The sequence below is a fragment of the Salmonella sp. 32020114201800008SM genome (assembly GCF_017572025.1).
GTDB lineage: Bacteria > Pseudomonadota > Gammaproteobacteria > Enterobacterales > Enterobacteriaceae > Salmonella > Salmonella enterica.
In genome coordinates this window covers 115,343-172,201 of the sequence record NZ_JAGEQM010000005.1, presented here as the reverse complement: position 1 = coordinate 172,201, position 56,859 = coordinate 115,343, and the positions used below count along the sequence as shown (strand labels likewise).

Here is a 56,859-nt window from a genome sequence, read left to right as displayed (position 1 = left end):
ATGTCCGCCGCTATCCAGATTACGATGCTCTCTTTTGCCTGCCTGATTGTGTTGTTATGTCGGCCGCAGGTCGATCAGATTATCAGCGGTACGGTATTTCGGGCGGGCGCGCTGGCGATTGTCTGCGCCTTCGGCCTGGCCTGGATGAGTGAGACGTTCGTGAATGGTCATATCGCGTTGATTAAGGCAGAAGTGCAAACTCTATTGCAACAGCATACCTGGCTTATCGCCATTATGATGTTTTTCGTGTCCGCTATGGTCAGCAGCCAGGCGGCAACGACGTTAATTCTGTTGCCGCTGGGGCTGGCGTTAGGGTTGCCCGCTTATGCATTAATCGGTTCCTGGCCTGCCGTTAACGGCTATTTCTTTATTCCGGTGGCGGGACAGTGTCTGGCGGCGCTGGCGTTTGACGACACCGGTACGACGCGTATCGGCAAATATGTGCTTAACCATAGTTTTATGCGTCCGGGATTAGTTAACGTGATTGTCTCGGTCATTGTCGGGCTGTTAATAGGAAAAATGGTTCTGGCCTGATTGTTATTCATGTTTTTATAGCACACGCCACTTATTATTTTTAATTCAGAGGAAGAAAATGAAAATTAGAGTTTTCATGGCCACCGTGTTGCTGCTCATCAGCCACTGTGTATTTAGCACAACGTCACTACCGCATATTGTTATTCTCGCGACAGGCGGTACTATCGCCGGGACGGCAGCCAATAATACGCAAACCGCCGGATATAAATCCGGTGAGCTTGGCGTGCAAACATTAATAAATGCCGTGCCGGAAATGAATAATATCGCTCGCGTTGACGGCGAGCAGGTGGCGAATATTGGTAGCGAAAATATGACCAGCGATATTATCCTGAAACTTTCACAGAAGGTGAATGCGTTATTGGCGCGGGACGATGTTGACGGTGTGGTCATTACTCATGGCACTGACACGCTCGATGAAACCGCCTACTTTCTTAATTTGACCGTGAAAAGCGACAAACCGGTGGTGTTTACCGCTGCAATGCGGCCCGCGTCGGCAATCAGCGCCGATGGCGCAATGAACCTGCTGGAAGCGGTCACGGTGGCTGCTGACCCGAATGCGAAGGGACGCGGCGTAATGGTGGTTTTAAACGATCGTATTGGTTCGGCGCGCTTTGTAACGAAAACCAATGCCACGACTCTGGATACCTTTAAAGCGCCGGAAGAGGGCTATCTGGGGGTCATCGTTAATGGTCAGCCACAGTTCGAAACGCGGGTGGAAAAAATTCATACCCTGCGATCTGTTTTTGACGTACGTAATATCAAAAAATTACCCAATGTGGTGATTATTTACGGCTATCAGGACGACCCGGAATATATGTATGATGCGGCGATCGCCCATCACGCGGACGGTATTATTTATGCCGGAACCGGCGCAGGTTCAGTCTCGGTACGCAGCGACGCGGGGATTAAAAAAGCGGAGAAGGCCGGGATTATCGTGGTGCGCGCTTCCCGCACCGGAAACGGCGTAGTACCGTTGGATAAAGGGCAGCCAGGGCTGGTGTCTGACTCGCTCAACCCGGCGAAGGCGCGAGTCTTGCTGATGACGGCATTAACTCAGACGCGTAATCCGGAACTGATCCAGAGTTATTTCAGTACGTATTAATCATGCAGGCTTGTGCGCCCACCCTTGAAGATGGGCGCACAAGATATTAACGCATGGTCACAAACTCTTCCGATGCGGTCGGGTGAATGGCGACGGTATTATCGAAGTCTTTCTTGGTAGCGCCCATCTTCAGCGCTACCGCGAAGCCCTGCAACATTTCATCCATGCCGAAGCCGATACCGTGGATACCCACAATTTTTTCTTCCGGCCCGACGCAGACCAGCTTCATACGGCACGGCTGGCGGTGCGTCGTCACCGCGGTATACATAGCGGTAAACGATGATTTATAGACTTTCACCTGCTCGTCGCCGTACTGCTCGCGCGCCTGCGGCTCGCTTAACCCGACGGTGCCGATAGGCGGATGGCTAAAGACCACGGTCGGGATGTTGCTGTAGTCCAGATGCTCGTCCGGCTTGTTGTTAAACAGGCGCTCGGAGAGACGGCGACCGGCGGCGACGGCGACTGGCGTTAGTTCTACCGCGCCAGTATTGTCGCCAACGGCGTAAATGCCTTCAACGTTGGTATTCTGGAATTTATCGACAATGATGTAACCTTTTTCATTGGTTTTCACGCCCGCTGCCGCCAGATTAATATTGTCGGTCGACGGTTCGCGACCAATGGCCCAGATCAGGCAATCAACGGTTTCACTGCGGCCATCTTCCAGTTCCAGAGTCAGACTGCCGTCGGCGTTTTTTACCACCGCTTTCGGCACGGCGTGAGTATGCAGTTGCGGGCCTTCGGCGTTCATCACCTCAACCAGCGTTTCGCTAATCATCGGGTCAAAACTGCGCAGCGGCGCATGTTTACGGACAAACAGATGCGTTTTCGCCCCTAGCGCGTTGATAACGCCAGCCAGTTCAACAGCGATATAACCTGCGCCTACCACCGCGACGCGCTCCGGCAAGGCAGACAGCGCAAAGAAACCGTCGGAATCAATGCCGTATTCCACGCCTGGAATGCTCGGATGGCTCGGACGGCCGCCGGTAGCGATCAAAATATGGTCGGCGGTGATGGTTTCGCCGTTCACTTCAATGGTTTTGGCATCGACAAAGCGGGCAAAGCCTTTAATCACATCCACGTTATTTTTGCCCAGCACGTTGTCGTATGAAGTATGGATGCGGTCAATATACGCGGTACGGCTGGCAATCAGCTTGCTCCAGTCGAACTGATTAATCGTGGTGTCAAAACCGTAGTCCGGGCCATACAGATGAATCGCTTCACGAATCTGCGCGGCATGCCACATCACTTTCTTCGGCACGCAGCCCACGTTAACACAGGTACCGCCCAGCTCTTTGGCTTCGATGAGCGCGCATTTCTGGCCGTACATAGCGGCGCGGTTAATCGAGGCGATACCGCCGCTGCCGCCGCCGATAGCGATGTAATCATAGTGTTTGGTCATGACCGCTCCTTTATGTTCGTTGTCGGACGGATAGATTCTGCGCTACCCGCCAAAATATTCGCGATTGTATACCTGAAGGTGAAAGGTTCCACCGATGGCTGTGATTACTCCGGCACGATCCAGCTTACCGAAGTGTGTCCGTGACCGTTTGGCGCCAACCTGCTGTGCAGCCACGGTAGCACGTTGTTCATCTGCTGCTCCAGTTTCCACGGCGGGTTAACCACGATCATACCGGACGCCGTCATCCCGCGCTGATCGCTGTCCGGGCGGATCGCCAGCTCAATTTGCAGGATTTTACGGATGCCGGTGGCCTCCAGATCATGAATCATGCGCTTAATTTGCTGGCGGAGCACCACCGGATACCATAGCGCGTATGTCCCGGTGGCGAAACGTTTATAACCCTCGCTGATGCCGCTGACTACCGCCTGGTAGTCGGTTTTCATTTCATAAGGCGGGTCAATGAGAATAAGACCGCGGCGGGAAACCGGCGGCAATTTGGCTTTCAGTTGCTGATAGCCGTCAGCGCGTTCCACGCGGGCGCGGTTGTCTTTTTGAAACTCCGCGCGCAACAGTGGGAAGTCGCTGGGATGCAATTCCGTGAGTTGCAGACTGTCCTGCTCACGCAGCAACTGGCGGGCGATTAACGGGGAGCCCGGGTAGTAGCGTAACTGCCCGCTGCGGTTGAAATGTTTTACGACGCTAATATACGGTTCCAGTTCGGCGGGCAGATCGTCCTGCTGCCAGATACGGGCGATGCCTTCCAGATACTCTCCGGTACGTTCAGCATGTTCGCTGCCCAACTGATAACGCCCCGCGCCCGCGTGCGTGTCCAGATAGAGAAACGGTTTTTCTTTCTCTTTTAGCGACTCGATGATCAGGCTCTGAACGGTATGTTTAAGGACGTCGGCGTGGTTGCCAGCGTGAAAGCTGTGACGATAACTGAGCATGGATGCAGATATTCCGGGAAGTAAACAAGTTAGCCGATAGTTTACCGCAGATCCGTAGAGATTACCCCAGTACCGCCATGTTGTTTCGCGCGTTGTGAAAGTATTGCAAGACGTGTTCGTATCATCAAACCGTCAACTGCGCAGGCCAGCATCGCCTGTGGGCAAGGTAGTAGTTTTGACCTGGCGTTATTTTTAATGAAAGGAACCATAATGAAACTACACATTACTGTACTGGCGTCATCTCTGGCGCTGGCGATGCCGGCACTGGCGAAAGATATTCCCCTGTCCCAGGCGGAGTCGATAGCGAAAAGCGTGACGCCCGACTCGGCGAGCGTCGCCTTTAATGACCTTGAGGCTCAATGGCTGACACAGTTGCGTAAGGCATTACAAGGCGATACCGCCGCGTTGACTCGCGACGCCCTGGCTCAGATGCGACAGAATTCCATCCAGGCGGATAATGCCTGGTTACAGGCTAGCGGTTATGATTTTCATACTACTGAGAATCAACAGATGGGAATTACCCTACTTTCCGCCTTCAATACATTGCCGGAAGCAGTATTGAAAGACAATCTGGCGACGGTGACGGCGATTAATCACGATGCCGATGTTAATACCCGTCACCAGGCGCTGGCGGATGCGGAAAGCGTGGAGTATCTCTATTTCCTGAGCGACGCAATGGGGCCGCGGCTGGGGCGGGCATTTCTCGCCGCTTATGATAAAGGTGAGTTGGGCAAAGCGGCAGCGTTGATTAAAGCCTCGGAAGTCAGCACCGGCGCGGCGAAAAAATATTTTCATTACCCGCGTCCTTACCAGGTGCCGGGTAATACTATCCATTTGACGCCGGATGATGTGGTGGTAAAAGATGGTCATCCTTATACCGCAGGTGGCGGTGCTTTTCCCAGCGGACACACGAATACTGGTTATACGGATGCGCTGTTGATGGCGGAAATGATCCCGGAACGCTTTGATGCGCTGGTGATTCGTGGCGCGCGTTATGGCTATTCTCGCCTGGTCCTTGGCGTACACTATCCGCTGGATGTGATGGGCGCGCGGATGGTCGCGCAGCGTAATGTCGCGCATTATCTTAACGATCCGTATTACCGTACGTTATTCAACGAAGCTCGCGCTCAACTGCGTGAGGCGCTGGTGAAAGAGTGCGGTACGACGATTGTCGAATGCGCGGCATCGACCGGAAAAGACGATCCGTACCGCGATCCGGCCATGCATACCTTCTACCGCTTCACCATGACTTATAACCTGCCGCAACAGAAAGGCGAGCATCAGCCGTTGAAAATACCAAAAGGCGCCGATGTTCTGCTACAGACAGCGCTGCCGAACCTGTCGCCAGCGCAGCGTCAGGCGTTAATGGAAGAGACGGCGTTACCGGCAGGATATCCGTTGTCGGGCGAGACCGAGGATCAACAGTTCTGGCAGCGTCTGGATCTGTCCGCTGCTTACGAGATGGCGAGAAAAACGCGCTGACGTTGTCACCCGGCTTATAAAACGTAAGCCGGGATGATGTTAAAGGGGCGGCTTATTGCAGCGATACCCACGTCTGTACGCTGTCCATCATTGAAATTCCCCTTACTATCCCCCATTCTAGATCTCATCGCGAGAGCGCCAAAAGCGCGCTCCACTCACCTTCTTCTACAGGACTGCGCATATGACCAATCCATTACTAACGTCTTTTTCACTGCCGCCTTTTTCTGCAATTAAACCGGAGCATGTGGTGCCTGCGGTCACCAAAGCGTTGGCCGATTGCCGGGCGGCGGTAGAAGGCGTTGTGGCGCATGGCGCGCCGTATAGCTGGGAAAACCTCTGCCAGCCGTTGGCGGAAGCCGACGATGTTCTGGGGCGTATTTTCTCGCCAATTAGCCACTTAAACTCGGTGAAAAATAGTCCGGAGCTGCGTGAAGCCTACGAACAGACGCTGCCGCTGCTGTCGGAATACAGCACCTGGGTTGGCCAGCATGAAGGACTGTACAACGCGTACCGCGACCTGCGCGACGGCGATCATTACGCCACGCTGAATACCGCGCAGAAGAAAGCGGTTGATAACGCGCTACGTGATTTTGAACTGTCCGGCATCGGTCTGCCGAAAGAGAAACAGCAGCGTTACGGCGAAATCGCCACTCGCCTGTCTGAGCTGGGCAACCAGTACAGCAATAATGTGCTCGATGCCACCATGGGCTGGACGAAGCTCATCACCGACGAAGCCGAGCTGGCGGGAATGCCGGAAAGCGCTCTGGCGGCAGCAAAGGCCCAGGCGGAAGCCAAAGAGCAGGAAGGTTACCTGCTGACCCTGGATATCCCGAGCTATCTGCCGGTCATGACCTACTGCGACAACCAGGCGTTGCGTGAAGAGATGTATCGCGCCTATTCCACTCGCGCCTCCGACCAGGGGCCGAACGCCGGTAAGTGGGATAACAGCCCGGTGATGGAAGAAATTCTTGCGCTGCGCCATGAACTGGCGCAACTGCTGGGCTTCGAAAATTATGCCCATGAATCTCTGGCCACCAAAATGGCGGAAAATCCGCAGCAGGTGCTCGACTTCCTGACCGATTTGGCGAAACGCGCCCGTCCGCAGGGGGAAAAAGAGCTGGCCCAGCTGCGTGCCTTCGCCAAAGCCGAATTTGGCGTTGAGGAGCTGCAACCGTGGGATATCGCGTACTACAGTGAAAAGCAAAAACAGCACCTGTACAGCATCAGCGATGAGCAGCTACGTCCGTACTTCCCGGAAAACAAAGCCGTGAATGGCCTGTTTGAAGTGGTGAAACGTATTTACGGCATCACCGCCAAAGAGCGTACTGACGTTGATGTCTGGCACCCGGAAGTGCGTTTCTTTGAACTGTATGACGAAAATAACGAGCTGCGCGGCAGCTTCTACCTTGACCTGTACGCGCGCGAACACAAACGCGGCGGGGCGTGGATGGACGACTGTGTCGGCCAGATGCGTAAAGCGGACGGCACATTGCAAAAGCCGGTCGCTTATCTGACCTGTAATTTCAACCGTCCGGTGAACGGTAAACCCGCTCTGTTTACCCATGACGAAGTGATCACCCTGTTCCACGAGTTTGGTCATGGCCTGCATCATATGCTGACCCGCATTGAGACCGCCGGGGTCTCCGGTATCAGCGGCGTGCCGTGGGACGCGGTCGAACTGCCAAGCCAGTTTATGGAAAACTGGTGCTGGGAGCCGGAAGCGCTGGCGTTTATCTCCGGCCACTATGAAACCGGCGAGCCGTTGCCGAAGGAACTGCTGGATAAAATGCTGGCGGCGAAAAACTATCAGGCGGCGCTGTTTATTCTGCGTCAACTGGAGTTCGGTCTGTTTGATTTCCGTCTGCATGCGGAATTTAATCCGCAGCAAGGAGCGAAAATTCTTGAGACGCTCTTTGAAATTAAAAAACAGGTCGCCGTGGTGCCGTCACCGACATGGGGTCGCTTTCCACATGCGTTCAGCCATATCTTTGCTGGCGGCTATGCGGCAGGCTACTACAGCTATCTGTGGGCCGACGTACTGGCGGCGGACGCTTATTCCCGCTTTGAGGAGGAAGGCATTTTCAACCGTGAGACCGGTCAGTCGTTCCTTGATAACATCCTGACTCGCGGTGGTTCTGAAGAGCCGATGGAACTCTTTAAACGCTTCCGTGGCCGTGAACCACAGCTGGACGCGATGCTGGAGCATTACGGGATTAAAGGCTGATTTTACGTGCAAATCTGCTTAATGGATGAAACGGGCGCCACAGACGGCGCCTTATCTGTTCTGGCTGCCCGCTGGGGACTGGAGCATGACGAAGACAACCCGATGGCGCTGGTATTGACGCCGCAACATCTGGAGCTGCGCAAGCGCGACGAACCGAAGCTCGGCGGCATTTTCGTCGATTTTGTCGGCGGCGCGATGGCGCACCGGCGTAAGTTCGGCGGCGGGCGCGGCGAAGCGGTGGCGAAAGCCGTCGGTATCAAAGGCGATTATCTGCCGGATGTGGTTGATGCCACGGCCGGACTGGGGCGCGATGCGTTTGTGCTGGCATCCGTCGGTTGCCGCGTGCGGATGCTGGAGCGTAATCCGGTGGTCGCCGCGTTGCTCGACGACGGCCTGACGCGCGGCTACGCCGATGCGGACATTGGCGGCTGGCTTCAGGAGCGTTTGCAGCTGATTCATGCTTCCAGCCTGACGGCGTTGACCGATATCACGCCGCGCCCGCAGGTGGTCTACCTCGATCCGATGTTTCCTCACCGGCAGAAAAGCGCGCTGGTGAAGAAAGAGATGCGGGTGTTTCAGTCGTTGGTGGGGCCGGATCTCGACGCCGACGGACTGCTGGAACCGGCGCGTCAGCTAGCGACCAAACGCGTGGTGGTTAAACGTCCCGATTATGCGCCGCCGCTGGCGGATGTCGCGACGCCCAACGCCATCGTCACCAAAGGGCATCGGTTTGATATTTATGCCGGAACCCCTCTGACGGAGTAACGGATTGCCCGATGGCGCTACGCTTATCGGGCCTACGATTCTCAATTATTTGTAGGCCGGATAAGGCGTAAGCCGCATCCGGCACTGAGTATTACTGTTCGGTACCTGGCGTATTAATCATTCGGTTTAACCACGGCACCATAATGGCCATCACCACGGTGACCGCCAGCGTTACCAGACCAATTTTGCTAAAGACGCCGGTATAAATTGGCAGCGTTTGCAACGGATCGGTGATGTTTTCCGGTACGGCAGTGAAGGTCGCCACATAACCGCCGAGCAGGAAGGCGGCGGCCTGGGTCAGGAACCACATTCCCAGAATAAAACCCATCAGATGCTGCGGCACCAGAGCGGCGACCATTGCCAGCCCCAGCGCGCTAATCAGCAGCTCGCCCAGACTCTGGAACAGATACACCAGCACGATAAACCACGGCGACGTCAATCCTTGCGCATCGGCAAACCACATCCCGGCGGCGGCGGCGGTCAGAAAACCCAGCGCGCAGAGGAACATACCGAGCGTAAACTTCATCGGCATAGTCAGATCTTTGCCTTTGCTACCCAGTCGGGTGTAAACCGCTGCCAGTACCGGACTGGCGACGACCACCCAGAATGGGTTCAGCGCCTGAAAACTCACCGGGTTAATGGCGAATCCAAGAATTTCATGATGCACGTTATTAATCGCAAAGAAGTTCAGCGAGGTAGGCATCTGCGCATACAGAATGTAAAACAGCACGGCTTCAATCATCAGAATAAACGCCACGAACATTTTATTGCGGCCGGTTTTATCCAGACGAAACGCTTCGCGAAAGAAGAAAATAGTGACGACGATAGAAAGGACGATGAGCACCAGATTGGCAATCTTAACGTTGTGCATCAGCCAGGCGCAGAGGAAAATCATGACGACGGTGCCGAGTAGTACCAGCAGCAAATTGCGAAAACGTAGCGGTTTATGATCCGGTTCAGAACCGATATTTTTCACCATGCCACGGCAGGCGAAGTACACCAGAAGCGCAACAATTAAACCAGCGCCGCACAGATTATAGGTCACCGCATAGCCAAATTTATCGGCAATCACCGGCGCCAGCGATAGCGATAACAAAGAACCGATGTTAATCGACATATAAAACAGGGTGAAAGCGCCATCCAGCCGGGGATCTTTAGGCTGATAGCATTTAGAGAGCAGGCTGGCGGGATTGGCTTTAAATAACCCGTTGCCCACGGCAATCGTACCCAGTGCGATAAAAATCAGATCGGGATTTAATAACGACATGCCGGTCATAAAATAGCCAATCGCCAGCACAATCGCGCCCAGGACCAGGGTGCGTTTAGTCCCTAACAGATGGTCGCCAACATAGCCGCCGATGGAGATCAGGCCATAAACCAGCGCCGCAAAAGCGCCAAAGGTAATAAAGGCCTGTTCCTGAGAAAAACCCAATTGTTTAACGAAAAAGACCGCCAGGATACCCTGGACGCCGTAATAGCCAAATCGTTCCCATAATTCTACAAAAAAGATCATGAAAAATGGACGAGGTTGCTGCAGCAAGCCCGTAGGTGCAGTTGTATTCATATTCCTTCGCCTTTTAATGCCATCCCGAAACGTATGAGCGCGTATATCAAAACGCGCCGAAAAGACTTACCCTGATATAGACTGCGGTTATTAGCCTGATCAATAGGTTATTATACAAATGATACGCAAACTAATTAGTGGATCACACTAATTATGTTTGGTGTGATGGAATGATGTACTGAGTACTGCGAAGAAGGGGGGATAAACAAAACGCCCACATAAGCGGGCGTTGTTGTTGATAGCCGGAATTTGCCTGATGGTTCAGGCCAACCTGATTGACTATAGACCAGATGCGGTCTTAGCCGCCAGCCGGCACGGCAAGTATTACTCTTCTTCGTCGCGCAGCGGCACAATCAGCATGTCAACGTGAACGGTGTTGATCAGCTGGCGCGCAGAAGACATCAGTTTGCTCCAGAAGTCCTGGTGATGACCGCAAACGACCAGATCCATATCGTATTTCTTGATGGCGTCAACCAGCACCTGGCCCAAATCGCCGCTACCGCTCAGGGTTTCAGTGATAGGGTAGCCAGCGTTGGTAGACAGCTCGGTCAGCGCGTGGTGGGTTTCTTCGGAGATACGTTTCTGCATATCGCCCAGATTGACGTCAATCAGACCGGTGTACAGGTCTGAATAATTCACGTCAACGTGGATGAGGGAGATTTTCGCGTTGTAGGGGCGCGCCATAGAGACCGCTTTTTCAACCAGAACTTTACTTTCCGGGGAGAGATCAACTGCGATAAGAATGTGTTTATAAGCCATAGTGTTACTCCTTCCATAAGTTGTCGATGACCATTGAGCTACTGGCGTTTCTTATGCCGCCGCGTCACCCGCGTCCTGCGAACTCTATGCGCGGGGCTAGCTCAGCCGTTTACCATAACTATCCTTACATTATAGCGACCAGGATAATCCGTCAATCTGCCTTGCTTGCCAGTTAGTTAAACAAAATTTCTAGGGAATTGCATTGATAGTGATTAACCTTCTGGTAAAAAAATTAACTGATCTCCTACAATGTGTATAAGAGCCGTTCGAATGCGGAGCGCTAATATGGACGGCTTTCGTAGTACTCTTTCACTGATTGTCTGGCAGGGTATCGGGGAGCGGTAGTCCCGGAGAGGAACTCCGTGGGCGGGTCGCCGGGGAGGAGATATGATAAGCACCGTCTCACTATTCTGGGCTTTATGTGTCGTTTGCATTGTTAATATGGCGCGCTATTTCTCATCGCTACGCGCACTGTTAGTGGTACTTCGTGGTTGCGATCCTTTGCTCTATCAATATGTCGATGGCGGCGGCTTCTTTACCACGCATGGTCAGCCCAACAAACAGGTGCGCCTGGTATGGTATATCTACGCTCAGCGCTATCGCGATCATCATGATGAAGAATTTATTCGCCGTTGTGAACGCGTGCGCCGCCAGTTTCTGCTGACCAGCGCGTTATGCGGTTTGGTGGTGGTGAGCTTGATTGCGCTCATGATTTGGCACTGAATAAAAAAAGCGGGCCAGTTTCCTGACCCGCTCGTATTAGATAAGCCTCCGGATGACGCCGCTTATAGCGGCCTATCAGGCCTGTGTCGTTTCATCCTGACAGGCCGGATTAGCGACAGCGCTATCCGGCCCATTTGGCTTAAATAATCTTCAGGGAAAGCCAGTACAGCACGCCGGAAAGAATAATCGCCGCCGGTAACGTAAATACCCAGGCCATCAGAATGCTGGTCACGGTTTTACGCTGCAACCCGCCGCCATCAACGACCATGGTTCCCGCCACTGAAGAGGAGAGTACGTGAGTGGTAGAAACTGGCATACCGGTGTAGCTGGCAAGACCGATAGAGACTGCCGCCGTCATCTGCGCCGACATTCCCTGCGCATACGTCATGCCTTTTTTACCAATTTTCTCGCCGATAGTGGTCGCCACGCGACGCCAGCCGATCATCGTACCAATACCCAGCGCCAACGCCACTGCCATAATGATCCACACTGGCGCATACTCAATGGTGCTTAACATATCGGTCTTCAGCTTTTTCAGCAGGCGCTGGTCATCGCTGCTTACGCCAGGCAATTTCACGACTTTGTCGGTCGTGTCGGAAATGCACAGCATAATGCGACGCAACTGACTACGCTGTTCAACGCTTAACTTGTCGTAGCTTTCCACGTTTGCCAGCATCCCTTTCGCACGGTTAAGCGCGTTAATGGTGTTAGCCGGATGGCAGTGGAATTCAGTCGGTTCAGTCGCGCCCGGTTCCGGAGAGGGAATCAGTTGGTCAACGCCGGTGACGGCTTTCAGCAGGTCAGGACGCTGCTCAAAGTACGTTTCGACATTGTTGATAGCATCGCGCGTACGGGTGATTTCGTAGCTGGAGGCATTCATATTGACCACGAAACCCGCAGGCGCGACGCCAATCAGCACCAGCATGACCAGGCCAATGCCTTTCTGACCATCGTTCGCGCCATGCGAAAACGCCACGCCGATAGCGGAGAGGATCAGCGCGATACGCGTCCAGAACGGCGGCTTTTTCTTGCCGTCTTTCTTTTCACGTTCGGCTGGCGTCAGGTGGATACGGGCGCGTTTCTTAGTACCGCTCCAGTAGCGGCGCAGCAAGAAAATCAGACCGCCGGCGAATACCAGACCGACAATAGGGGAGATAATGAGTGAACCGAAAATATTGATAACTTTCGGGATGTTAAGCGCATCCACCACTGACGTGCCGGTCATCATCGCATTGGTTAAACCGATGCCGATAATGGCGCCAATCAGCGTGTGGGAACTGGACGCCGGCAACCCGAAATACCAGGTGCCGAGGTTCCAGATAATCGCCGCCAGCAACATGGAAAAGACCATAGCGAGGCCGTGCGCGGAACCCATGTTGAGCAGGAGATCTGTCGGTAGCATATGCACAATGGCATACGCCACGCTGAGACCCCCCAGCAAAACGCCAAAAAAGTTAAACACCGCCGCCATGACAACCGCCAGCTGCGAACGCATCGCACGGGTGTAAATCACGGTTGCGACTGCATTGGCTGTGTCATGGAAGCCGTTAATCGCTTCGTAGAACAGCACAAAAGCCAGAGCAAGCAATAATAAAAGCCCGGTATGTAAATCCAGGCCAGCAAACAAATGTAGCATAGGACGTTACGCCATTTTGAGGACATGAACGCGGCGCATTATCAGTGACTTTGGCGGCGCGGGCAAAGTGAAATATAGACTTTTTTTGATGTACTTCGTGCTTTGTTTGATATCACTAAAGAATTATCTTATATATTTCAGATAAATACCATTTTCAGGCGCTTTTCGCGCTGGTGCGACCACTGAGGAAACTTTACAATTCCCGCCCGAATTTGAGAGAGGAAGGCGACGTGGAAAGGTTTGATGCCGTTATTATAGGCGCTGGCGCAGCGGGCATGTTTTGCGCCGCGCAGGCAGGACAGGCGGGTAGCCGCGTGCTGCTCATCGATAATGGCAAGAAGCCAGGACGTAAAATCCTCATGTCCGGCGGTGGGCGCTGCAACTTTACTAATCTTTATGTTGAGCCTGCTGCGTATTTGAGCCAGAACCCCCATTTTTGTAAATCAGCGTTAGCCCGCTATACCCAGTGGGACTTTATCGATCTGGTCGGCAGGTATGGGATAGCCTGGCATGAGAAAACGCTGGGACAGCTTTTTTGCGATGATTCCGCCCAACGCATTGTCGATATGCTGGTTGCCGAGTGCGACAAAGGCGGCGTAACGATGCGCCTGCGTAGCGAGGTACTGAGCGTCGAGCGTGATGAGTCGGGTTTCGTACTGGCGCTGAACGGTGAGACGGTGACTACGCAAAAGCTGGTGATTGCCAGCGGCGGTCTGTCGATGCCGGGGCTTGGCGCATCGCCGTTTGGCTATAAAATCGCCGAACAGTTTGGTCTCAAGGTGTTGCCGACGCGCGCCGGGTTGGTGCCCTTTACGCTGCATAAGCCGCTGTTAGAACAGCTCCAGACGCTGTCTGGCGTCTCTGTGCCCTGCGTAATTACCGCCCGCAATGGCACGGTATTTCGGGAAAACCTACTTTTTACCCATCGTGGGCTGTCCGGCCCCGCCGTTTTACAGATTTCCAGCTACTGGCAACCGGGGGAGTTAGTGAGCATTAACTTATTGCCGGACCTCTCGCTGGAAGATGTTCTCAATGAACAGCGTAACGCGCACCCGAACCAGAGTCTGAAGAACACGCTGGCGATGCATTTGCCGAAACGGTTGGTGGAGTGTTTACAACAGGTGGGGCACATCCCGGATGTATCGCTCAGACAGTTGAACGTTCGTGATCAGCAGGCGTTGGTTGACACGCTTACTGCCTGGCAAGTGCAGCCTAACGGCACCGAAGGCTATCGGACAGCGGAAGTGACGCTGGGCGGCGTGGATACAAACGAACTATCATCGCGGACTATGGAAGCGCGCCGCGTGCCGGGTCTCTATTTTATCGGCGAAGTGATGGACGTCACCGGCTGGTTGGGCGGCTATAACTTCCAGTGGGCGTGGTCGAGCGCCTGGGCCTGCGCGCAGGATTTAGCGGCAAAACGCTAAGTACCATTACAAACAATAAGCGAATAGACATCCCGGACAGAGGTGTTAGTATCGATTTATAGCAGTTATGAGTATGCGTGTTTCATTTACGGCCAGGAACGCTGATGATGACAACATTACTCCCTCTTTTCCGGGTACCTACATCATTCACTCCCTTTGACGGCGAGCGCTTCATCGGCGTCTGTTCGTCGTCTGGCCCCTTTTCTTTTTTCATTCTTATCCCGAATGGAAACCCCCGCTGAGCGCACGCCCGGCGGACTTTGTGACACGCATGGTTAGACAACAGGGATTACGGCGGGTCGATTATGGACAAAATGAAGCATCATCTGGTGTGGTGGGGAGCGGGGATTCTTGTGGCGGTGGCCGCGATAGCCTGGTGGATGCTGCGCCCTGCGGGAATACCGGAGGGGTTTGCCGCCAGCAACGGCAGAATTGAAGCCACCGAAGTGGATATTGCCACTAAGATTGCCGGGCGTATTGATACCATCCTCGTTTCGGAAGGGCAGTTCGTTCGTCAGGGCGAGGTGCTGGCGAAAATGGATACCCGCGTATTGCAGGAGCAGCGGCTGGAGGCGATTGCGCAGATTAAAGAGGCCGAGAGCGCAGTTGCCGCCGCCCGCGCCTTGCTGGAGCAACGCCAGAGTGAAATGCGCGCCGCGCAGTCGGTCGTCAAACAGCGGGAAGCTGAGCTGGACTCCGTCTCTAAACGTCACGTGCGTTCTCGCTCGCTGTCGCAGCGTGGCGCGGTATCTGTACAACAGTTAGATGACGATCGCGCGGCGGCGGAAAGCGCGCGCGCCGCCCTGGAGACCGCCAAAGCGCAGGTATCTGCGGCAAAAGCGGCGATTGAAGCGGCGCGTACCAGTATTATCCAGGCGCAAACGCGCGTGGAAGCGGCGCAGGCGACCGAGCGGCGTATTGTCGCCGACATCGACGACAGCGAATTAAAAGCGCCGCGCGATGGACGCGTGCAGTACCGCGTTGCGGAGCCGGGCGAAGTGTTATCGGCTGGCGGCCGGGTGTTGAACATGGTCGATCTCAGCGATGTTTATATGACATTTTTCCTGCCGACCGAACAGGCGGGGTTGTTGAAGATCGGCGGCGAAGCGCGACTGGTGCTGGACGCCGCGCCGGATCTGCGTATTCCGGCGACGATCAGTTTTGTCGCCAGCGTGGCGCAGTTCACGCCCAAAACCGTGGAAACCCACGATGAACGACTGAAGCTGATGTTCCGCGTCAAAGCGCGTATTCCGCCAGAGCTACTGCGACAGCATCTGGAATATGTCAAAACCGGTTTGCCGGGAATGGCCTGGGTTCGTCTGGATGAGCGCGTGCCCTGGCCTGACGCTCTAAGCGTGAGGCTGTCGCAATGACGTCGCTGAAGCTGGTGCCTGTTCCTCCCGTGGCGCAGCTTGAGGGGGTGAGCCAGCATTACGGAAAAACAGCCGCGCTGAACAATATCACGCTGGACATTCCCGCCCGTAGTATGGTCGGGCTGATTGGTCCGGACGGGGTGGGTAAGTCGAGCCTGCTGTCGCTGATTTCTGGCGCGCGGGTGATTGAGCAAGGGAACGTTATCGTCCTGGGCGGCGATATGCGCGATGCGAAACATCGCCGCGACGTCTGTCCGCGCATCGCCTGGATGCCGCAGGGGCTGGGGAAAAACCTTTATCACACGCTATCGGTTTATGAGAACGTCGATTTTTTCGCTCGTCTCTTTGGTCATGACAAAGCTGAACGCGAAGCGCGTATTACCGAGCTGCTGAACAGCACCGGCCTGGCGCCGTTTCGTGACCGTCCTGCCGGGAAGCTGTCCGGTGGGATGAAACAAAAGCTGGGGTTGTGCTGTGCGCTGATTCATGACCCGGAATTGCTGATTCTTGATGAGCCTACCACCGGCGTGGACCCGCTCTCCCGCGCTCAGTTCTGGGACTTAATCGACAGTATCCGCCAACGGCAGACCAATATGAGCGTGTTGGTCGCAACGGCCTATATGGAAGAGGCGGAGCGTTTTGACTGGCTGGTGGCGATGAATGCGGGCGAGATACTGGCAACCGGCAGCGCGCAGCAACTGCGGGCAAAAACCCATAGCGCGACGCTGGAACAGGCGTTTATCGCCCTGTTGCCAGAAGCGCAGCGCCAGGCGCATAAGCCAGTGGTGATCCCGCCGTATCACGCTGAGCAGGAAGAGATTGCCATTGAGGCGAAAGATCTGACCATGCGCTTCGGTAAGTTCGTCGCGGTTGACCATGTTAATTTCCGCATTCCGCGCGGCGAGATTTTTGGCTTCCTCGGTTCAAACGGTTGCGGCAAATCGACCACCATGAAAATGCTGACCGGTCTGCTTCCCGCCAGCGAAGGCCAGGCCTGGCTATTTGGCCAGCCGGTAGACCCGAACGACATCGATACCCGTCGCCGGGTTGGGTATATGTCGCAGGCTTTTTCGCTCTATAACGAACTCACCGTGCGGCAGAATCTGGAACTTCATGCCCGCCTGTTTCATATTCCGCCAGCGGAGATCCCGGCGCGCGTCGCGCAGATGATCGAACGCTTTATGCTAACGGAGGTGGAAGATACGCTCCCCGCTTCGTTACCGCTCGGTATCCGCCAGCGTTTATCGCTGGCGGTAGCGGTGATCCATCGCCCGGAAATGCTGATTCTTGATGAGCCAACGTCCGGCGTTGATCCGGTCGCCAGGGATATGTTCTGGCAGCTTATGGTCGATCTTTCGCGTCAGGATAAGGTGACGATTTTTATCTCGACCCATTTTATGAACGAAGCGGAACGTTGCGACCGAATGTCATTGATGCACGCCGGTAAAGTGCTCGCCAGCGGTACGCCGCAGGAATTGGTGCAACAGTGGGGCGCGGCCAATCTGGAGGCGGCGTTTATTTCCTGGCTACAGGAAGCTGCGGGAGCGGCGCCTGAAACCCCAATACCGCCATCCCAGACGCCCGCCGCGTCAGGTAAACCGTCGCGGCAGGGATTGAGCTTCCGGCGTTTGTTCAGCTACAGTCGCCGCGAAGCGCTGGAGCTACGCCGCGATCCGGTACGCTCGACGCTGGCGCTGCTGGGAACGGTAATTCTGATGCTGATTATGGGCTATGGCATCAGTATGGACGTGGAGAACCTGCGTTTTGCCGTACTCGACCGCGATCAAACCGTCAGCAGCCAGGCATGGTCGCTCAATCTGGCGGGATCGCGCTATTTTATCGAACAGCCGCCGCTCGCCAGCTATGACGAGCTTGACCGGCGGATGCGTTCGGGAGAGCTGGCGGTTGCCATTGAGATCCCGCCTAATTTTGGCCGCGATATTGCTCGCGGTACGCCAGCGCAGATTGGCGTCTGGGTGGATGGCGCCATGCCCAGCCGCGCCGAGACGGTGAAGGGGTACGTTCAGGCGATGCACCAAAGCTGGCTGCAGGAGGCGGCGAGTCGTCAGCCGAACCCGGTTAAACAGACCGGGCTGCTCAACATTGAAACGCGCTATCGTTATAACCCGGATGTGAAAAGTCTGCCCGCTATCGTTCCGGCGGTCATTCCGCTGCTGCTCATGATGATCCCGTCAATGCTTAGCGCCCTGAGCGTGGTGCGGGAGAAAGAGCTGGGGTCGATGATTAATCTGTACGTAACGCCGACGACGCGCAGCGAATTTTTGCTGGGTAAACAACTGCCGTATATCGCGCTGGGTATGCTGAACTTCTTGCTACTGTGCGCGCTGTCGGTCTTTGTGTTCGGCGTGCCGCTGAAAGGCAGCTTTCTCACGCTTACCCTCGCGGCGCTGCTTTACGTCATCATCGCCACCGGTCTGGGGCTGCTGATCTCCACGTTTATGAAGAGCCAAATCGCCGCTATTTTTGGGACGTCGATTATTACCCTCATTCCGGCAACACAATTTTCCGGCATGATCGATCCGGTGGCTTCGCTGGAAGGACCGGGAAGATGGATCGGCGAGATCTACCCGACCAGTCATTTTCTGACGATCGCGCGCGGGACGTTTTCCAAAGCGTTGGATCTGTCCGATCTCTGGCCGTTATTTATGCCGTTACTGATTGCCGTCCCGGTGGTGATGGGTCTGAGCATTCTGCTGCTGAAAAAACAGGAGGGGTAATGCGCGGATTACGTAATATTTATAACCTCGGCGTTAAAGAACTGCGCAGTCTGCTGGGCGACAAAGCGATGCTGGCGCTGATCGTCTTCGCCTTTACGATTTCGGTTTACTCCTCCGCTACCGTCCTGCCCGGTTCGTTGCATCTTGCCCCTATCGCCATCGCCGATATGGATCAGTCACAGTTGTCGAACCGTATTGTGAACAGTTTTTACCGCCCGTGGTTTCTGCCGCCGGAGATGATTACGGCAACGGAAATGGATGCCGGACTGGATGCCGGACGCTATACCTTTGCGGTCAATATTCCGCCGAATTTCCAGCGTGATGTGCTGGCCGGACGTCAGCCTGATATTCAGGTTAACGTCGATGCGACGCGCATGAGCCAGGCGTTTACCGGCAACAGTTATATCCAGAATATTATTAGCGGCGAGGTCAACAGCTTTGTGGCGCGCGCGCGGGGAGATAACGTTCAGCCGGTGTCGCTGGAGATTCGGATGCGCTTTAACCCGAATCTGGACCCGGCGTGGTTTGGCGGCGTGATGGCGATTATCAACAACATTACCATGCTGGCGATAGTGCTGACCGGATCGGCGCTGATCCGCGAGCGAGAACACGGCACGGTAGAGCATCTGTTGGTGATGCCGGTCACGCCCTTTGAGATCATGATGGCAAAAGTATGGTCGATGGGGCTGGTTGTGCTGGTGGTTTCCGGTTTGTCTTTGATGCTGATGGTGAAAGGCGTACTTGGCGTACCGATTGAAGGATCGATCCCATTGTTTATGTTGGGCGTAGCGCTGAGCCTGTTCGCCACCACTTCAATTGGGATTTTTATGGGCACCATCGCCCGTTCAATGCCGCAACTGGGGTTATTAATGATTCTGGTACTGTTACCGCTACAAATGCTTTCCGGCGGTTCCACGCCGCGTGAAAGTATGCCGCAGGCGGTGCAGGATATTATGCTGACCATGCCGACGACGCATTTTGTCAGTCTTGCCCAGGCTATTCTTTATCGCGGCGCAGGTTTGAGTATCGTCTGGCCGCAGTTCCTGACCCTGCTGGCGATAGGCGGCGTGTTCTTCCTGATAGCGCTGTTACGCTTCAGAAAAACGATTGGCACAATGGCGTAAACATTATTGCCGGATGGCGGCTGCGCCTCATCCGGCCTACAAACGACAGACGTGCGAGCGTAGGCCGGGCAAGCGAAGCGCCCCCAGCGTTAGTCTTCTTTCGGCAAACACTGCAAGTGGCCGTGGCGCACGCCGCGCTGGGCGATAACATCATCGGCAAAATGCTGTACGTCGCCCATATCGCCCTTCAGAACGGCGATCTCCAGACAGTCATCGTGGTTGATATGGACGTGCAGCGTGGCGACGGATAAATCATGATGATGATGCTGGGTGGAGACGATGCGGCTGGCTAAATCCCGTTTCTCATGTTCATAAACATATGAAAGTACCGCGAAACCCTGTGTACCGTGTTCCTGGGTGGCCTCCTGCGCCAGAGCGCCGCGCAAAATATCACGGATCGCTTCGGAGCGATTGTTATAGCCGCGTCGCTGGCTCAGGCTGTCCAGCGTTTCCAGTAAATCGTCATCGAGGGTGATGGTGACACGTTGCATCTGACTTAAACCTTTTGGTATGGCGCGTCGGCGCATGGGAAGCTCCGCATTTTGTAACACACGTCCGCCGCCAGAGGGAAAAATTAATGTGTCATAACGCTTTTGTTATCGTCTGCGGCGTCAGCGTAAACGGTGTGGGGGTACAGACTGCCAGACTGAGCGTATCGAGCTGACACTGGCTGACCGACAAGGCAGAGGGCAACGTGCTGTCCACGCTGACGATTTGCCAGGCGCTGCCGCCGCGTTGTTTTACGATGGCTTCTTTACGCGTCCAGATACGCCAGAAGGCCGCCAGTTGTCGCTCCGGACGTTCCGCTTCCATTTCAGCATGTTCGCCGAGGCTGAATACCGCATTTGCCAGCGAACGCCAGTTATCGCGCGGGCGGATCACTTCAATATCGCAGCCGACTTCACCTTCGTCGCTAAGCAACAGAGCAATAGTGTCGCCGCTATGGCTGAGGTTAAACCACAGCGGCGTTCCGGCGGAAAAAGCCGGTTTACCCTGTTCGCCATACACCATCTCCGGTAGTGGCGAGAGCGCACGGGAAAGCAGCACGCGCCCGGCCAGCCAGCTTGCCCGGCGAACGCCCTGCGGCGCCTGAGCGATTAACGCGTCGGGCAATTGACCTGCGCTTAATGTTGACACTTTTCCCAGAACGATCTGGTACATATCAGGACCAACGTTGCCTATGAAGAAGAGGAGATTGTAGCATCTGTCGCCTCATCCCGGTAAACGGCTTTTCGGTCGGCCTGGCCCCAGTAAGATCGCCAGTTTGCTGCCGCCTTTAGTGGTTTCCATCCAGATTTTGCAGACGCTGGTCAAAGGAACGGACAAGAGCATCCCGACCGGGCCTAATAGCCATCCCCAGACCAGTAACGAAAGAAATACCACCAGCGTGGACATCCCCAGACGATGGCCCATCATGCGTGGCTCCATAATGTTGCCAATCACCATATGGACCACCAAAAAGAGCGCGCCGACCAGTACGCACTCGTAAAAACCGTTAAATAACAGCGCCTGAATCATGGGGGGAACGGCGGAAATCACCGAGCCGATATTAGGAACGTAATTGAGCAAAAAAGCCAGTACGCCCCACATTAGCGCAAACTGAATACCCATTAACGCCAGCCCCAGCCAGATAATCGCGCCCGTCCATAAACTGAGCAGCGTTTTCAGCGCCAGATAATGCGAGACGCCTTTCAGGGCGCGGTGCAGGCCGGCAATATGAATTTGTGGATTGTTTAGCGCGAAACGTAATTTATAAGGCACGTGACGCACCTCAAACAGCATAAAAACCACGGTCATCACCAGCAGCACAATGCTTGCCATCGCGCCCGATACGCCGGTCATTAATGTTGTGGTGAAGAGCATGATTTTATCGGAATCCATCCCGCGGAGCATACGTTCCGGCGACATATGTAAATTCAGGAAGGGCATTAACTCCTGAAGGTGTAAGACTTTACGCGTCAGCTCCTTGCTGTATTTAGGCAGCATAGCGATAAATTCATTAAGCGATGCGGCAAGCACACCCACCAGCGCGGTAAGCACGATCAGCATGACGACCACCACGATAGTAATCGCCAGCGGTCGCTTCACGCCCCGACGAATAAACCAGGTCACTAATGGATTAAGAACGATGGCAAAAAAGAGCGCCAGCAAGAGTTGTACAATAATATCCGCCGCGGCATGAATCCCGGCGAGAATAATAACCAGGGAGGCCAGTTTCAGCAGAATATGCATACCCGTTTTGTCGGGTTGAGCGGTTGCCATGAAGTTTTCCTTGTTGTGTTTTTTTCTAAGTGTAGCGGCTGCCCTGATACCGATAATCTGAATCTCACTACTGATTTTCACCGCGCGCCATGATAGAAAAGAAAACATGTTGTAAAAATGCGGTGATACTCATGCCCGAACCCGTCGCTGAACCGGCGCTAAACGGATTGCGCCTCAATCTGCGTATTGTCTCCATTGTGATGTTTAACTTTGCCAGCTACCTGACCATCGGCCTGCCGCTCGCCGTCTTGCCCGGCTATGTGCATGATGCGATGGGATTCAGCGCGTTCTGGGCGGGGCTTATTATCAGCCTGCAATACTTCGCCACTCTGTTAAGCCGTCCCCATGCCGGGCGGTATGCGGATGTATTAGGGCCGAAAAAAATCGTTGTCTTTGGCTTATGCGGCTGTTTTTTAAGCGGACTCGGCTACCTGCTGGCGGATATCGCCAGCGCCTGGCCGATGATCAGTTTGTTGCTACTGGGGCTGGGTCGCGTGATTTTAGGGATTGGGCAAAGTTTTGCTGGCACCGGTTCAACACTGTGGGGCATCGGCGTCGTCGGGTCGTTGCATATTGGTCGGGTTATCTCCTGGAACGGTATCGTCACCTACGGCGCAATGGCGATGGGCGCGCCGCTGGGCGTGCTGTGTTATGCCTGGGGCGGGTTACAGGGACTGGCGCTAACGGTGATGGGCGTGGCGCTGTTGGCGGTACTGTTAGCCCTTCCACGTCCGTCGGTGAAGGCGAACAAAGGCAAGCCGCTGCCGTTTCGCGCGGTGCTGGGGCGTGTCTGGCTGTATGGTATGGCGTTGGCGCTGGCCTCGGCAGGGTTTGGCGTCATCGCGACGTTTATTACCTTATTTTATGATGCTAAAGGCTGGGATGGCGCCGCCTTTGCGCTCACGTTATTTAGCGTCGCGTTTGTCGGCACGCGTTTGCTGTTCCCTAACGGCATCAATCGCTTAGGCGGGTTGAATGTCGCCATGATCTGCTTTGGCGTGGAGATTATTGGTCTGTTACTGGTGGGGACGGCAGCCATGCCGTGGATGGCAAAAATCGGCGTTTTACTCACGGGGATGGGGTTTTCGCTGGTCTTTCCAGCGCTGGGCGTGGTGGCCGTCAAAGCCGTGCCGCCGCAGAACCAGGGCGCGGCGCTGGCGACCTATACCGTCTTTATGGATATGTCTTTGGGGGTTACCGGGCCGCTGGCGGGGCTGGTGATGACCTGGGCGGGCGTGCCGGTAATCTATCTGGCGGCGGCCGGGCTGGTAGCGATGGCGCTATTGCTGACCTGGCGCTTAAAAAAACGGCCTCCGTTTGCACTGCCGGAGGCCGCATCATCGTCGTAAAGGTTACTTAATAACCAACGTATTGATGATGTTTTCAGCCGTGGTTTGCGCTTTTTGCTGATTGTCCGCAGGCAGCGTGACCTGAATCGTCAGCAATTGGTTATCCACTTTGCCCAGCACGATGGAAGAATACGCCGTCTGGCCCTTCGCGGAGATAATGCTGTCCAGTTGTTGCAACGTATGGCCTTTGAGCTCAATAGACTTATTGGTGACGACCTGAAGCTGCGGGTCGCGGCTACGCTGTTGCTCAAGCAGGCGGTTTGCCAGCACCGGCAACGCTTCATCGGTATTATCGCCGACGATAACAATCACCGCTTTCTGGCCCGTCGGGTCAGAATAAACGTGCATATTATTCGCCTGGGTGCCCAGCTTACCGCTTTGATCGGTCATATCCGCCGGCAGCGAGAAACTGAGTTTGCCATCCATCAGGCTGATGGGCTGGCCGGAGGCCTGGCTTTCCGCGGCGGCGCTTTCTGCCGACGCTTTTGTATCGTTGTTATCACAGGCCGCAAGCCCCATAACCAGCAGGCCAATACCGGCATATTTAACCAAATTGCGCATTGACTTCTTCCTTTCGATAAACGGCCATAACGGCTCATTCGCTCATCTTATCACAACTCGGAAAACGAACCTTTAACTTGCCGGTAATGGGGAAATTTCAGATTTATCTGCCAGCTTTTTCAGCAACATATTCAGTAGAACGCCGTACATCGGCAGGAAGAAAATAATGCTGATGAGCACCTTAAAGCAATAATCCACCAGCGCAATTTCCATCCAGTGTTCGGCCATAAACGCATCGGGGCTTCGCCAGAACGCAATGAAGAAAAAGGCAAGGGTATCGCTGATATTGCCAAACAGCGTTGAAGCGGTCGGCGCCAGCCACCAGCGACGATTTTGGCGCAGGCGGTTAAACACATGGACATCAAGGATCTGTCCCAGCGCGTAGGCCATAAAGCTGGCGGCGGCGATACGGGCGACAAACAGATTAAAGTTCGCCAGCGCGGCGAAACCTTGCCAGGCGCCCATATAGAACAGCGATGACACCACATACGACACCAGCAGCGCGGGGATCATGACGGCGAAGATAATGCGGCGCGCCAGCGGTGCGCCAAAAATACGCACGGTAAGATCGGTGGCGAGAAAAATAAAAGGAAAACTAAACGCGCCCCAGGTCGTGTGGAAACCAAAAATAGTGATGGGGAGCTGCACCAGATAGTTACTGGAAATGATCACCAGTAAATGGAATAGCGATAGCCAGAACAACGCTTTTACGCGCTGTGATTGTGTAAACGGAGTCATATTGTGACCTTTTTGTTGGATGGGGTGAGGGAACCCAATAAAGAACCGCCGCATAATACTGTTTTGCGCTGGCATTGCAATGGCTAATTTTCACGCAATCGTTAACCTGCCTGGCTTACTGACGAAGATGGGCGTAAAATATCGCCGTTTTTCTACCATTGAGACGAAGATGAGCGATCTGTTTTCCTCCCCTGACCATACGCTTGACGCCCTGGGGCTGCGTTGCCCTGAACCGGTAATGATGGTGCGCAAAACGGTGCGCAACATGCAAACTGGCGAAACATTGCTGATTATCGCCGACGATCCGGCGACGACGCGTGATATTCCGGGGTTCTGTACCTTTATGGAACACGATTTGCTGGCGCAAGAGACGGAGGGTCTGCCGTACCGCTATTTATTGCGTAAAGCGCATTAACCGCACGGCAGATAACATTCTGATTAGAAGCTTTCCCAGTTCGCCTGTTCTGCGGCGGGCTGCGGCGTTAAACCTTTGCTTAACGGCGTCGGCGACGCCTCCCGACGAGGCTGTTTCTGGATGCGGAACGCGGCGACCGCCTGACGAAGTTCGTTAGCCTGATCTTCCAGCGCCGCCGCCGCTGCTGCGGATTCCTCTACCAGCGAGGCGTTTTGCTGCGTCACGCTGTCCATTTCCGATACCGCCTGCGCCACCTGCTCAATGCCTTTGCTTTGCTCATCGGAGGCAGAGGCGATTTCGCCCATAATATCGGTCACGCGAGTCACGGCGTTGACGATCTCTTTCATGGTTTCTCCCGCTTCGCGTACCTGCGTAGAGCCGGTATCAATGCGCGACACGGAGTTTTCAATCAGTACTTTGATCTCTTTGGCGGCCTGCGCGCTACGGCTGGCCAACGTGCGTACCTCTCCGGCCACGACCGCGAATCCTCGCCCCTGTTCGCCGGCGCGGGCGGCTTCTACCGCGGCGTTCAGCGCCAGGATATTAGTCTGGAAGGCGATACCGTCAATCACGCTGGTGATGTCCACAATTTTTTCCGAGCTTTCGGCGATATCGTTCATGGTGCTCACTACGTTATCCACCACGCGTCCTCCTTTACGCGCGGTTTCTGATGCGGTTTTCGCCAGACCCGTCGCCTGTCGTGCGTTATCGGTGTTTTGCCGTACCGTGGCGGTTAACTGTTCCATGCTGGCGGCGGTCTCCTCCAGCGCCGAGGCCTGCTGTTCGGTACGGGAAGAGAGGTCGCTGCTGCCGGCGGAAATTTCGCCTGCGCCAGTATAGATAGAGTCTGCGTTATCGCGCACCGCGCTGACGGTACGGATTAACGACTGCTGCATCGTTTTGAGACCGGCGGCCAGTTGGCCCATTTCACTGCGTCCTTCAGCCTCTATCTCATGGGTAAGATCGCCGTCGGCGATCGTTTGAATGTGCGCCATAATCCGTTGCAGCGGGCGGAGTAGAACGCGTTGCAGCCCCAGCCAGATAAACGCCAGCACGATGAGTACGATAAGTAGAATTATCCCCAGCGTCCATTGCATCTGGGTAAAGCTGCTCTGATTCTGATCGCTGGCTAATTTTATTAATTGCGCATTTTGAGAGAGCCACTGGTCATATACCTGCTCCATGTCATCCTGCGCTTTTTGCGCGTCAAGGTTGCCATAGGCGGCGTAATTATCGGCTTTAAGATAGTGGATAGACTGCTGCAAAACGTCATACATCTGCTTAAAGCTGGCTTCGGCCTGGGCATCCAACGCCGGATCTTTTCCCGCGATCGCTTCGGAGTTCACGTAGTTGTTGAAATGTTTTTCCGCTTCGTTGAGCGACGCGCCAGCGTTGGTTAACAGCGTGTTCATGGCGTCCAGCGAGGCGGGATCGCGCTGATTTTTTAACATGCGTATCGCCACGCGGTTAATGGTGACGCGGGTTTCGATCAATGTCTGAAAACTGCCGCCCAGTTCCTGTTGTTGGTAACTCAGCGCGCTCGCATTCTGGAAATTCAGCCGATCGCTGCTGACGGCGGAATAAAACAGTATTCCTGTCACCAGCAATAAGGCGCTAAATATGCCCAGCGTCGCGATAACGCCGGTGATGACTTTGATATTTTTCATAGTGCCTAACATTCCTTATTTTGTAGACGGTATGATCAATATCGGTTGGATAAAAATTAACCTTACATCAAATCACGCTATTTCTGATTAATGGTTTGATAAGTAATAGAAAATAAATAATTTTCGCGTGAATAATATGAACAAAGAAAGGAATATCGCGGGATAACCCGGCGACATGCCGCCGGGTGGGAGAAGATTAGTTTTTACGCAGCAAACGTAGCGCGTTGGCGGTCACCAATACCGTGGCTCCCGTATCCGCCAGGATTGCCAGCCATAGCCCGGTAAAACCAAGTAGCGTCGTCACCAGGAAAATGGCTTTCAGCCCCAGCGCAATGGTGATGTTCTGCCGGATATTCGCGTGGGTAGCGCGCGCCAGCGTAATCATTTGCGCTAACCCGCGCAGACGGTTATGAGTAAGGGCGGCGTCAGCCGTTTCCAGCGCGACGTCAGTACCGCTGCCCATCGCAATTCCGATACTGGCGGCTTTCATCGCGGGCGCATCATTAATGCCGTCGCCCACCATTGCCAGCGGCGCTTGTTGGTTAAGGGCGGTGACTGCCCGTACCTTATCTTCCGGCAGTAGTCCGGCTTTAAACGCCAGATCCAGCTCGCCGGCAATCGCTGCCGCCGCCCGTGGGTTATCGCCGGTCAGAATCACGCCGTTAACGCCTAACTGATGCAGTTCGCGGATGGCGTCGCGCGCATCGTCACGCAACGTATCCTGGAGGGCGAGGACGCCAACAACGGTCTCGTTACGCAGCACCAGAACCACCGTCTGCCCGGCGTTTTCCAGTTCGCTAATTTGCCCGGCAAACGCTGCCGTAGGCTGTTTTCCCGCCGCGCAAATCAGAATACGTTCGCCGTTAACCTGCGCTTCAATTCCGGTGCCGGCCAGCGTTCGCTGCGATTCCGCCGTCGGGATCGCCAGATCGCGTGTCTGCGCTTCGCGGACAATAGCCTGCGCCAGCGGGTGCGTAGCGCCTTGTTCTACGGCTGCCGCCAGCGCCAACAGTTCAGCCTCGCTGATACCGCTTGCCGGATGAATCGCCGTCACCCGTGGTTTACCAATGGTCAACGTACCGGTTTTATCAAAGGCGACCTGCGTGATACGGCCCAGTTGCTCCAGCGCTGCGCCGCCTTTAATCAATGCGCCGCGCCGTGCCGCCGCCGCCAGCCCGGAGGTAATGGCCGCGGGCGTGGAGATCACCAGCGCGCACGGGCAACCGATGAGCAGCAGCGTCAGCCCTTTATAAATCCACTCCTGCCAGCCGCCATCGAACATCAGCGGCGGAATAAGCGTCACCAGCAGCGCGATGACCATAATGACTGGCGTATAGATGCGGCTGAAACGGTCAATAAACCGCTCAATGGGCGCACGGCGCTCTTCCGCCTCTTCAATCAGCGTCAGGATACGGTCAATCGCGCTGGCGCCAGGTTCAGATAGCACCTCCAGGGTGACGAGACGGTCAACGCTGGTCGCGCCTGCCGGGACTTTGTCGCCCGTTGCGCGCTCCACCGGGATAGACTCGCCGGTGAGCGCGCTTTCATCAAAGCTGGCGAAACCGGAAACCAGTTTACCGTCGGCGGGTAAACGCCCCCCGGCGGCGACTTCGATAATATCGCCCGGTCGCAGGGTATTAATCGCGACCTCTTCCCGTACGCCGTCGCGCAGACGGGTCGCCGTTTCCGGTTTAAGCGCCATTAACGCGCTGACGCCTTTACGGGCGCGGCTGGCGGCCCATCCTTCCAGGCGCTCGCCGATGAGGAACAGCAGCAATACCATTGCCGCCTCCGCCGTCGCGCCAATAAACAGCGCGCCAATGGCGGCGACGCTCATCAGCGTTTCAATAGCGAACCAACTGCCGCTTTTCATCAGCCGCAGCGCCTGGCGGGCAATAGGATACAGACCGACCAGGGTGGTGGCGATAAAGGCCAGTTGGCCGAACGGGTGGTTAAATTGCTCCAGCCCCCAGCTTATCGCCATCATAATGATCAGCGTAATAAGCGGCAGGTTCTCTTTAAGACGAGATTCAGGCGCGGCGTCGCGCGAATCTTCGCTACGCAAGGTATAACCCGCCTTCTGTACGGCGCGTTCAATTTGCGCGCGGAGGTCGGCGTCGGCATCGACCACTAACTTTTCGGTGGCGAACAGCACTTGCGCCTGGTTGACGCCGCGAATTTGGCGGACCGCATTCTCCACTTTTCGGGCGCAGGCGGCGCAGTCCATGCCGGAGATTTTCCAGGTATAGCGCGTGCCTGCCATGGCAGTAGAAACAGGCGCGCTGGACGCGCAATGTTCTTCGCAGCAGCAGCTATCGGCCTTCTGTATCGCCGGGGCTAATCTGAAGGAGGTAAAGGGCGGGACTTTTTTGCCATCGGTATCAGGGGTCGACATAACGTCCTCCGGTTGATGATAATTTTCTCATTAACCGGAGGATACACTCTGGAGTCGACTCCAGAGTCAAGCGCTATTATTTACAGGTACAGCGAGCGAACAATCAGGAAGTGTCCGGCAAAGTAGCAGGCGGCGGCAATCGCGTTATCCGCCCGGAAACGGCGGCGGTAATGGCTACCCAGCCAGACGATATTGCCGATGAACAGCAGCGTCGCGCCGGTAAAGGCCGAAAGGGCTGGCGCCGTTGGGCGGAAGAACCACAGTTCGCCCGCCAGCCAGACCATGACCAGCGTCATGGCGATAAAAGTACATACCGGCCAGCGTAGCTCCTCCAGTCGCGTCCAGATAACGGCGATAAGCAACGCGCCGACTATCAGTAACGCCAGCGGCAGCGGCCAGAAGAACGACAACGTCATTTGGCTGGCAAAGTAAATGGTGTAGAGCAGATGCGATAAGAAAAATGCCCCGACGGCGTACAGCAGGCGTTGACGCGGTAAGAGCGTTAACGCATCGCCGACCAGCGAGGCGCACAGCCCGGCCAACACAAGATAACTGATGGCGTCAAACATCGGCGCTTGCCAGGCCAGTAACAGTAATAGTAATAACGTGACGGGCTTAAAAACCCAGCGTTGCCAGGCTGGCCCGCGATAGGAGGCGTCCACATACAGCCATGCGGACAGGCAGACAGCGATAAACGACCAAAGCATCTTAATTCCTTGAATTCGTTATTTTTTCGCAAACGGTATGCTTGCGGCTCTATTATTCAGTGTAGAGGCCGTGACGGTCAGATGACAACACTATAACGGGCAGGGTATGCTTATTTCCGCATTTTCTGACAGGTTAACAGTATGAGTAAGCCACCGCTTTTCTTCATTATAATCATCGCATTAATCGTAGTTGCCGCGTCGTTCCGCTTCGTTCAGCAACGGCGGGAAAAAGCCGCTAATGAGGCGGCGCCGTTACAGCAAAAGCTGGTCGTGGTCAGCAGTAAACGGGAGAAGCCGGTTAACGACCGACGCTCTCGCCAGCAGGAAGTGAGCCCGGCGGGAACCAGTATGCGCTATGAGGCCAGTTTTAAGCCGCTCAATGGCGGTCTCGAAAAAACGTTCCGTTTACAAGCGCAGCAGTACCACGCTTTGACGGTGGGCGATCAAGGTACGCTAAGCTATAAGGGAACGCGGTTCGTCGGGTTTGTTAGCCGTACCCCGGATAACGAATAAACCGTCATCCGGCAGCAAACGTTATTTTTTGTTCTTAAACTTCTTCTGCCAGACCAGCAGCTCAAACACGCCGAACAGGAAAATGCGGGTTTTTTCTCCCGTCGTCATCTGCGGACCCTCTTTCGGTATCGTTGATTTCAGCAGCGCCAGTTGCATACCGTGCATCAGCGCCATGAACACCAACGCCACGTTGACGAAGATATTGAGTGGGCGCGGGAAGGGATGCACCAGATTAAGAATCAAAAATGCCCACACGAAGAGCATTAATAAGCGGCCCAGATTAATCAACATCATTTTCTCCTTGCGCGTCGCGCTGATACAGACGATAAGCGACCTGTCCGGCCACCTTTTCTCGATACAATGCCCAGTTCGCCGGAACGGGCGGCAGACCGTTTTCCACCTCGCTTTCTACGTAGATTAGCGCGTCGTCGGCCAGCCATCCCTGGGTTTCCAGCAATTGTAACGTCTCTTCCAGCAGCCCTTTACGAAACGGCGGGTCGACAAAGACGACGTGATGCGGCGTCCCCGGCTGGCTGAGGAAGGCCAGAGTATTGGTATTGACGACGCGAGCATTGTTGGCTTTCAGCGTCGCCAGATTTTTTTGCAACTGCTGCGATACGGCGCGATCCATTTCCAGTAACGTTGCCTGGGCCGCATAACGCGATAGCGCTTCCAGACCCAGCGCGCCGCTGCCGGCAAAGCAATCCAGACAATGGGCGTCTACCATTACCGGAGCCAGCCAGTTAAATAACGTTTCGCGCACGCGATCGGTGGTGGGACGCAGACCCGGGCTGTCCGGAACCGGTAATTTACGGCCACGCCATTGCCCGCCAATAATGCGGATTTGGCCGCTGCCAGAGTGAGTCGGTTTTTTCATTTCTCTTGCTCGAACCGCCTGTTGCAAGTTATTCCAGGCGGTGATGTGAATTAAGTTAAGTGATAGACTATTTCATCATTTTTTTAGCTTCCATGTATATAGCGCCGCGAGGGGTGTAGTCGCAGATGGCAAAACAGAAAAAACGTGGCTTCTTTTCCTGGTTGGGCTTCGGTGATAAAGAGCAGAAGCAGGAACAGACCGAAGAACAGCAGATTGTTGAGGAACAACGACCGGTTGAGCCCCCTGTTGAAACGGCGGCAGACGTAGACGCGCAAACGCCCGCGCACAGCAAAGCAGAAACCGAAGCCTTTGCGGAAGAGGTGGTGGACGTTACTGAGAAAGTTCAGGAGAGCGAAAAACCGCAGCCGGTAGAGCCGGAGCCCGCGGCGGCCATTGAGACGGCAGCGCCGCAGATCGCGGTGGAACGCGAGGAATTGCCGCTGCCGGAAGAGGTCAAAGACGAGGCTATCTCGCCGGAAGAGTGGCAGGCCGAAGCGGAAACCGTAGAGGTCATTACCGCGGTAGAAGAAGAGGGTGAAAACGCGGCGAAATTCACCGACGAAGAGCTGGAAGCGCAGGCGCTGGCCGCTCAGGCGGCGGAAGAGGCGGTGATGGTTGTTCCGCCGGCGGAAGAAGACGCGCCGGTGGAAGCGATCGTTCAGGAGCAGGAAAAACCGACTAAAGAAGGTTTCTTTGCCCGCCTGAAACGCAGTCTGCTGAAAACCAAAGAAAATCTCGGTTCCGGATTTATCAGTCTGTTCCGCGGCAAGAAAATCGACGATGATTTGTTCGAGGAGCTGGAAGAGCAGTTGCTCATCGCTGATGTCGGGGTGGAAACCACGCGTAAGATTATCGCTAATCTGACGGAAGGCGCCAGCCGCAAACAGCTTAAAGATGCCGAGGCGCTGTATGGTCTGTTGAAAGACGAGATGGGCGAGATTCTGGCGAAGGTAGACGAACCGCTTAATATTGAAGGTAAAACGCCTTTTGTTATTCTTATGGTTGGCGTGAACGGCGTGGGTAAAACCACCACTATCGGTAAACTGGCGCGCCAGTTTGAGCAGCAGGGTAAATCAGTGATGCTGGCGGCGGGGGATACTTTCCGCGCGGCGGCGGTCGAACAGCTACAGGTCTGGGGACAGCGTAACAACATTCCGGTTATCGCCCAGCATACCGGCGCGGACTCCGCCTCGGTGATTTTTGACGCTATCCAGGCCGCGAAGGCGCGTAATGTGGATGTGTTAATTGCCGATACGGCAGGGCGTCTGCAGAACAAGTCGCACCTGATGGAAGAGCTGAAAAAAATCGTTCGCGTCATGAAAAAGCTGGACGAAGAAGCGCCACATGAAGTTATGCTGACCATTGACGCCAGCACCGGACAGAACGCGGTAAGCCAGGCCAAACTGTTCCATGAAGCGGTAGGCTTAACCGGTATTACCCTGACCAAGCTGGACGGTACGGCGAAAGGCGGGGTGATTTTCTCGGTAGCTGACCAGTTTGGCATTCCTATCCGTTACATTGGCGTGGGCGAACGTATCGAGGATTTGCGTCCGTTTAAGGCGGACGATTTTATTGAGGCACTTTTTGCCCGAGAGGATTAACAATGATTCGCTTTGAACATGTCAGCAAGGCCTATCTCGGCGGGAGACAAGCGCTGCAGGGAGTGACATTCCATATGCGGCCAGGCGAGATGGCGTTTCTGACCGGCCACTCCGGCGCGGGGAAAAGTACCCTGCTGAAGCTAATCTGTGGGATTGAGCGGCCCAGCGCCGGCAAAATCTTCTTCAGCGGGCATGATATTACGCGCCTGAAAAACCGCGAAGTGCCGTTTTTGCGCCGCCAGATTGGGATGATTTTCCAGGATCACCATCTGCTGATGGATCGCACGGTCTATGACAATGTGGCGATACCGTTAATCATTGCCGGCGCCAGCGGCGATGATATCCGTCGTCGTGTGTCGGCGGCGCTGGATAAGGTTGGACTACTGGACAAAGCGAGAAACTTCCCGATTCAACTCTCCGGAGGCGAACAGCAGCGCGTGGGCATCGCCCGCGCGGTGGTCAATAAGCCAGCGGTATTGCTGGCGGATGAACCGACCGGGAACCTGGACGACGCGTTGTCGGAAGGGATTTTACGTCTGTTTGAAGAGTTTAACCGCGTAGGGGTGACGGTACTGATGGCGACGCACGATATTGGACTTATCTCCCGTCGTTCCTATAGGCAGCTCGTCCTGAGCGATGGACATCTGCATGGAGGCCTGGCCAATGAATAGGCGCGACGCGATTAACCAAATCAGGCAGTTCGGCGGACGGCTGGATCGACTGCGTAAGTCTCGCGGCGGAACAGGCGGCGGGCGCAACGCGCCAGGACGCCAGAAGCCGACGCCGAAACCGAACTCACGTAAAACAAATGTCTTTAATGAACAGGTGCGCTATGCCTGGCACGGCGCGCTGCAGGATCTGAAAAGCAAACCGCTGGCGACGTTTCTGACGGTGATGGTGATCGCCATCTCCCTGACGCTGCCCAGCGTCTGTTACATGGTCTATAAGAACGTCAACCAGGCGGCGACTCAGTATTATCCGTCGCCGCAGATCACCGTTTATCTGCAAAAAACGCTGGATGATGACGCGGCGGCACGGGTTGTTGGGCAGCTTCAGGCCGAGCAGGGCGTTGAGAAGGTCAACTACCTGTCCCGTGAGGACGCGCTGGGAGAATTCCGCAACTGGTCGGGTTTTGGCGGCGCGCTGGATATGCTGGAAGAGAACCCGCTACCGGCGGTGGCGGTGGTGATCCCCAAGCTGGACTTCCAGAGTACCGCCTCGCTTAATACGCTGCGCGACCGTATCTCGCAGATTAACGGCATTGACGAAGTCCGCATGGATGATAGCTGGTTTGCGCGCCTGGCGGCGCTCACTGGGCTGGTGGGCCGCGTGTCGGCGATGATCGGCGTGCTGATGGTCGCGGCGGTCTTCCTCGTTATCGGCAACAGCGTGCGCCTGAGCATTTTTGCCCGTCGCGACACCATTAACGTGCAAAAGCTGATTGGCGCGACCGATGGCTTTATCCTGCGTCCGTTCCTCTATGGCGGCGCGTTGCTCGGTTTTTCCGGCGCGTTTCTGTCACTGATATTGTCTGAAATTTTGGTGATGCGTTTATCATCGGCGGTGACTGAAGTGGCGCAGGTCTTCGGCACGAAGTTTGATCTCAATGGCTTATCGTTCGATGAGTGCCTGTTGCTGCTGCTTGTCTGTTCCATGATTGGCTGGATCGCCGCCTGGCTGGCCACGGTGCAACATTTACGTCACTTTACTCCCGATTGATAAAATCGTGGTATAATCTTTCCCTGCAATGGGCTTCCGTTCGCAGGGAAAGAGTCCCTGTTGTCTCTTCCCCGCGCGTCATCTTTATGTCACAAGATTTGTGCAAATTATGCACAGTGTTACATTGAACTTGTGGATAAAATCACTGTCTGATAAAAGAGTGGGTGATATTCTCGTTGCTCATCGGCTTTGGCACGGTTGTTGCTCGCTGACGGTGCCAGGCAATACTGATTGAGAGGATTTGAATGACCAAAGAAATGCAAAATTTAGCTTTAGCCCCTGTTGGCAACCTGGAATCTTATATCCGGGCGGCGAACGCGTGGCCGATGTTATCGGCTGACGAGGAGCGGGCATTGGCTGAAAGGCTGCATTACCAGGGCGATCTGGAAGCAGCTAAAACGCTGATCCTGTCTCACCTGCGCTTTGTTGTTCATATTGCTCGTAACTATGCGGGCTATGGTCTGCCGCAGGCGGATTTGATCCAGGAAGGCAACATCGGCCTGATGAAAGCCGTACGTCGTTTTAACCCGGAAGTAGGCGTGCGCCTGGTTTCTTTCGCCGTACACTGGATTAAAGCAGAAATTCACGAATACGTGCTGCGTAACTGGCGTATCGTTAAAGTTGCAACCACGAAAGCGCAGCGTAAGCTGTTCTTTAATCTGCGTAAAACCAAGCAGCGTCTGGGCTGGTTTAATCAGGATGAGGTTGAAATGGTGGCGCGCGAACTGGGTGTTTCCAGTAAAGACGTGCGTGAGATGGAGTCGCGTATGGCGGCGCAGGACATGACGTTTGACATGTCTTCGGACGATGAGTCCGACAGCCAGCCAATGGCGCCGGTGCTGTATCTGCAGGATAAATCGTCTAACTTTGCCGACGGCATTGAAGACGATAACTGGGAAGAGCAGGCCGCCAACCGACTGACCGACGCGATGCAGGGGCTCGACGAGCGTAGCCAGGATATTATCCGCGCTCGCTGGCTGGACGAAGACAATAAGTCTACGTTGCAGGAGCTGGCCGATCGTTACGGCGTCTCCGCTGAGCGTGTGCGCCAGCTTGAAAAGAACGCCATGAAAAAGCTTCGCGCTGCGATCGAAGCGTAATCTTCGCGAATTGCCAATGAACCCTCGAATGTGAATTCGGGGGTTTTGTTTTTTGTAGGCCGGATAAGACGTTTACGCTGCCATCCGGCAATACGTTTGCCCGATGTCGCTTCGCTTATCGGGCCTACGGACCCTTCCTCTCCCCCACCGACACAAATCTGTTATCTGAATGTAAATTTAGCTATTCCAAAATAATAAAAATCGGGTATGTTTTAGCAGAGTATGCTGCTAAAGCACGGGTAGCTAGCCAATAATCGAAATAAAGTGCTGAATAATAACACCACAACACACGTAACAACCAGAATAATGGGGATTATCAGGATGAATATGAAGGGTAAAACGTTATTGGCAGGATGTATCGCCCTGTCATTAAGCCATATGGCATTCGCAGAGGACATTAAAGTCGCGGTTGTCGGCGCGATGTCCGGTCCGGTGGCGCAGTATGGCGACCAGGAATTTACCGGTGCGGAGCAGGCAATTGCCGATATCAATGCGAAAGGCGGTATTAAAGGCGATAAGCTCGTCGCGGTGAAATATGACGACGCCTGCGACCCGAAACAGGCGGTAGCTGTCGCTAACAAAGTGGTGAACGACGGCATCAAGTATGTTATCGGACACTTATGCTCCTCTTCCACACAGCCAGCCTCTGATATCTACGAAGACGAAGGTATCCTGATGATAACCCCGGCGGCGACCGCGCCGGAGCTGACCGCACGCGGCTATAAGCTGGTTTTGCGCACCACCGGTCTGGACTCTGACCAGGGGCCAACGGCGGCAAAGTATATTCTGGAGAAGGTAAAACCGCAGCGCATCGCGATTATCCACGATAAGCAGCAGTACGGCGAAGGGCTGGCGCGCGCGGTGCAGGACGGTCTGAAGAAAGGCGGCGTTAACGTCGTATTCTTTGACGGCATCACCGCCGGCGAAAAAGATTTCTCCACTCTGGTAGCGCGCCTGAAGAAAGAGAATATCGACTTTGTCTACTACGGCGGTTATCACCCGGAAATGGGGCAGATCCTGCGCCAGTCCCGCGCCGCAGGGCTGAAAACCCAGTTTATGGGGCCGGAAGGGGTGGCGAACGTGTCGCTGTCTAACATCGCCGGAGAGTCAGCGGAAGGCTTACTGGTCACCAAACCGAAGAACTACGACCAGGTCCCGGCGAACAAACCGATTGTGGATGCCATCAAAGCCAAGAAACAAGATCCTAGCGGCGCATTCGTGTGGACCACCTACGCCGCGCTGCAATCGTTGCAGGCGGGCCTGAACCAGTCTGACGATCCGGCGGAAATCGCCAAATACCTGAAAGGCGCCACGGTCGACACCGTAATGGGACCGCTGTCGTGGGATGAGAAAGGCGATCTGAAAGGATTTGAGTTCGGCGTGTTTGACTGGCATGCGAATGGTACGGCGACGGACGCCAAGTGATTTTCCTGGCGCCTTTCGCGCTGCAGGTGCGTTGGCTACGTTATTCAACCCCGGTCACTTACTTATGTAAGCTCCCGGGGATTTCATAACTTGCCGCCTGCCTGCAACGCGAAATTCTTGGAAAATTGCGAGGTGGTTTTTATCTTTTCTCCCGGCATGTAGGCCGGATAAGCGTCAGCGCCATCCGGCTTTCTTTTAGCGCTTCTCCCAGCCGTCATGCTGGGCGGTAAAACCTAACGCCTGCATAAACGCGGCCATCACGCTGCGGTCTTCAACACCGACATCCGCCATCCACCACGACGAGACGTTGGGATTATCGCGGATGACTTCTTCTACCAGGTATTGCCCGACGCCGCGGCGACGGGTGATTTCACGCACGCGTAAGGAATCCAGCGCGCCCTGCGTTCCGCTCAGCGTCACTCTTACGGCGCCCAACAAACGCTCGTTAAACCGCGCGGCATAAATCCGGTGCGTTTCATCTACGCTTAATGAGGAGGCGGAATATTCCGGCCAGATTTTGCCCAGATCGATCTGATCCTGAGCGCTAAAGTGTTCTAAACGAAGAATGGTCAGCTTCATCGACGGCTTGTCCCGATTTCAAAAGATGCGATCAGTGTACCGAAACAGGCAGGCCAGATGCTTTCTCTTTTTTGTGTCATTTACCAGGTTATTAATTTTTTAACAACGATAATTACAGTTTGAAGCATTAGAGAATGGAAAACAGGCAGCATAATTCCCTGAATGCTAGTGAATTATTCCGCTTAATATGCCGTTATTTTATGCTGACAAGCGTGCTTTTTTTTGTTTATCTATAGCGAAAAGCAGAATATTATCTTTTCTTAATAGACTGAAAAATAGAGATTTTAATCTTATTATGCTTTAAATGCTGCGCTAACTCATTAATGAGTCAGTAAAAAGCGCACCATTTATAAAAAGTACAGTCTGCTTTTTAACCAGCAAAAAACAAAACATATAACATCACGAATGGGGATACAGGCACATGAAACGGAAAGCGAAAACAATAATCGCAGGGATTGTTGCATTAGCAGTCTCGCAGGGGGCAATGGCAGATGATATTAAAGTCGCCATAGTCGGGGCGATGTCCGGCCCGGTAGCGCAATGGGGCGATATGGAATTTAACGGCGCGCGCCAGGCCATTAAAGACATCAACGCTAAAGGCGGGATTAAAGGCGATAAGCTGGTCGGCGTAGAGTACGATGATGCCTGCGATCCAAAACAGGCGGTGGCGGTGGCCAACAAAATCGTTAACGACGGTATTCAGTACGTTATTGGTCACTTGTGTTCTTCTTCTACTCAGCCAGCATCCGATATCTATGAAGATGAAGGTATTCTGATGATCTCCCCGGGGGCGACTAACCCGGAGCTGACCCAGCGCGGCTATCAGTACATTATGCGTACCGCCGGCCTGGACTCCTCCCAGGGGCCAACGGCCGCGAAATACATCCTGGAAACGGTGAAACCGCAGCGCATCGCTATCATTCACGATAAACAGCAATACGGCGAAGGACTGGCGCGCTCCGTGCAGGATGGCCTGAAGCAGGGCAATGCCAATATTGTCTTTTTTGATGGTATTACCGCCGGTGAAAAAGATTTCTCCGCCCTGATTGCTCGCTTGCAAAAAGAGAATATCGACTTTGTGTATTACGGCGGCTACTACCCGGAAATGGGGCAGATGCTGCGCCAGGCGCGGGCTAATGGCCTGAAAACGCAATTTATGGGGCCGGAAGGCGTGGGTAACGCGTCGCTGTCCAATATTGCGGGCGGTGCGGCGGAAGGCATGTTGGTGACGATGCCAAAACGTTATGACCAGGACCCGGCGAATAAAGCGATTGTTGAGGCGCTGAAAGCCGACAAGAAAGATCCCAGCGGTCCGTATGTCTGGATCACCTACGCCGCCGTCCAGTCACTGGCGACCGCAATGACGCGTAGCGCCAGCCATGCTCCACTGGATCTGGTGAAAGATCTTAAAGCGAACGGGGCTGATACCGTTATTGGGCCGCTGAAATGGGATGAAAAAGGCGATCTTAAGGGATTTGAATTTGGCGTCTTCCAGTGGCACGCCGACGGCTCGTCAACCGTCGCGAAGTAATGCCAGAAGATAAGTTATCCCACCGCCCGCACGCCGGGCGGGTTTAAAAAGGTTACCTTATGTCCGAGCAGTTTCTCTATTTCTTGCAGCAGATGTTTAACGGCGTCACGCTGGGGAGCACCTACGCGCTGATTGCTATCGGTTATACGATGGTGTACGGCATTATCGGCATGATCAACTTCGCTCATGGCGAGGTGTATATGATCGGCAGCTACGTCTCTTTTATGATCATCGCCGCGCTAATGATGATGGGAATAGACACCAGTTGGCTCCTGGTGGCCGCCGGATTTATCGGCGCGATTATTATTGCCAGCGCCTACGGCTGGAGTATCGAGCGAGTCGCTTACCGGCCCGTGCGCAATTCCAAGCGCCTGATCGCCCTGATTTCCGCCATCGGGATGTCCATCTTTCTGCAAAACTACGTCAGCCTGACGGAAGGTTCGCGCGACGTGGCGTTACCCAGCCTGTTTAACGGCCAGTGGATTGTGGGCAGCAGCGAAAACTTTTCCGCATCCATCACCACCATGCAGGCGGTTATCTGGATAGTCACCTTTCTGGCTATGCTGGCGCTCACCATTTTCATTCGCTACTCCCGGATGGGCCGCGCCTGCCGCGCCTGCGCGGAGGATCTGAAAATGGCCAGCCTGCTCGGCATTAATACCGACCGCGTCATTGCGCTAACGTTTGTTATCGGCGCGGCAATGGCGGCAGTGGCGGGCGTGCTGCTCGGTCAGTTCTATGGCGTAATTAACCCCTACATCGGTTTTATGGCCGGGATGAAAGCGTTCACCGCAGCGGTACTGGGCGGTATTGGCAGCATTCCGGGCGCGATGATCGGCGGTCTGATTTTGGGCGTCGCCGAAGCGCTCTCGTCTGCATATTTAAGTACCGAATATAAAGATGTCGTGTCGTTCGCACTGCTGATTCTGGTACTGCTGGTGATGCCGACCGGTATCCTGGGGCGTCCGGAGGTAGAGAAAGTATGAAACTGATGCATATTGCGATGGCTCTGTTCTCTGCGGCGATGTTCTTCGTTTTGGCTGGCGTCTTCATGGGCGTACAACTGGAGCTGGACGGCACCAAACTGGTGGTGGATACCGCCGCCGACATTCGCTGGCAGTGGATCTTTATCGGTACGGCAGTGGTTTTTTTCTTTCAGTTGCTGCGTCCGATGTTCCAGAAAGCGGTGAAGCACGTCTCCGGACCGAAGTTTATTCTGCCGGCGATCGATGGCTCTACCGTTAAGCAAAAGCTGTTTCTGATGGCGCTGCTGGTTATCGCCGTGGCGTGGCCGTTTATGGTGTCGCGCGGTAGCGTGGATATCGCCACTATGACCATGATTTATATCATCCTCGGTCTGGGGCTGAACGTGGTGGTGGGGCTGTCCGGCCTGCTGGTATTGGGCTACGGCGGCTTTTACGCCATCGGCGCTTATACCTTTGCGCTGCTCAACCACTATTATGGTTTGGGTTTCTGGACCTGCCTGCCGCTGGCGGGACTGGTCTCCGCCGCTGCTGGTTTCCTGCTCGGCTTCCCGGTACTGCGTCTGCGCGGCGACTATCTGGCGATTGTGACGCTCGGCTTCGGCGAAATCGTCCGTATCCTGCTGCTCAACAACACTGAAATTACCGGCGGCCCGAACGGCATCAGCCAGATCCCGAAACCGACGCTGTTTGGTCTGGAGTTTAGCCGCAGCACCCGCGAAGGCGGCTGGGATACCTTCAGCAATTTCTTTGGCGTGAAGTACGACCCATCCGACCGGGTCATTTTCCTCTATCTGGTGGCCCTGTTGCTGGTGGTCCTGTCGCTGTTTGTCATTAACCGCCTGCTGCGTATGCCGCTGGGCCGGGCGTGGGAAGCGTTGCGTGAAGATGAGATCGCCTGTCGCTCATTAGGTTTAAGCCCGACGCGCATCAAGCTGACCGCTTTTACTATCAGCGCCGCGTTTGCCGGTTTCGCCGGGACGTTGTTTGCCGCCCGCCAGGGCTTTGTCAGCCCGGAATCCTTCACCTTCGCCGAATCCGCCTTCGTGCTGGCGATTGTGGTGCTGGGCGGAATGGGCTCGCAGTTTGCGGTGATCCTGGCGGCGGTTCTGCTGGTGGTGTCGCGCGAGTTGATGCGCGATTTCAACGAATACAGCATGTTGATGCTCGGCGGTTTGATGGTGTTGATGATGATCTGGCGCCCGCAGGGATTGCTGCCGATGACGCGTCCGCAGTTGAAGCTGAAAAGTGGTCAGGCGAAAGGAGAGCAGGCATGAGTCAGCCATTATTAGCGGTTAACGGCCTGATGATGCGCTTTGGCGGTTTGCTGGCGGTCAACAATGTATCGCTGGAATTGCGTGAGCGGGAAATTGTGTCTCTGATTGGCCCTAACGGCGCGGGTAAAACGACGGTGTTTAACTGCCTGACCGGTTTTTATAAGCCGACAGGCGGTACGATCACGTTGCGCGAGCGGCATCTGGAAGGATTGCCGGGCCAGCAGATCGCACGCATGGGCGTGGTACGCACTTTCCAGCATGTGCGCCTGTTTCGCGAAATGACGGTGATTGAAAATCTGCTGGTGGCGCAGCACCAGCAACTGAAAACGGGCCTCTTTTCCGGCCTGTTGAAAACGCCCGCTTTCCGCCGCGCGCAAAGCGAAGCGCTGGACCGCGCGGCGACCTGGCTTGAGCGTATTGGCCTGCTGGAACATGCCAACCGCCAGGCCAGTAATCTGGCCTACGGCGACCAGCGCCGGCTGGAGATTGCCCGCTGCATGGTGACGCAGCCAGAAATTCTGATGCTCGACGAACCGGCGGCTGGCCTTAACCCGAAAGAGACCAAAGAGCTGGATGAGCTGATTGCCGAACTACGTAACCATCACAACACCACTATCTTGCTGATTGAACACGATATGAAGCTGGTGATGGGCATTTCCGATCGCATTTACGTGGTGAACCAGGGCACGCCGCTGGCGAACGGCACGCCGGAAGAGATCCGCAACAACCCGGACGTCATCCGCGCTTATCTGGGTGAGGCATAAGATGGAAAAAACGATGTTAACGTTTGAAAAAGTCAGCGCCCACTACGGCAAGATTCAGGCGCTGCACGACGTCAGTCTGCACATCAACCAGGGGGAAATCGTTACCCTGATTGGCGCTAACGGCGCGGGGAAAACGACGCTGCTTGGCACCTTGTGCGGCGATCCGCGCGCCTCCAGCGGACGGGTGGTGTTTGACGGTAAAGACATAACCGACTGGCAGACGGCGAAAATCATGCGTGAAGCGGTGGCGATAGTGCCGGAAGGGCGGCGCGTCTTCTCGCGGATGACGGTAGAAGAGAACCTGGCGATGGGCGGTTTTTTTGCCGAGCGCGATCGGTTTCAGGAGCGTATCAAATGGGTGTACGAGCTGTTTCCGCGCCTGCATGAGCGCCGTATCCAGCGAGCGGGCACCATGTCCGGCGGCGAACAGCAGATGCTGGCGATTGGCCGCGCGCTGATGAGCCAGCCGAGGCTATTGCTGCTGGATGAACCGTCGCTGGGGCTGGCGCCGATCATCATCCAGCAGATCTTCGACACCATTGAGCAGTTGCGCGAGCAGGGTATGACCATCTTCCTTGTCGAGCAGAACGCCAACCAGGCGCTGAAGCTCGCCGACCGCGGTTATGTGCTGGAAAACGGCCACGTGGTGCTATCCGATACCGGTGATGCACTGCTGGCGAACGAAGCGGTGCGCAGCGCCTATCTGGGCGGTTAGACTGTGCCAGGGGGGAAGCGCGTGCGCCGCCCCCGGTAACGGCAAGCGGTAAAATTTTTCAAAAGAGCCTGATGGCTCTTTTTTTGTACATGTTTGTTGTACAATAAACATGTACAACTGGGGAGGTGTTTATGCGTACGGTTAACTATAGCGAAGCGCGGCAAAATCTGGCCGAAGTCCTGGAAAGCGCGGTAACGGCGGGCCCTGTCACCATCACGCGTCGTGGGCATAAGTCCGCAGTGATCATCAGCGCCGAGGAGTTTGAGCGTTATCAGACGGCGCGAATGGATGATGAGTTTGCTGCCATTATGGCGGTTCATGGCAATGAGCTCAGGAAGCTGGCGGATAAATGACCCTACAACTTATCTCAGCGGAAGAGATAATTCAGTTTCACGACAGGCTTCTCCGCGTTACGCCTGGTGTAACAGGCATGCCTGATCCTGGCCGCGCGGAAGCGCTAATGTATCGGGTACTCAATCAAATCGAATATGAAGGGGTGACCGACGTGTGGCTGCTGGCGGCAATGCATTTGCTCACTATATCCCGTGGGTATATCTTCAATGATGGTAACAAACGCACCGCCTTATTTATTACGCTGCTGTTTTTAAAGCGTAACGGGATCTCACTCGCTGCGAATCCGGATTTTGTCGATATGACAGTCGATGCGGCGGCAGGGCGGCTTACGCTGGAGCAAATTGCCGTTCGCTTACGTGCCTGAGACGTTAATCCTGGCGACGCTCCGTCTGGTTGGGTTACGGCATGTGCGCCGCCCCCCGGGAATAACGTCGTACCTATTCGTGCCGTAGCTCCCACTTTTCTTTTCCGGCGCTTTCACTGCCTTGCCATCTCTCTGTCGCCTTACTATCTTTTTTTTGTAATAAAAAAGTTATTTTTCTGTCATTCGAGCATGTCATGTTACCCCCGCGAACATAAAACGCGTGATATCGCGCATCCCGGCACAAAAAGAGAGATAACCGATGATATCGTTACGACATACAGCTTTAGGACTGGCGCTGAGTCTGGCATTTACGGGTCAGGCGTTGGCCGTCACCACTATTCCATTCTGGCATTCAATGGAAGGGGAGTTAGGCAAAGAGGTTGATTCACTGGCGCAACGTTTCAACCAGGCCAATCCGGATTACAAAATCGTTCCGGTCTATAAGGGGAACTATGAACAGAACCTGAGCGCCGGGATCGCGGCATTCCGTACCGGCAACGCGCCGGCAATATTGCAGGTTTATGAGGTTGGGACGGCGACCATGATGGCCTCGAAAGCCATTAAGCCGGTTTATGAAGTGTTTAAAGACGCCGGTATTAACTTTGACGAGTCCCAGTTTGTACCGACCGTTGCAGGCTACTACACCGATGCTAAAAGCGGGCATCTGCTCTCCCAGCCCTTTAACAGCTCCACGCCGGTACTGTACTACAACAAAGACGCCTTTAAGAAAGCCGGTTTAGATCCGGAGCAGCCGCCGAAAACCTGGCAGGAGCTGGCTGACTATACCGCGAAATTGAGAGCGGCAGGCATGAAATGCGGTTACGCCAGCGGCTGGCAAGGCTGGATCCAACTGGAAAACTTCAGCGCCTGGAACGGTCTCCCCTTCGCCAGTAAAAACAATGGCTTTGACGGTACAGATGCGGTGCTGGAGTTTAATAAGCCAGAGCAGGTGAAACATATCGCGCTGCTGGAAGAGATGAATAAGAAAGGCGATTTTAGCTATGTTGGGCGTAAGGACGAGTCTACCGAGAAGTTTTATAACGGTGACTGCGCGATGACAACCGCGTCCTCCGGCTCGCTCGCCAATATCCGCCAGTATGCCAAATTTAACTATGGCGTGGGTATGATGCCGTACGACGCTGATATCAAGGGCGCGCCGCAAAACGCCATTATCGGCGGAGCCAGCCTATGGGTCATGCAGGGTAAAGATAAAGAAACCTATACCGGCGTCGCCAAATTCCTCGACTTCCTGGCAAAACCGGAAAACGCTGCTGAATGGCATCAAAAAACCGGCTACCTGCCGATTACCACCGCCGCCTACGAGCTGACCCGCGAGCAGGGTTATTACGATAAAAACCCCGGTGCGGATATCGCCACTCGCCAGATGTTGAATAAGCCGCCGTTACCCTTCACCAAAGGCTTGCGTCTGGGCAATATGCCGCAGATTCGTACCATCGTGGACGAAGAGCTGGAAAGCGTCTGGACCGGGAAGAAAACCCCACAACAGGCGTTGGATACCGCGGTGGATCGCGGGAATCAGTTACTGCGTCGTTTTGAGAAAGCGAGCAAATCTTAAGTGTATAAGTGCCTGGTGGCGCTGCGCTTATCAGGCCTACAGCGTTTGTAGGCCGGATAAGGTGCATGCACCGCCATCCGGCACCTTCCAGGAAAAGAACCTTCATGTCATCATCCCGTCCGGTGTTCCGCTCGCGCTGGCTGCCGTATTTACTGGTTGCCCCGCAGTTGGTTATCACCGTTATTTTCTTTATCTGGCCTGCGGGCGAAGCGCTGTGGTATTCGCTGCAAAGCGTCGATCCGTTTGGTTTTTCCAGCCAATTTGTCGGGCTGGAGAATTTTGTCGCGCTTTTTCACGACAGTTATTATCTCGACGCCTTCTGGACGACGATTAAATTCAGCGCGCTGGTCACGTTTAGCGGCCTGCTGGTCTCGCTGTTTTTCGCCGCCCTGGTGGATTACGTGGTGCGCGGCAGCCGTTTTTATCAGACGCTGATGCTGCTGCCTTATGCCGTCGCGCCCGCCGTCGCCGCCGTATTGTGGATTTTCCTGTTTAACCCAGGGCGGGGATTAATCACCCATTTCCTCGGCGAATTCGGCTATGACTGGAACCACGCGCAAAACAGCGGTCAGGCGATGTTCCTGGTGGTATTTGCGTCAGTCTGGAAGCAGATTAGTTACAACTTTTTATTCTTCTTTGCCGCGCTGCAATCCATTCCCCGCTCGCTGGTGGAAGCGGCGGCCATTGACGGCGCCGGGCCGATTCGTCGTTTCTTCCGGCTTTCTTTGCCGCTTATTGCGCCGGTCAGTTTCTTCCTGCTGGTGGTCAACCTGGTGTACGCCTTTTTCGACACCTTCCCGGTGATCGACGCCGCGACCGCCGGCGGGCCGGTACAAGCCACTACGACGCTGATTTATAAGATTTATCGCGAAGGGTTTACCGGCCTGGATCTCTCGGCGTCCGCCGCGCAGTCGGTAGTGTTGATGTTCCTCGTCATCATTCTGACGGTGGTGCAGTTCCGCTATGTGGAAAGTAAGGTGCGTTACCAATGATAGAGAATCGTCGCGGGCTGACAATATTCAGCCATACCATGCTGATTCTGGGGATCGCGGTCATTTTGTTTCCGCTGTATGTCGCGTTTGTCGCGGCGACGCTGGACGACCGCGCGGTGTTTGAGACGCCGATGACGCTGCTTCCCGGCACGCAGTTACTGGAGAATATCAAAACTATTTGGGTCAACGGCGTCGGTGTTAATAGCGCGCCATTCTGGCTGATGATGCTTAACAGTTTCATTATGGCGTTCAGCATTACGGTAGGCAAAATCACGGTATCTATGCTTTCCGCATTCGCCATCGTCTGGTTTCGTTTTCCCCTGCGTAACCTGTTCTTCTGGATGATTTTTATCACCCTGATGTTGCCGGTTGAAGTGCGTATCTTCCCGACGGTGGAAGTGATCGCCAACCTGAAAATGCTCGACAGCTATGCCGGTCTGACGCTACCGCTGATGGCGTCCGCTACCGCCACTTTCCTGTTTCGTCAGTTCTTTATGACGCTTCCGGATGAACTGGTGGAGGCGGCCCGTATTGACGGCGCGTCGCCGATGCGCTTTTTCCGCGACATCGTGTTGCCGCTGTCAAAAACCAACCTGGCGGCGTTATTCGTCATCACCTTTATCTACGGCTGGAACCAGTATCTGTGGCCGCTGTTGATTATCACCGACGTGAATCTTGGCACTGCCGTAGCGGGTATCAAAGGGATGATCGCCACTGGCGAAGGTACCACGCAATGGAACCAGGTGATGGCGGCAATGCTGCTCACCCTTATCCCTCCGGTCGTAATTGTGTTAGCCATGCAACGGGCGTTTGTGCGTGGTTTAGTGGACAGTGAGAAATAAAAATGGCTGGTTTAAAACTACAGGCAGTAACCAAAAGCTGGGACGGCAAAACCCAGGTCATTCAACCGCTGACGCTGGACGTGGCGGATGGCGAGTTTATCGTGATGGTCGGGCCGTCCGGCTGCGGCAAATCAACGCTGCTGCGGATGGTGGCCGGTCTGGAACGCGTGACCAGCGGCGATATCTGGATTGATCGCAAACGTGTCACCGAGATGGAGCCCAAAGATCGCGGCATCGCGATGGTATTTCAGAACTATGCTCTCTATCCCCATATGAGCGTAGAGGAGAACATGGCGTGGGGGCTGAAAATTCGCGGTATGAGCAAAGCGCATATTGAAGAACGCGTGCGGGAGGCGGCGCGCATTCTGGAGCTGGACGGCCTGCTTAAACGCCGTCCACGCGAGCTTTCCGGCGGTCAACGGCAGCGCGTGGCAATGGGGCGCGCGATCGTCCGCGAGCCGGCAGTCTTCTTATTCGACGAACCGCTCTCTAACCTCGACGCCAAGCTGCGCGTGCAGATGCGTCTGGAGTTACAACATCTGCATCGTCGCCTTCGTACCACCTCGCTCTATGTTACTCACGATCAGGTAGAGGCGATGACGCTGGCCCAGCGGGTGATGGTGATGAATAAAGGCGTCGCAGAACAGATTGGCACGCCGGTAGAGGTGTATGAAAAACCGGCCAGTCGCTTCGTGGCGAGCTTTATTGGCAGCCCGGCGATGAATCTGTTGGATGGTGTTATCAGCGCTTCCGGCGACCGTTTCGAATTGCCTGGCGGTCTGGCGTTGCCGATAGGTGCGGACTATCGGGGTCATGCCGGACGTAACATGACGCTGGGTATCCGCCCGGAGCATATTGCGTTAAGCTCGCAGGCGGAAGGCGGCGTGCCGTTAACGGTAGACACGCTGGAGATTCTGGGCGCGGATAATCTGGCGCATGGGCGCTGGGGCGATCAGAAACTGGTGGTGCGGTTGGCGCATCAGCAGCGCCCGGCGGCGGGCAGTACGCTATGGCTGCATCTGCCGGAACATCAGCGGCATCTTTTTGATGGCGAAACAGGACAACGTGTATGAGTAACTGGCCTTATCCCCACATTGTCGCCCATCGCGGCGGCGGTAAACTGGCGCCGGAAAACACTCTGGCGGCGATTGACGTGGGCGCGCGATACGGGCACACCATGATTGAGTTTGATGCCAAGCTGTCGAAAGACGGCGAAATTTTCCTGCTGCATGACGATAACCTGGAGCGCACCAGCAATGGTTGGGGCGTGGCGGGCGAGTTGAACTGGCAGGATTTATTGCGTGTGGACGCTGGCGGTTGGTTTAGCGGCGAATTTAAAGGCGAGCCGCTGCCGCTGCTCTCGCAGGTGGCGGAGCGCTGCCGTAAACACGGCATGATGGCGAATATTGAGATCAAACCGACAACGGGGAGCGAAAGGCTAACAGGACGCGTCGTGGCGTTGGCCGCCCGCGAACTGTGGGCCGGGATGACGCCGCCGCTGCTTTCTTCCTTTGAGATAGAGGCGCTGGAAGCGGCGCAGGCGGCAGCACCTGAACTGCCGCGCGGGTTACTGCTGGATAAATGGCGTGAAGACTGGCGTGAACTGACGACCCGTCTGGGCTGTGTTTCCCTCCATCTCAACCATAAATTACTCGATGAGACGCGAGTGCAAGAGATTAAGGCCGCGGGTCTGCGGATTCTGGTGTATACCGTCAATCAGCCCCAGCGGGCGGCAGAGCTGCTGCGCTGGGGCGTGGATTGTATCTGCACCGATCGCATTGATGACATCGGCCCTCACTTTCAGTTTTAAGGGCCGTCAGTTTTAAGGGCTGATGGTTTTCAGCGGGATGTCAGGCTGCGGCGTCCCGCTGTCCTGCTGCAACATTGGCTGGGAATGGTTTAGCATCCGGTCCGGATTTCCGCTGCCGCTGAGCATTCCGCCCTGCGTATTGGGCAGCGTTTGCTGACCGAGCATACCGTTGCCCGGCTGTCCCTGCTGAACCCGCTGCGTATTGGCATTCAACTGCGACTGTAGATTTTGCTGCTGGCTGCGCGCCTGCGTTTGCATCTGTTGTTTCAACATACCCTGCTGCTGAATCTGCTGCGTTTGCATCTGCGTCTGCATACGCTGCTGGCTGGGAATCTTATAACCTGGCTGATTAGGATTATTCATAGTGTTAATTGGCTGGGCCAATACAGCAAAGGGTAACAAAGCCGTAATAAGTAGTAAGCGTTTCATTGTCGTCTCCTCCCGATGAGGCCTCTTTTTAAGTGTACCTCTATTTCGCCATGATGATGATTTTTTAAGCGTTGTGGACCAGGATTAAACGGGACATACACCCATTGATCTGGAGAAAAACAACGATGAAACCAACGTTTATGCGCTGGGTGGCGATCGCCGCTCTGCTGGCCGGGGGGACGTTTAGCGCGGTGGCCAATCCTCCCGTCGCGCCGCCAGTCTCCTATGGTGTTGAAGAAGATGTCTTTCATCCTGTGCGGGCGACGCAAGGGATGGTGGCGTCCGTGGATGCAATGGCGACGCAGGTTGGCGTGGATATCTTAAAGCAGGGCGGTAATGCCGTGGATGCCGCCGTCGCCGTGGGCTATGCGCTGGCTGTCACGCATCCGCAAGCCGGGAATCTGGGCGGCGGAGGATTTATGCTGCTGCGCACTAAAGATGGTGCTACCACGGCGATCGATTTTCGTGAAATGGCGCCTGCTGGCGCGACCCGTGATATGTTCCTCGACGATCAGGGTAACGCCGATGCGAAAAAGTCGCTGACGTCGCATCTGGCATCCGGTACGCCAGGTACCGTGGCGGGGTTCTCGCTGGCGCTGGAGAAATACGGCACGATGCCGCTGAATAAAGTGGTGCGTCCGGCGATGAAGCTGGCGGAAGAGGGTTTTGTGGTTAACGATGCGCTGGCCGACGACTTAAAAACTTACGGCAGCGAAGTGATCCCTAATCATGAGAACAGCAAAGCCATTTTCTGGAAAGATGGCGAGCCGCTGAAAAAAGGCGATAAGCTGGTCCAGAAGAATCTGGCGAAAAGCCTGGAAATGATTGCCGAAAACGGCCCGGATGCGTTTTATAAAGGGGCGATTGCCGACCAGATTGCCGGGGAAATGCAGAAGAACGGCGGTCTGATGACCAAAGAGGATTTAGCCAGCTATAAAGCCGTTGAGCGTACGCCAATCAGCGGTGACTATCGCGGGTATCAGGTCTTCTCCATGCCGCCGCCATCCTCGGGCGGTATTCACATCGTACAGATCCTTAATATTCTTGAAAACTTCGACATGAAGAAGTACGGCTTTGGCAGCGCCGATGCCATGCAAATCATGGCGGAAGCGGAAAAATACGCCTACGCTGACCGCTCAGAGTATCTGGGCGATCCGGACTTTGTGAAAGTGCCGTGGCAGGCGCTGACCCACAAAGCCTATGCGAAAACGCTGGCCGATCAAATTGATATTAATAAGGCAAAGCCTTCCAGTCAGATCAAACCGGGCAAGCTCGCCCCGTATGAAAGCAACCAGACCACCCACTTCTCGGTGGTGGATAAAGACGGCAATGCTGTGGCGGTGACCTATACCCTGAACACCACCTTCGGCACAGGAATTGTGGCGGGAAATACCGGTATTCTGCTGAATAATCAAATGGATGATTTTTCTGCTAAACCCGGTGTACCTAATGTTTATGGCCTGGTGGGCGGCGATGCTAACGCGGTCGGTCCGAAGAAGCGTCCGCTGTCGTCGATGTCGCCCACTATTGTGGTAAAAGATGGCAAAACCTGGCTGGTGACCGGCAGTCCTGGCGGGAGTCGAATCATCACTACCGTGCTGCAAATGGTAGTGAACAGCATTGATTTTGGCATGAACGTCGCCGAAGCGACCAACGCGCCGCGTTTCCATCATCAATGGTTGCCGGACGAACTGCGGGTAGAAAAGGGCTTCAGTCCCGATACGCTGAAGTTGCTGGAACAGAAAGGGCAGAAAGTGGCGCTGAAAGAAGCGATGGGCAGCACCCAAAGTATTATGGTTGGACCGGATGGTGAACTGTATGGCGCTTCCGACCCGCGTTCGGTGGATGATTTAACGGCGGGATACTGATTTTTAATTCCAGGCCCGGTGTCAGACACCGGGCTATTTGCAGATTATGCCGTGAGTAATCGGGCTGGATTATCAATACAAAGCTTGCGCAGAGTATCGTTGTCTACTCCGCGAGCAGCCAGATAGGCGAGGAAGACATTCGGGACAAACCCCCAGCCATTTCCGCCATTTTTCGCCCACATCTGTTTGAGAAAAACATCATGGCTTAAAACGATTTGGTCGGCGTAACCCAGTGCAATCAGATTCGCTACTGCATCTGCGGTCTCCTGAACGCCCGGCGCGACACCTTCTTTTGGAAAGGTGATGTCCAGACCAATCATGTCAAATTCAAGCCATACGCCGCGGTCGAGCATTTTACGTTGATAGACGACATCTTTTCCTGAAGGGTCCGAATGCGCCAGCGAGACTTTTGCCGGAGAGACGTTCATTTCTTCCAGCACGATATCCAGCACCTCATCCCCCAGCCGCAGCCACCCTGGCATATGGATATTCATCGCCGTGTGGGGGTTGTTACATTGTGCCAGAGACGCTGCCCGCAGGCTGTTACGCTCCGCTTGGGTAAACGCGGGGGATACGCCGATTTCACCGATCATGCCAGCGCGAATATCCGTCTCGCCAATACCCTGATTCAGTTCTTTATCAATGAGTGAGGCTAACAGCTCAACAGGTTTATGGATCCGGGCGCTTTCAAATTTCTCCAGATAAGGTCCGGATGACGCAACGATATTCAAACCCGTTTTTAAGGCAACTTCTCGCAGCGCTGAGGCATCCCGTCCAATGGATTCTGATCCGGTGGCGTCGACAATCGTCCTGCCGCCCAAAGACATAAAGTTATTGATTTCGAAGATAACATCATCAATCTCTTTGCGGTCCATGTTATCGGCGCAGCAGTATGGGTCGTGTTTCAGCCCCCACTGCAGGTCAGCACTGACTTTCTTTCCCACCAGTTGCTGTGAAAAAGCATAATGTGGCTCGTCTACGACCGAAGACAGATCGTTAAACAGATGTTCATGCGGTAGCGTCAGCCCCATATCCGTATGCGCCACCGGGCCTGTTACGGTTTGCAGGAAACCTTTCATTCTGACACCTCCATTCTTTGCGCCATTTTGGATGCTCTGTATTCAGGGATGGTGGTCACAATCGCACCGACTAACGCGAACAGCGTACCGATGATGGTGACCAGGTAGACCGTATTGCCTAATGAAGGGATCAATTCATCAATTAGCACTGAGCCAAGCAGTTGGCCTGCTGTTGACGCTACGCCCAGCATCAATAGCCCTAAGCCTCTCACCAGAATCGCCATTAGCCCGATGGACAGCAGACCCAGCGGACCACCGAGATACATCCACCATGTATCGGGTAACTGAATGGTGACATGGCCTAATGCGATACGTATCGCCAGCGCTGCGCCCAGGACACAAAAGCCGACGATGAAGTTCCATGTAATGGACACCAGCATGGAGCCCGTTGCCTCGGCGACTTTCGCATTCCCCGCAGGCTGCCAGCCAGCGAGTAACCCGGCCAAAAAGGGGAGGATAGCGAGCAGGATAAACGAGGTTGAGTGCCACTGTGGCGACACGACAAAAATGGTGGCGATAACGGCGAACAATGCGCCAGTAATGCGCCATGGCGTAAAATATTTCTTCTCCTCCACACCGACGCCAAAACGGTCGCACAGCAGGCCGGAAAGAAGCAGAGCGGAAATTAATGCCGTTTGAAAGGTGGCAACGCCCAGCGCGCTGGCGGATGCGCCTTCAGAAAATACGACCATCGCCCCGCATAATCCTGCAAACCAATTCCATAGCGGAATTTTTCTCTTTTTAATCAGAGTAGGGATTGAGGCGAATTGCTGGCGTGTTTCTTTGCGCGCAATAATAATAAAAAACATGACGACCAGACCGCTGGCAAACGAGATTACTGCGCAAGCATTACCGTCTTGTAACCAATGTCCTAACTGCCCATTAACGGCAGACTGCATCGGGGAAAGCATACCGGCTAAGATGGTGGCAAGCATCAGTAAGGGGGTTGAGTACTTATTCTTGTTCATACATCAATCCTTATATTTTATAAAAGGAGTAACTTTCGTTACTCCATTGTTTTTTATTTTCTGGCGATGAATTGAAGCGTGTTGACCCACAGGTCGGTATAAAATGGCCATGACATAAACTGCTGGGTTCCCCAGTGTGGGGAGCAGTCACTCATAAAGCAGGCGGTTTTACCCTGTTGGTATTCACCGAACACTAACAATGGGTCATTATTTATTGTTAATACGACATCGGCATCGTCTCTGGCGACGGCCTGGTTATATCCAAGAAATACCGGATAATCTGAGAACCCGTTAACAACAGGATGTTCAGGTGAGACAGCCTCAGCACAGATACCCTCGGGCTTTTCTACCCGGTCATCGCCATCAAGCATAATAACTGGCAGAACCTCAGCAAGAACGGTGTTCTTATAATTGGCTTTTGCCTCAATACCCATAAATGACAGATAACCGCCAATCATGAGTAGTCCACCGCCATTTTTGACGTACTCTTTAATGGACTCCAGAGCGTTTGGTTTTATTTTTAGCTGATAAAATGTCTCGTTTTGCAACAGGAAGGTATTACTACCAATGTCGCTAATAACAATCACATCGTAACGGTTTAATTCGTCAATACTCTCTGGAAAGGCAATTTGTACCGTGTGGGCAGGCATGTAATCAATATCAACGCCGCCTTTCCTCAGGCATTCCAGTAACCATGTAGCGCCTTCTTCATATTTACTGGAGGTGAAACTGTCATAACCTTTTGAATGAATCATATGAATATGCCAGGATTCTCCAATAAAGAGCACCTTTAGTTTTTTCTGCGTATTGTTCATAGTCTGCTCCTTGATTTAGTGAGTAGAGATAGTTTGTTTGTAATGTGAACCCTGAATACGATGAAGAACGGAGTCGTTTTCCGGCATATCAGAGGCATTAGGCGTTTCAACCGCAAGTGAGGCAAATGCGCTGGCGTAGCACAATGCGGATGCCAGTGACTTTCCTTTTGCAAGACCAGATGCGAGGGCGCCATTGAAAGCGTCACCCGCTCCCGCCGTATTTTTTACAACTGCCGGAAATGCCGGGGAATAGATGAATTGTGTGCCATCATAAGCAAGCGAACCTTTGCTACCTAATGTAATAATGGTATTTTTGACGCCTTTCTGATGAATAATTTTGGCCGCGCATTTGGCTGATTCGATATCATTAACCACCATATTGGCCAGCAGGCCTGCTTCCGTTTCATTTGGCGTAATATAATCAATGTTATCAATGATGGTGTTAACCATGTCATTGTATGGCGCTGGATTGATGATGACCGGTATGTCATTTTTTTGTGCGAGACGAATTGTTTGCTGCAGCGCTTCGTAATTCGTCTCCAGTTGGACAAGAACAATATCTGAATGAACAATGGCTTCTTTCTGAATGGTGATTTCATCAGGGGAAATTGTCATGTTGGCGCCAGGGTAGATAGCGATGACGTTATCTCCGGTATCTCCATTCACCATGATGGTTGCTGTACCTGTTTGTGTTTCTTTGGTCTGGTAGATAACACTTTTATGGATTTTTGATGAGTTTATAAAATTAATGGCGTAATCACTAAAATGATCTGAGCCGACTTTAGTAATAAAATGCACATCAGAATCGGCATAGCTTGCTGCTAATGCCTGATTACATCCCTTACCGCCGGGTGAAAAAATAAATTTATCGGCCAGCAATGATTCTCCCGTTGAGGGTAATCTCGGTAGATAACTGATGATATCAACATTGAACGAGCCAATAACACATACATTATTTTTCATGGCAGAGAGACCTTTTTTTATTTTTTGCGCTGATTCATATTTTTCCAGCACATAAGCAATTTCATTTTTTGCGACGTTATCAAGAGAATCAAGGGTAATAAATGCACCACCATGACAGCGAGTAAGATATCCCTGTCCGGCAAGTTCATTGAGATCTGAACGAATAGTTTCCTTTGTTACCTTGAGACTTTTCGCCAGATTTGAAACTTTTACAACTCCCGAAATACTGAGTTCCTTCAATATTCTATGATGGCGTTCAAATTTCATTTTTTACCTCACCGTGGTTAAATTAGTCCCGGGAGGAGTATATTGTTGTGATTGTCACCATAAAGTGATGGCAGAAACCAAAAAAAAACAAAAATGTAATATTAATATTGCTAAAATTACGAAAAAAACGGTGATAAAGCTTAAAGTGGCAATAACCATGAAATTCAGATGGTTATTGTTTTGATATAGGGGAAGTAGGTTGCAATAACTGGAATGTTGTGAAGGTTTGTGACGTTTCGCCCCACAGGGTGGGGCGGGGAAGCGCTATTTCACGCGCGCCATAAAGTACGCATCAACGTACTCACCGTTGCGCAGGCCGTATTTCTTACCGGTGCCTTCGATTTCAAAGCCGTACTTCTTATACACCGCCACCGCGGGCTCATTATCAACAAATACCGTTAACTCAATACGCTCGACGCGCAGCCAGTTGTCGCACATGTCGATCATCGTGCGGATCAGCGCGCTGGCAATACCGCGATTGTGCCACCGGGCATCCACGCAGATACCAAAATCGGCCACGTGGCTGCGGCGAGGGCGTTGGGTGACCTGAATAGAAAGATGGCCAACGACAATATCGTCAATGCAGGCAACCAGTTGTTTAACCCCGGCTTGCTCGGTTAGCCGCGCCTGCCACATTTCGAGGGAAGGATGAGGAACCTGTAGCGTGTTGTGGTACACCTCCGGCTGGGCGTGGATCTGACGAATGGCATCGTAATCTTTCGGTTCAGCGTGGCGTATCACTATTTCACTCATTCCTTATCTCCTGCAGGGTTAATTGTGTATTTACACTCGCTGAGAAAGAAAATTCCGTCAACCGCATTTTTTTGCAAAAAGAAGTAGACAAGTGCGAATGAGAATGATTATTATTGCATTGCGTTCAGGGGAACCCCTACGGAGAACCTGAAAGCACGACATTGCTCACATTGCTTCCAGTATTATTTTGGCCAGCTTTTGCTGGCTTTTTTTTTGGGTTTTGTTTCAGCCTGGCTTACTTGTCATTTTGTCCCCGGGAAGTGCTCGTGCTCCTCACGTACATTTAGTACGCTCCGGGCCCTGCGCGCTTGCCGTGAACAATCTGCCTGCGCCACTTACGCCCGATCTTGAGGCATCTGCTTTTGTAGGCCCAAAAAGGCAACGCCGCATCCGGCAAAGAATCCAACATTCAGTCTCCTCACGCTTTGCGCTATGGTGTAAACAATCATCTTCAAAAGGATCGTCTCATGACCTTACACTGCGCATTTATTGGATTCGGCAAAAGTACCACCCGTTACCATCTCCCCTATGTTCTGAATCGTAAAGATACCTGGCATGTCGCACATATTTTCCGTCGTCACGCTAAACCGGAAGAGCAGGCGCCACAGTATTCACATATTCACTTCACCAGCGATCTGGATGAGGTGTTGGGCGATCCGCAGGTAAAGCTGGTGATCGTCTGTACGCATGCTGACAGCCATTTCGAATACGCCAAACGCGCGCTGGAAGCGGGTAAAAATGTGCTGGTTGAGAAACCTTTCACGCCGACGCTGGCGGAGGCAAAAGTGTTGTTCGACCTGGCGC

The 56,859-nt window shown here is 54.2% G+C and carries 55 protein-coding genes (2 of these 55 only partly in view); 32 read left to right on the top strand and 23 right to left on the bottom strand.

Translation table 11 applies throughout. The features are described from left to right. Together J4613_RS14975 and fraE are read left to right on the top strand one after the other, a co-directional pair. Positions 1-534, top strand: partial view of an anaerobic C4-dicarboxylate transporter family protein gene (locus J4613_RS14975; RefSeq protein ID WP_000498935.1) — the end only. The gene continues 786 nt to the left of window position 1, outside the view; the window shows 534 of its 1,320 coding nt (coding positions 787-1,320); its start codon lies beyond the left edge, outside the window; it ends in the stop codon at positions 532-534. Positions 535-592: 58 nt separating this feature from the next. Then, entirely contained in the window at positions 593-1,636 is a 1,044-nt protein-coding gene (fraE, locus tag J4613_RS14970; RefSeq protein ID WP_000702755.1) for a fructose-asparagine asparaginase, read from the top strand. Between the two features lie 46 nt (positions 1,637-1,682). Here the strand turns inward: fraE and gorA are convergent, their stop codons facing one another. Together gorA and J4613_RS14960 are read right to left on the bottom strand one after the other, a co-directional pair. Next, positions 1,683-3,035, bottom strand: a complete 1,353-nt coding sequence (gene gorA, locus J4613_RS14965; RefSeq protein WP_000160778.1) for a glutathione-disulfide reductase — start codon at positions 3,033-3,035, stop codon at positions 1,683-1,685. Positions 3,036-3,139: 104 nt separating this feature from the next. Beyond that, a complete protein-coding gene (locus J4613_RS14960) occupies positions 3,140-3,982 on the bottom strand; it encodes a 23S rRNA (adenine(2030)-N(6))-methyltransferase RlmJ (RefSeq protein ID WP_000954233.1) in 843 nt (280 codons plus the stop codon). A gap of 210 nt (positions 3,983-4,192) precedes the next feature. Here J4613_RS14960 and J4613_RS14955 point away from each other — a divergent pair, with 210 nt between their 5' ends. The 3 genes from J4613_RS14955 (at position 4,193) to rsmJ (ending at position 8,453) form a co-directional block, all read left to right on the top strand. Continuing rightward, positions 4,193-5,464, top strand: a complete 1,272-nt coding sequence (locus J4613_RS14955; RefSeq protein ID WP_000766151.1) for a phosphatase PAP2 family protein — start codon at positions 4,193-4,195, stop codon at positions 5,462-5,464. A 181-nt stretch (positions 5,465-5,645) separates the two neighbouring features. After that, the gene (gene prlC / locus J4613_RS14950; RefSeq protein ID WP_000184178.1) at positions 5,646-7,688 is read left to right on the top strand and encodes an oligopeptidase A; all 2,043 of its coding nucleotides are present in this window, start codon (positions 5,646-5,648) and stop codon (positions 7,686-7,688) included. 6 nt (positions 7,689-7,694) lie between these two features. Further along, complete coding sequence (rsmJ, locus tag J4613_RS14945) at positions 7,695-8,453, top strand: 16S rRNA (guanine(1516)-N(2))-methyltransferase RsmJ (RefSeq protein ID WP_001165127.1); 759 nt, start codon at positions 7,695-7,697, stop codon at positions 8,451-8,453. Between the two features lie 91 nt (positions 8,454-8,544). Here rsmJ and dtpB read toward each other — a convergent pair whose 3' ends face one another. Both dtpB and uspA read right to left on the bottom strand, forming a co-directional pair. Further along, a complete protein-coding gene (dtpB, locus tag J4613_RS14940) occupies positions 8,545-10,017 on the bottom strand; it encodes a dipeptide/tripeptide permease DtpB (RefSeq protein WP_001098280.1) in 1,473 nt (490 codons plus the stop codon). Positions 10,018-10,341: 324 nt separating this feature from the next. After that, positions 10,342-10,776, bottom strand: a complete 435-nt coding sequence (uspA, locus tag J4613_RS14935; protein ID WP_000323565.1) for a universal stress protein UspA — start codon at positions 10,774-10,776, stop codon at positions 10,342-10,344. A 387-nt stretch (positions 10,777-11,163) separates the two neighbouring features. Between uspA and uspB the strand changes: the two genes are divergently transcribed. After that, entirely contained in the window at positions 11,164-11,499 is a 336-nt protein-coding gene (uspB, locus tag J4613_RS14930) for a universal stress protein UspB (RefSeq protein WP_000626193.1), read from the top strand. Positions 11,500-11,638: 139 nt separating this feature from the next. Here uspB and pitA read toward each other — a convergent pair whose 3' ends face one another. Continuing rightward, positions 11,639-13,135: an inorganic phosphate transporter PitA gene (gene pitA, locus J4613_RS14925; RefSeq protein WP_000902764.1), complete on the bottom strand. Its 1,497-nt coding sequence runs from the start codon at positions 13,133-13,135 to the stop codon at positions 11,639-11,641. Positions 13,136-13,365: 230 nt separating this feature from the next. Here pitA and J4613_RS14920 point away from each other — a divergent pair, with 230 nt between their 5' ends. From J4613_RS14920 to J4613_RS14905, 4 genes are all read left to right on the top strand, one after another. Further along, positions 13,366-14,562 carry an NAD(P)/FAD-dependent oxidoreductase gene (locus tag J4613_RS14920; protein WP_111742209.1) on the top strand — a complete coding sequence of 399 codons (1,197 nt, stop codon included), beginning with the start codon at positions 13,366-13,368 and terminating at the stop codon, positions 14,560-14,562. 305 nt (positions 14,563-14,867) lie between these two features. After that, positions 14,868-15,935, top strand: coding sequence for an HlyD family efflux transporter periplasmic adaptor subunit (locus tag J4613_RS14915; RefSeq protein WP_111742210.1), 1,068 nt, complete (start codon positions 14,868-14,870; stop codon positions 15,933-15,935). Next, a complete protein-coding gene (gene rbbA / locus J4613_RS14910; RefSeq protein ID WP_111742211.1) occupies positions 15,932-18,673 on the top strand; it encodes a ribosome-associated ATPase/putative transporter RbbA in 2,742 nt (913 codons plus the stop codon). The genes J4613_RS14915 and rbbA overlap by 4 nt, the downstream gene beginning before the upstream one ends. Beyond that, positions 18,673-19,797: an ABC transporter permease gene (locus J4613_RS14905; protein ID WP_001214750.1), complete on the top strand. Its 1,125-nt coding sequence runs from the start codon at positions 18,673-18,675 to the stop codon at positions 19,795-19,797. The genes rbbA and J4613_RS14905 overlap by 1 nt, the downstream gene beginning before the upstream one ends. 89 nt (positions 19,798-19,886) lie before the next feature. Here J4613_RS14905 and nikR read toward each other — a convergent pair whose 3' ends face one another. From nikR to J4613_RS14890, 3 genes are all read right to left on the bottom strand, one after another. Next, on the bottom strand, positions 19,887-20,288 hold the full coding sequence (gene nikR / locus J4613_RS14900) for a nickel-responsive transcriptional regulator NikR (protein WP_001190057.1): 402 nt from the start codon (positions 20,286-20,288) through the stop codon (positions 19,887-19,889). A gap of 91 nt (positions 20,289-20,379) precedes the next feature. After that, positions 20,380-20,958: a 4'-phosphopantetheinyl transferase AcpT gene (gene acpT / locus J4613_RS14895; RefSeq protein WP_000284366.1), complete on the bottom strand. Its 579-nt coding sequence runs from the start codon at positions 20,956-20,958 to the stop codon at positions 20,380-20,382. A gap of 51 nt (positions 20,959-21,009) precedes the next feature. Continuing rightward, complete coding sequence (locus J4613_RS14890) at positions 21,010-22,059, bottom strand: AI-2E family transporter (RefSeq protein WP_000179589.1); 1,050 nt, start codon at positions 22,057-22,059, stop codon at positions 21,010-21,012. Between the two features lie 89 nt (positions 22,060-22,148). On the opposite strand from J4613_RS14890, the gene J4613_RS14885 reads away from it, so the two are divergent. Further along, positions 22,149-23,408 (top strand): MFS transporter, encoded by a 1,260-nt coding sequence (locus J4613_RS14885; RefSeq protein ID WP_077945802.1) that lies wholly within the window; start codon positions 22,149-22,151, stop codon positions 23,406-23,408. Positions 23,409-23,411: 3 nt separating this feature from the next. Here the strand turns inward: J4613_RS14885 and J4613_RS14880 are convergent, their stop codons facing one another. After that, positions 23,412-23,969, bottom strand: coding sequence for a DcrB family lipoprotein (locus J4613_RS14880; RefSeq protein ID WP_001245277.1), 558 nt, complete (start codon positions 23,967-23,969; stop codon positions 23,412-23,414). 72 nt (positions 23,970-24,041) lie between these two features. Next, the gene (locus J4613_RS14875) at positions 24,042-24,707 is read right to left on the bottom strand and encodes a 7-cyano-7-deazaguanine/7-aminomethyl-7-deazaguanine transporter (RefSeq protein WP_001519906.1); all 666 of its coding nucleotides are present in this window, start codon (positions 24,705-24,707) and stop codon (positions 24,042-24,044) included. A 169-nt stretch (positions 24,708-24,876) separates the two neighbouring features. Between J4613_RS14875 and tusA the strand changes: the two genes are divergently transcribed. Beyond that, positions 24,877-25,122 carry a sulfurtransferase TusA gene (tusA, locus tag J4613_RS14870; protein ID WP_001541054.1) on the top strand — a complete coding sequence of 82 codons (246 nt, stop codon included), beginning with the start codon at positions 24,877-24,879 and terminating at the stop codon, positions 25,120-25,122. 23 nt (positions 25,123-25,145) lie between these two features. On the opposite strand, the gene J4613_RS14865 is transcribed toward tusA, so the two are convergent. The 3 genes from J4613_RS14865 to J4613_RS14855 form a co-directional block, all read right to left on the bottom strand. Continuing rightward, positions 25,146-26,789 carry a methyl-accepting chemotaxis citrate transducer gene (locus tag J4613_RS14865; protein WP_000789682.1) on the bottom strand — a complete coding sequence of 548 codons (1,644 nt, stop codon included), beginning with the start codon at positions 26,787-26,789 and terminating at the stop codon, positions 25,146-25,148. A gap of 196 nt (positions 26,790-26,985) precedes the next feature. Next, the gene (gene zntA, locus J4613_RS14860; RefSeq protein WP_080193344.1) at positions 26,986-29,184 is read right to left on the bottom strand and encodes a Zn(II)/Cd(II)/Pb(II) translocating P-type ATPase ZntA; all 2,199 of its coding nucleotides are present in this window, start codon (positions 29,182-29,184) and stop codon (positions 26,986-26,988) included. Between the two features lie 80 nt (positions 29,185-29,264). After that, entirely contained in the window at positions 29,265-29,891 is a 627-nt protein-coding gene (locus J4613_RS14855; RefSeq protein WP_000964735.1) for a lysoplasmalogenase, read from the bottom strand. A 141-nt stretch (positions 29,892-30,032) separates the two neighbouring features. Here J4613_RS14855 and J4613_RS14850 point away from each other — a divergent pair, with 141 nt between their 5' ends. Next, positions 30,033-30,404: a DUF2500 domain-containing protein gene (locus J4613_RS14850; protein ID WP_000042852.1), complete on the top strand. Its 372-nt coding sequence runs from the start codon at positions 30,033-30,035 to the stop codon at positions 30,402-30,404. A gap of 21 nt (positions 30,405-30,425) precedes the next feature. Here J4613_RS14850 and J4613_RS14845 read toward each other — a convergent pair whose 3' ends face one another. Next, entirely contained in the window at positions 30,426-30,695 is a 270-nt protein-coding gene (locus J4613_RS14845) for a DUF1145 family protein (RefSeq protein ID WP_017465330.1), read from the bottom strand. Then, entirely contained in the window at positions 30,685-31,281 is a 597-nt protein-coding gene (gene rsmD, locus J4613_RS14840) for a 16S rRNA (guanine(966)-N(2))-methyltransferase (RefSeq protein WP_000743275.1), read from the bottom strand. Before rsmD ends, J4613_RS14845 begins: the two co-directional genes overlap by 11 nt. 125 nt (positions 31,282-31,406) lie before the next feature. On the opposite strand from rsmD, the gene ftsY reads away from it, so the two are divergent. The 5 genes from ftsY to livJ all read left to right on the top strand — a co-directional run bounded on the left by ftsY (position 31,407) and on the right by livJ (position 37,126). Then, positions 31,407-32,882: a signal recognition particle-docking protein FtsY gene (gene ftsY, locus J4613_RS14835; RefSeq protein ID WP_001118690.1), complete on the top strand. Its 1,476-nt coding sequence runs from the start codon at positions 31,407-31,409 to the stop codon at positions 32,880-32,882. Positions 32,883-32,884: 2 nt separating this feature from the next. After that, positions 32,885-33,553, top strand: coding sequence for a cell division ATP-binding protein FtsE (gene ftsE / locus J4613_RS14830; RefSeq protein WP_000617729.1), 669 nt, complete (start codon positions 32,885-32,887; stop codon positions 33,551-33,553). Next, entirely contained in the window at positions 33,546-34,601 is a 1,056-nt protein-coding gene (gene ftsX, locus J4613_RS14825; RefSeq protein WP_001081707.1) for a permease-like cell division protein FtsX, read from the top strand. The genes ftsE and ftsX overlap by 8 nt, the downstream gene beginning before the upstream one ends. 245 nt (positions 34,602-34,846) lie before the next feature. Continuing rightward, positions 34,847-35,701, top strand: a complete 855-nt coding sequence (rpoH, locus tag J4613_RS14820; RefSeq protein ID WP_000159621.1) for an RNA polymerase sigma factor RpoH — start codon at positions 34,847-34,849, stop codon at positions 35,699-35,701. Positions 35,702-36,022: 321 nt separating this feature from the next. After that, positions 36,023-37,126, top strand: coding sequence for a branched chain amino acid ABC transporter substrate-binding protein LivJ (gene livJ / locus J4613_RS14815; RefSeq protein WP_001535347.1), 1,104 nt, complete (start codon positions 36,023-36,025; stop codon positions 37,124-37,126). An 83-nt stretch (positions 37,127-37,209) separates the two neighbouring features. On the opposite strand, the gene J4613_RS14810 is transcribed toward livJ, so the two are convergent. Both J4613_RS14810 and panM read right to left on the bottom strand, forming a co-directional pair. Further along, entirely contained in the window at positions 37,210-37,344 is a 135-nt protein-coding gene (locus tag J4613_RS14810) for a hypothetical protein (protein ID WP_001517957.1), read from the bottom strand. After that, a complete protein-coding gene (panM, locus tag J4613_RS14805; protein WP_000778873.1) occupies positions 37,322-37,705 on the bottom strand; it encodes an aspartate 1-decarboxylase autocleavage activator PanM in 384 nt (127 codons plus the stop codon). The genes J4613_RS14810 and panM overlap by 23 nt, the downstream gene beginning before the upstream one ends. A gap of 421 nt (positions 37,706-38,126) precedes the next feature. Here panM and livK point away from each other — a divergent pair, with 421 nt between their 5' ends. From livK to ugpQ, 12 genes are all read left to right on the top strand, one after another. After that, complete coding sequence (livK, locus tag J4613_RS14800) at positions 38,127-39,236, top strand: high-affinity branched-chain amino acid ABC transporter substrate-binding protein LivK (protein ID WP_000822976.1); 1,110 nt, start codon at positions 38,127-38,129, stop codon at positions 39,234-39,236. Between the two features lie 59 nt (positions 39,237-39,295). Further along, complete coding sequence (livH, locus tag J4613_RS14795; RefSeq protein WP_000003007.1) at positions 39,296-40,222, top strand: high-affinity branched-chain amino acid ABC transporter permease LivH; 927 nt, start codon at positions 39,296-39,298, stop codon at positions 40,220-40,222. Beyond that, the gene (livM, locus tag J4613_RS14790) at positions 40,219-41,496 is read left to right on the top strand and encodes a branched chain amino acid ABC transporter permease LivM (RefSeq protein ID WP_111742212.1); all 1,278 of its coding nucleotides are present in this window, start codon (positions 40,219-40,221) and stop codon (positions 41,494-41,496) included. The genes livH and livM overlap by 4 nt, the downstream gene beginning before the upstream one ends. Continuing rightward, positions 41,493-42,260 carry a high-affinity branched-chain amino acid ABC transporter ATP-binding protein LivG gene (gene livG / locus J4613_RS14785; protein ID WP_000082083.1) on the top strand — a complete coding sequence of 256 codons (768 nt, stop codon included), beginning with the start codon at positions 41,493-41,495 and terminating at the stop codon, positions 42,258-42,260. Before livM ends, livG begins: the two co-directional genes overlap by 4 nt. 1 nt (position 42,261) lies before the next feature. After that, positions 42,262-42,975 carry a high-affinity branched-chain amino acid ABC transporter ATP-binding protein LivF gene (gene livF, locus J4613_RS14780; protein WP_000416114.1) on the top strand — a complete coding sequence of 238 codons (714 nt, stop codon included), beginning with the start codon at positions 42,262-42,264 and terminating at the stop codon, positions 42,973-42,975. 131 nt (positions 42,976-43,106) lie between these two features. Next, a complete protein-coding gene (locus tag J4613_RS14775; RefSeq protein WP_001535398.1) occupies positions 43,107-43,328 on the top strand; it encodes a type II toxin-antitoxin system Phd/YefM family antitoxin in 222 nt (73 codons plus the stop codon). Continuing rightward, a complete protein-coding gene (locus tag J4613_RS14770; RefSeq protein ID WP_000174966.1) occupies positions 43,325-43,693 on the top strand; it encodes a type II toxin-antitoxin system death-on-curing family toxin in 369 nt (122 codons plus the stop codon). The genes J4613_RS14775 and J4613_RS14770 overlap by 4 nt, the downstream gene beginning before the upstream one ends. A gap of 259 nt (positions 43,694-43,952) precedes the next feature. Continuing rightward, positions 43,953-45,269, top strand: a complete 1,317-nt coding sequence (gene ugpB / locus J4613_RS14765; RefSeq protein WP_000624747.1) for a sn-glycerol-3-phosphate ABC transporter substrate-binding protein UgpB — start codon at positions 43,953-43,955, stop codon at positions 45,267-45,269. A 104-nt stretch (positions 45,270-45,373) separates the two neighbouring features. Beyond that, positions 45,374-46,261, top strand: a complete 888-nt coding sequence (ugpA, locus tag J4613_RS14760) for a sn-glycerol-3-phosphate ABC transporter permease UgpA (protein WP_000099303.1) — start codon at positions 45,374-45,376, stop codon at positions 46,259-46,261. Next, positions 46,258-47,103: a sn-glycerol-3-phosphate ABC transporter permease UgpE gene (ugpE, locus tag J4613_RS14755; RefSeq protein ID WP_000572196.1), complete on the top strand. Its 846-nt coding sequence runs from the start codon at positions 46,258-46,260 to the stop codon at positions 47,101-47,103. Before ugpA ends, ugpE begins: the two co-directional genes overlap by 4 nt. Positions 47,104-47,105: 2 nt before the next feature. Further along, positions 47,106-48,176, top strand: a complete 1,071-nt coding sequence (locus J4613_RS14750; RefSeq protein ID WP_000907838.1) for a sn-glycerol-3-phosphate import ATP-binding protein UgpC — start codon at positions 47,106-47,108, stop codon at positions 48,174-48,176. Beyond that, positions 48,173-48,913 carry a glycerophosphodiester phosphodiesterase gene (gene ugpQ, locus J4613_RS14745; protein WP_000073542.1) on the top strand — a complete coding sequence of 247 codons (741 nt, stop codon included), beginning with the start codon at positions 48,173-48,175 and terminating at the stop codon, positions 48,911-48,913. The genes J4613_RS14750 and ugpQ overlap by 4 nt, the downstream gene beginning before the upstream one ends. 12 nt (positions 48,914-48,925) lie before the next feature. Here ugpQ and J4613_RS14740 read toward each other — a convergent pair whose 3' ends face one another. Then, a complete protein-coding gene (locus J4613_RS14740) occupies positions 48,926-49,342 on the bottom strand; it encodes a DUF2756 family protein (RefSeq protein WP_023224168.1) in 417 nt (138 codons plus the stop codon). Positions 49,343-49,467: 125 nt separating this feature from the next. Between J4613_RS14740 and ggt the strand changes: the two genes are divergently transcribed. Then, positions 49,468-51,210 carry a gamma-glutamyltransferase gene (ggt, locus tag J4613_RS14735; protein ID WP_000805092.1) on the top strand — a complete coding sequence of 581 codons (1,743 nt, stop codon included), beginning with the start codon at positions 49,468-49,470 and terminating at the stop codon, positions 51,208-51,210. A 44-nt stretch (positions 51,211-51,254) separates the two neighbouring features. On the opposite strand, the gene J4613_RS14730 is transcribed toward ggt, so the two are convergent. The 5 genes from J4613_RS14730 to yhhY form a co-directional block, all read right to left on the bottom strand. Beyond that, complete coding sequence (locus J4613_RS14730) at positions 51,255-52,289, bottom strand: phosphotriesterase (RefSeq protein ID WP_080193346.1); 1,035 nt, start codon at positions 52,287-52,289, stop codon at positions 51,255-51,257. After that, positions 52,286-53,257, bottom strand: coding sequence for a DMT family transporter (locus tag J4613_RS14725; protein WP_001038954.1), 972 nt, complete (start codon positions 53,255-53,257; stop codon positions 52,286-52,288). Before J4613_RS14725 ends, J4613_RS14730 begins: the two co-directional genes overlap by 4 nt. A gap of 53 nt (positions 53,258-53,310) precedes the next feature. Continuing rightward, on the bottom strand, positions 53,311-54,072 hold the full coding sequence (locus tag J4613_RS14720) for a glutamine amidotransferase (protein WP_001066509.1): 762 nt from the start codon (positions 54,070-54,072) through the stop codon (positions 53,311-53,313). A 15-nt stretch (positions 54,073-54,087) separates the two neighbouring features. Beyond that, a complete protein-coding gene (locus J4613_RS14715) occupies positions 54,088-55,302 on the bottom strand; it encodes a PfkB family carbohydrate kinase (RefSeq protein ID WP_079827707.1) in 1,215 nt (404 codons plus the stop codon). A 264-nt stretch (positions 55,303-55,566) separates the two neighbouring features. Continuing rightward, positions 55,567-56,055 carry an N-acetyltransferase gene (gene yhhY / locus J4613_RS14710; RefSeq protein ID WP_001290279.1) on the bottom strand — a complete coding sequence of 163 codons (489 nt, stop codon included), beginning with the start codon at positions 56,053-56,055 and terminating at the stop codon, positions 55,567-55,569. 467 nt (positions 56,056-56,522) lie between these two features. Between yhhY and J4613_RS14705 the strand changes: the two genes are divergently transcribed. Next, positions 56,523-56,859: the beginning of an oxidoreductase gene (locus J4613_RS14705; RefSeq protein ID WP_000172396.1), read on the top strand. Its footprint extends 701 nt past the window's final position; 337 of the gene's 1,038 nt are visible here — the first part of the coding sequence; its start codon is at positions 56,523-56,525; the stop codon falls past the right edge of the window.

Bases quoted from the DNA above. Each gene is read 5' to 3' on its own strand.
- fraE (WP_000702755.1), top strand. From the start codon at position 593: ATGAAAATTAGAGTTTTCATGGCCACCGTGTTGCTGCTCATCAGCCAC.
- gorA (WP_000160778.1), bottom strand. From the start codon at position 3,035: ATGACCAAACACTATGATTACATCGCTATCGGCGGCGGCAGCGGCGGT.
- J4613_RS14960 (WP_000954233.1), bottom strand. From the start codon at position 3,982: ATGCTCAGTTATCGTCACAGCTTTCACGCTGGCAACCACGCCGACGTC.
- J4613_RS14955 (WP_000766151.1), top strand. From the start codon at position 4,193: ATGAAACTACACATTACTGTACTGGCGTCATCTCTGGCGCTGGCGATG.
- prlC (WP_000184178.1), top strand. From the start codon at position 5,646: ATGACCAATCCATTACTAACGTCTTTTTCACTGCCGCCTTTTTCTGCA.
- dtpB (WP_001098280.1), bottom strand. From the start codon at position 10,017: ATGAATACAACTGCACCTACGGGCTTGCTGCAGCAACCTCGTCCATTT.
- uspA (WP_000323565.1), bottom strand. From the start codon at position 10,776: ATGGCTTATAAACACATTCTTATCGCAGTTGATCTCTCCCCGGAAAGT.
- uspB (WP_000626193.1), top strand. From the start codon at position 11,164: ATGATAAGCACCGTCTCACTATTCTGGGCTTTATGTGTCGTTTGCATT.
- pitA (WP_000902764.1), bottom strand. From the start codon at position 13,135: ATGCTACATTTGTTTGCTGGCCTGGATTTACATACCGGGCTTTTATTA.
- J4613_RS14915 (WP_111742210.1), top strand. From the start codon at position 14,868: ATGGACAAAATGAAGCATCATCTGGTGTGGTGGGGAGCGGGGATTCTT.
- rbbA (WP_111742211.1), top strand. From the start codon at position 15,932: ATGACGTCGCTGAAGCTGGTGCCTGTTCCTCCCGTGGCGCAGCTTGAG.
- J4613_RS14905 (WP_001214750.1), top strand. From the start codon at position 18,673: ATGCGCGGATTACGTAATATTTATAACCTCGGCGTTAAAGAACTGCGC.
- nikR (WP_001190057.1), bottom strand. From the start codon at position 20,288: ATGCAACGTGTCACCATCACCCTCGATGACGATTTACTGGAAACGCTG.
- acpT (WP_000284366.1), bottom strand. From the start codon at position 20,958: ATGTACCAGATCGTTCTGGGAAAAGTGTCAACATTAAGCGCAGGTCAA.
- J4613_RS14890 (WP_000179589.1), bottom strand. From the start codon at position 22,059: ATGGCAACCGCTCAACCCGACAAAACGGGTATGCATATTCTGCTGAAA.
- J4613_RS14885 (WP_077945802.1), top strand. From the start codon at position 22,149: ATGATAGAAAAGAAAACATGTTGTAAAAATGCGGTGATACTCATGCCC.
- J4613_RS14880 (WP_001245277.1), bottom strand. From the start codon at position 23,969: ATGCGCAATTTGGTTAAATATGCCGGTATTGGCCTGCTGGTTATGGGG.
- J4613_RS14875 (WP_001519906.1), bottom strand. From the start codon at position 24,707: ATGACTCCGTTTACACAATCACAGCGCGTAAAAGCGTTGTTCTGGCTA.
- tusA (WP_001541054.1), top strand. From the start codon at position 24,877: ATGAGCGATCTGTTTTCCTCCCCTGACCATACGCTTGACGCCCTGGGG.
- J4613_RS14865 (WP_000789682.1), bottom strand. From the start codon at position 26,789: ATGAAAAATATCAAAGTCATCACCGGCGTTATCGCGACGCTGGGCATA.
- zntA (WP_080193344.1), bottom strand. From the start codon at position 29,184: ATGTCGACCCCTGATACCGATGGCAAAAAAGTCCCGCCCTTTACCTCC.
- J4613_RS14855 (WP_000964735.1), bottom strand. From the start codon at position 29,891: ATGCTTTGGTCGTTTATCGCTGTCTGCCTGTCCGCATGGCTGTATGTG.
- J4613_RS14850 (WP_000042852.1), top strand. From the start codon at position 30,033: ATGAGTAAGCCACCGCTTTTCTTCATTATAATCATCGCATTAATCGTA.
- J4613_RS14845 (WP_017465330.1), bottom strand. From the start codon at position 30,695: ATGTTGATTAATCTGGGCCGCTTATTAATGCTCTTCGTGTGGGCATTT.
- rsmD (WP_000743275.1), bottom strand. From the start codon at position 31,281: ATGAAAAAACCGACTCACTCTGGCAGCGGCCAAATCCGCATTATTGGC.
- ftsY (WP_001118690.1), top strand. From the start codon at position 31,407: ATGGCAAAACAGAAAAAACGTGGCTTCTTTTCCTGGTTGGGCTTCGGT.
- ftsE (WP_000617729.1), top strand. From the start codon at position 32,885: ATGATTCGCTTTGAACATGTCAGCAAGGCCTATCTCGGCGGGAGACAA.
- ftsX (WP_001081707.1), top strand. From the start codon at position 33,546: ATGAATAGGCGCGACGCGATTAACCAAATCAGGCAGTTCGGCGGACGG.
- rpoH (WP_000159621.1), top strand. From the start codon at position 34,847: ATGACCAAAGAAATGCAAAATTTAGCTTTAGCCCCTGTTGGCAACCTG.
- livJ (WP_001535347.1), top strand. From the start codon at position 36,023: ATGAATATGAAGGGTAAAACGTTATTGGCAGGATGTATCGCCCTGTCA.
- J4613_RS14810 (WP_001517957.1), bottom strand. From the start codon at position 37,344: ATGACGGCTGGGAGAAGCGCTAAAAGAAAGCCGGATGGCGCTGACGCT.
- panM (WP_000778873.1), bottom strand. From the start codon at position 37,705: ATGAAGCTGACCATTCTTCGTTTAGAACACTTTAGCGCTCAGGATCAG.
- livK (WP_000822976.1), top strand. From the start codon at position 38,127: ATGAAACGGAAAGCGAAAACAATAATCGCAGGGATTGTTGCATTAGCA.
- livH (WP_000003007.1), top strand. From the start codon at position 39,296: ATGTCCGAGCAGTTTCTCTATTTCTTGCAGCAGATGTTTAACGGCGTC.
- livM (WP_111742212.1), top strand. From the start codon at position 40,219: ATGAAACTGATGCATATTGCGATGGCTCTGTTCTCTGCGGCGATGTTC.
- livG (WP_000082083.1), top strand. From the start codon at position 41,493: ATGAGTCAGCCATTATTAGCGGTTAACGGCCTGATGATGCGCTTTGGC.
- livF (WP_000416114.1), top strand. From the start codon at position 42,262: ATGGAAAAAACGATGTTAACGTTTGAAAAAGTCAGCGCCCACTACGGC.
- J4613_RS14775 (WP_001535398.1), top strand. From the start codon at position 43,107: ATGCGTACGGTTAACTATAGCGAAGCGCGGCAAAATCTGGCCGAAGTC.
- J4613_RS14770 (WP_000174966.1), top strand. From the start codon at position 43,325: ATGACCCTACAACTTATCTCAGCGGAAGAGATAATTCAGTTTCACGAC.
- ugpB (WP_000624747.1), top strand. From the start codon at position 43,953: ATGATATCGTTACGACATACAGCTTTAGGACTGGCGCTGAGTCTGGCA.
- ugpA (WP_000099303.1), top strand. From the start codon at position 45,374: ATGTCATCATCCCGTCCGGTGTTCCGCTCGCGCTGGCTGCCGTATTTA.
- ugpE (WP_000572196.1), top strand. From the start codon at position 46,258: ATGATAGAGAATCGTCGCGGGCTGACAATATTCAGCCATACCATGCTG.
- J4613_RS14750 (WP_000907838.1), top strand. From the start codon at position 47,106: ATGGCTGGTTTAAAACTACAGGCAGTAACCAAAAGCTGGGACGGCAAA.
- ugpQ (WP_000073542.1), top strand. From the start codon at position 48,173: ATGAGTAACTGGCCTTATCCCCACATTGTCGCCCATCGCGGCGGCGGT.
- J4613_RS14740 (WP_023224168.1), bottom strand. From the start codon at position 49,342: ATGAAACGCTTACTACTTATTACGGCTTTGTTACCCTTTGCTGTATTG.
- ggt (WP_000805092.1), top strand. From the start codon at position 49,468: ATGAAACCAACGTTTATGCGCTGGGTGGCGATCGCCGCTCTGCTGGCC.
- J4613_RS14730 (WP_080193346.1), bottom strand. From the start codon at position 52,289: ATGAAAGGTTTCCTGCAAACCGTAACAGGCCCGGTGGCGCATACGGAT.
- J4613_RS14725 (WP_001038954.1), bottom strand. From the start codon at position 53,257: ATGAACAAGAATAAGTACTCAACCCCCTTACTGATGCTTGCCACCATC.
- J4613_RS14720 (WP_001066509.1), bottom strand. From the start codon at position 54,072: ATGAACAATACGCAGAAAAAACTAAAGGTGCTCTTTATTGGAGAATCC.
- J4613_RS14715 (WP_079827707.1), bottom strand. From the start codon at position 55,302: ATGAAATTTGAACGCCATCATAGAATATTGAAGGAACTCAGTATTTCG.
- yhhY (WP_001290279.1), bottom strand. From the start codon at position 56,055: ATGAGTGAAATAGTGATACGCCACGCTGAACCGAAAGATTACGATGCC.